Raw genomic sequence first — 55,366 nt, 5'->3', positions numbered from 1 at the left:
CGCAAGTCGAAGGCTGCCCCGAGCATGGCATCGATACCCTTGCCAGTCTTCGCGCTGACAGCGAACAGCGGCAAGCCCCGGACCTGCGCGAGCCCATCGTCCAACGCGGCGCGAATGCCGTTGAAAAGGCCGCTCGCATCCTCGGCTATGTCCCATTTGTTGATCGCGATCATCAAAGCGCGACCTTCTTCGAGGACCATGCTCGCAATTTTGAGATCCTGATGCTCCAGACCTTGCGTCGCATCGAGCAGCAATACGACGACTTCGGCAAAATCGACCGCGCGGCGTGCATCGGCGACCGACAATTTTTCGAGCTTTTCGGTCACATTGCGCTTCTTGCGCATACCTGCCGTGTCGATGATCCGGATATCACGGGTTTCACCGGACTTCGGATCATTCCACTGCCAATCGATCGAAATCGAATCGCGGGTGATGCCCGCTTCCGGCCCGGTAAGCAGCCGGTCTTCGCCGAGCATCCGGTTGATGAGCGTGGATTTGCCTGCATTCGGCCTGCCGACGATAGCCAGTTTCAAAGGGCCTAGCGGCGCGTCTTCATCCTCATTTGCCTCTGCGAATGCCGCTGCTCCCGCTTCGGCGGCCTCCGCTTTCTCACCGATGATCGGCCAGAGCGAACCGAACAGATCGGCAATCCCCTCGCCATGCTCGGCAGAAAGCGGAACAGGCTCGCCAAGGCCGAGCGAATAGCTTTCGAGCACGCCGGATTCGCCGGAAGACCCTTCTGCCTTGTTCGCGACGAGCACGATCGGCACGTCATATTCACGTAAGTACCGCGCAATTTCGTTGTCGAGCGGTGTCAGACCCGCGCGCGCATCGACCACGAACATCGCTGCATCCGCGCCTTCAAGGCTGGCCTCGGTCTGTTTCCGCATCCGGCCAGGCAGGGTAAGATCGTCGTCATCTTCCCACCCGGCAGTATCGACAACAGTGAACTGCAATCCGGCAATCTCGGCATCTCCAAGACGGCGGTCGCGGGTCACACCAGGCTGATCGTCGACCAGCGCCAGCTTCTTCCCGACAAGCCGGTTGAACAGCGTCGATTTGCCCACATTCGGGCGGCCGATAATGATGACCTGAGGTTTCATAGCTCACTGCAAGTGGCGGTTGACCTGCCACTTGGCAAGCTGGAGCCCCAACTAGTCCTTTTTCGCGACCGGCGGATTGTCGCCAAGATCTTCGTACCACGCCTCTACCGGGCCGGTCAGCTTGATCGTAAGCGGCTGCCCCTTGCGGTCGACAGTCTTGCCTGCCTGCACGCGGACCCAACCTTCTGAGATTGAGTATTCCTCGATATCGGTCCGGACGCGGTCCTTGAACCGGATGCCGACACCGCGCTGCAGCGCTTCGGCATCAAAGGCCGGGCTGCGCGGATTGACCGAGAGGTGATCGGGCGGAGTGTCAGTTGTGTTGTTATCGCTCATCCGCGGGCCTTTAGTGGGGCACGGCGCGGGAAACAAGCGTGCAATGTCGCCGCTACGCTTGCCCTTTTCGTCAAGCGAGGATACAGGCCCAGCGCAGATGCGCGCGGGGGCTTTCGAGTTTCCCGCGCGGCTTCGTCTGGGCAAGCGGGCGTGGCGAAATTGGTAGACGCGCCAGATTTAGGTTCTGGTATCGCAAGATGTGGGGGTTCGAGTCCCTTCGCCCGCACCAATACCTCGCCCTGGCCTCAGCACGAACGAAGGTCTTTCGAATCAAATGAATGCAAGCTTAAGAAGGCTCCAGTACACCCCATGCAGACCAAGCAGACCATTAACGAAGGCCTCAAGCGCGCCTATCTGATCACCCTGACCGCCGACGAGATCGGCGCGAAGATCGAGAGCGAGATCAAGAAGATCGCGCCGCAGGTCAAAATGCCGGGTTTCCGTCCGGGCAAGGTACCGGCCAATCTCGTGAAGAAAATGCACGGTGAGCAGCTGCACGCGCAGACGCTTAACGACATGATCCGCGAATCGGTCGATCAGGTGATCAAGGATGAGAGCCTGCGTCCTGCAATGCAGCCGAAAATCGACCTCGGCGAAGGTTATGAAGAAGGCAAGGATGCCGAGATTTCTGTCGAGCTTGAGGTGCTGCCGGATATCGAGGCGCCGAGCACCGACGGTCTGAAGCTGGAGAAACTGGTCGTTCCGGTTTCCGACGAAGCTATCGACGAAGCGATCCAGAACATCGCGGGCCAGAACAAGAGCTACAAGGACGCAGCCAAGACCAAGAAGGCGGCGGACGGCAACCAGCTCATCATCGATTTCGTTGGCAAGCTCGACGGTGAGGAATTCGAAGGCGGCAAGGCGGAAGATGCCGCGCTGGTCATCGGATCGGGCACGTTCATTCCCGGTTTCGAAGAACAGCTGGTCGGCGTGAAGACCGGCGATGAGAAAACCATCACAGTTACCTTCCCCGAAGAGTATCAGGCCAATCATCTCGCCGGTAAGGAAGCAACCTTCGACGTCACGGTTAAGGCCGTGAAAGTCGAGACCGAAACGAAGATCGACGATGAATTTGCCAAGCAACTTGGTCTCGACAGCATCGACAAGCTGAAAGAGATCATGAAGGGTCAGCTTGAGCAGCAGACCGCTGGCCTCACTCGCACGCAGATGAAGCGAGCGCTTCTCGATCAGCTTGCTGCCGGACACGATTTTGCCGTGCCGGAAACGATGGTCGAAGCCGAATTCGATCAGATTTGGGCGCAGCTTCAACAGGAAGCTGCTAACGATGAAAATCCCGAGCAGGCGCTCAAGGAAATCGAAAACGAGAAGGATGACTACAAGGCGATCGCAGAACGCCGCGTCCGTCTTGGCCTGCTACTTTCCGAAATCGGCCAGGCCAATAATGTCGAGGTGACCTCGCAGGAAATGTCGATGCTGATTCAGCAGGCAGCGCAACAATACCGCGAGGAAGATCGCGAACGCTTCATGCAGTACATCCAGCAGGAACCGATGGCTGCAGCCCAGCTGCGTGCACCTCTGTACGAAGACAAGGTCGTCGATTTCCTCTTCGACAAGGCCGAAGTCACCGAACGCGAAGTGACACAGGACGAATTGCAGGCAGCAATCGAAGCCGACGACGATGCCGAAGCCGAGAAGGCGAAGGCTGCGCCGAAGAAGAAGGCACCGGCCAAGAAAGCGCCAGCCAAGAAGGCTGCTGCTAAAAAAGAGCCCGCCAAGAAAGCCGACGGAACGGCCAAGCCGGCGGCTAAGAAAGCTCCGGCGAAAAAGCCTGCTGCCAAGAAGGCTCCGGCAAAGGCAGCGGCGGCCAAACCGGCGGCGAAAAAGCCTGCCCCGAAAAAGGCTCCGGCAAAGAAGTAATTTCGAAGCTCGATAAGAATGGCGGCGGATCTTAATTGCGATCCGTCGCCATTTTTTGTGCTCTCAATGCGGTGTTAGTCTTTCTTGGACGGTTCCTGCGGCGTGGCAGCCCTATCGTCCGGGCTGAGCGAGGCCATCCAGCTGTCTTTTCCGATATGCACGTGGTGCCCGCGACCTTCCACGAATGCGATGTAGGGCCCAGCCACGACGCCGTGGATCACGATTGAGGCTAGGATCGTGAAACTGGCCGTCGCCCACAGGAGGTCCAGATTCTCGAATTCGCCTTTGTTCTGAGCATAGGCGAGATAGTAGATCGTGCCCATGCCGCGCACGCCGAGGAAGGCGACCGCAAGCTTGCCTGGCCAAGGCAGATCGCAATTCGCTTCGGCCAGAAGCCCCGAGATAGGGCGAATGATGAAAATGAGGGCGAGGCCGACCAGGGCGGCTGGCCATGTCAGCGCATCCAGCACTCCGCTGGCTAGCATGGCTCCGAAGCCGAGCAGAACCGCGACAAGGACGATCTGCTCGATCTGGTCGATGAAATGATGGCTGATCTTGTGATAGCGGCTGGCGTTTTCGCTTTGGCGAGCCGTGACGGCGGCTACGAAGACCGCCAGGAAACCGTAGCCCTGAACGATTTCAGCGAAACCATAGGCGCTCAATAAAGTCCCGAGCACGACCAAGCCCTCGCTCGTCGAGTATTCGGATTTATCCGTCTCCTCTTGTTCCGACTGGTCTTCCAATTCGATGTCCGCCATCGGCGCGTCGGCTTCGCGCTCGAACACATACCAGGCACCGGCCCGTCCGACCGCCCAGCCGACAAGACAGCCCACGGCAATGCGCCACCCGACATCAAAGGCAGCCCACTCGATTGTCCACATGCCGAGCGAGGTCATCCCGATCGCAGCGATCGCGAGGTAGGTGAATGGAAAGGCTAGCCCGTCATTGAGGCCGGCCTCTACCGTCAGGCTGAAGCGCACATCGTGGCGCTCGGAATCTCCCGGGGGACCGACCTGTACGCTGCGTGCAAGTACGGGATCGGTCGGCGCGAGGGCGGCACCAAGCAGGATGGCGCTCGCCGGAGCCAATCCTAGCGCCCACCAACCCAGCCATGCGACCGATGCGACCGTCAGGGGCATGGCGATGACCAGCAGCGGCCAGATCTGTCCCCAGTTCTTCCAGCTGACGGGGCGATCGATGGCGATGCCCGCCGCCGCGAGCGAGGCAATCACGATGAATTCGGTCACGTATTCCAGTGCGAGCGCGTCAAACCCGTCGAACGTCGGGTTGATGTTGGGAAATCCCATCCCCGCAGAATAGAGAAGATATCCTGCTCCCACGTAGACGATCGGCAGAGAAAGCCATAGTTTTGCAAGGCGCCGCTCAAGCGAAACCGCCAACATCAATCCGACGCCGAAGATGATGAACATCAATATGCGCGGTTCCAGATCCATGCTCTATCAGTCCGCAGGCTGATCCTTTGGTTCCCACGGAAGGAAATTCGGCTCCGCAAGTTCGGCACTGCGGGCGCGTTCATATGCGGCCCCCACTTTCAAGACAGCGTGATCTTCCCACTTCGCACCAAAAAAGCTGACGCCCACAGGCAGTCCCTCGATGTGCCCCATGGGCACTGTCAGGTGCGGGTATCCCGCAATCGCAGCGGGGCTGCCAAACCCGATCGAGCCATCGAAATTGTCGCCGCGCACCAAATCGCTGACCCAGGCAGGGCCTCTTGTTGGCGCGACGAGAAACTGCACGTCGTTTTCGGAGAATAGCGTGTCGAGTGTTTCCTCGCCTGCAATGCGCAGCGCATTCGCTTTTGCAGTCTCGTATCGTTCGCGGTCGGTGGTCCGTTCAGCTGCCTGGAAAATGCCTTGGCCAAACCAGCGCATCTCCTGTTCAGAATTTGCCTCGTTGAAAGCGATCAGGTCGGCAAGGCTGCGCGGCGTTTCCTGCCCTTCGATTGCAGGGATCGAAGCAAGGTATTTGCCCATTTCCTCGCGCAATTCGAACAGCAGCACAGTGAAACTGTCTTCCCAGATCGCATCGTTCATCTCGAATTCGATATCGATCAGCACAGCGCCAGCGCGCTCCAGATCACGGAGCGCGCTTTCAAACACAGCCTCAACATCATTGCGTTCGCCCACTTGGTTCCGCATCACCCCAATCCGAACGCCTTCGAGAGAAGCTTCCGCTAGTTCCGCAGTGTAGTCAGTTTTGCGCGGTACGTTTACCGTGGCGCTGTCGGCCGGGTCTTCCCCTGCAATCGCGCTCAGCAGCAAAGCCGCATCGTAAACGCTACGCGTCATCGGGCCAGCGGTATCCTGCGTGCTGGAAATCGGCACCACATGCGTACGGCTGACGAGGCCAACGCTCGGCTTGAAGCCGACCACGCCGTTGACTGCGGCAGGGCAAGTGATCGACCCATTGGTCTCCGTTCCGATTGCGCCCCATGCGAACCCTGCGGCGACAGCAGCGCCGCTGCCGGAGGATGACCCGCACGCATTGCGATCCGTGGCGTGCGGATTGCGTGTGAGCCCGCCGACCGCGCTCCATCCACTGGTCGAATCGTTCGACCGGATGTTGGCCCATTCCGACAGGTTGGCCTTGCCCAACACGACGCCGCCCGCTGCCCGGAGGTTGGCGATCATAGGAGCGTCTCGGCGGGTGACGTTGCCCTTCAACGCAAGACTTCCGGCGGTTGTGGGAAATTCTGCGGTCTCGATATTGTCCTTCACGAGTACGCTGCGTCCTTGCAGGAGTCCGGTCTGCGCCAGTTGCTGCGCGACTTCCGCTGCATCGGGATTGTAGATGATTACTGCATTCAACTGCGGCCCGGCATCATCCAGCGTCTGTATGCGGGCAATGTATTCTTTGGCGGCAAGAGCCGCTGGCGACGCATCCTCGCCTTGATATCCGGATTCGTCGGCGCTGGCGGTTTGCGCGATCGCGGCGGCGCTCAAGCTCATAGCAGACATCGTGAGAGCGGAGGAAATCAGGAGTTTTGCTGTCATTCCCGCCTGATCGCGCGAATCCGCCTCTGTCGCAAGGGTTCACGTTTGATCCGAGAAAGGTTTGGTGGAGGCATCGTTTCAAAACCGGACGCAGGCTTATGCGTGGTTGATGATGTGTCGTCCGTTCGCAACACATCCCCATGGTATCTCACCGCTTGTGCCGGGGGGGGGTGGTGCAAGTGGCGGCGGGCGCGCCAATGGATTGAGGCGGTGCGCCCGCTACCCGCTCTTGCTTCTCGCCCAAACGAACATCGCCAGCATTCACAGCGACTGGAATCCCTGGCGGCGTTTTGCCCTCCAATTGGTTAAAGCACTTGAATCCAGCGGCACGGGGCCCGACATTGCTTTTCCGACATTCAAGAGGAACAATCCCACATGATCGATCTGCTCGGCGAAACCGGCGAAACCTATGGCTCACAGGGCCAATTCACGACTGATCCCCTAACCGGCGCACTGGTGCCCGTGGTCGTGGAGCAAACGAGCCGCGGAGAGCGCAGCTTCGACATTTTCAGCCGCCTGCTGCGCGAGCGGATCGTGTTCGTTACCGGCCAGGTCGAAGATGGCATGGCATCGCTGATCACAGCGCAGCTGCTTTTTCTCGAAAGCGAGAATCCTTCGAAGCCGATCAGCATGTACATCAATTCGCCAGGCGGCGTCGTGACTGCCGGCATGGCGATCCATGATACGATGCAGTACATCAAGCCGCGCGTCTCGACCGTGTGCATGGGGCAGGCCGCATCGATGGGCAGTTTCCTCCTCGCCGCTGGCGAGCCGGGCATGCGGGTTGCGCTGCCGAACGCCCGTATCATGGTGCACCAGCCTTCGGGCGGGGCCCGCGGAATGGCATCAGACATCGAGATTCAGGCGCGTGAGATTCTGCGTATCAAGTCGCGGATGAATGACCTTTATGTGAAATATACTGGCCAGAGCCTCAAGGAAATTGAAAAGGCGATGGACCGCGACACCTTCCTCGAAGCCGAGGAAGCGATGAAATTCGGCTTGGTGGACAAGGTGTTCGAAACCCGACCGGAAAACGAAGAGAGCGACGAAAAGGAAGGCTCAGGCGGCGCGCCCGAATAAACTGGCGTCATGACGTCTCCTGATCCCGCCCCAGAGCGGGACAGGGGCCTATCCGAAGCGAGCCTTGAGGCGTAAATGGGGGTTTTTGGCCCATTGCGCGATGCGAAAATACGCCTCCATGTGTTGATTCATCTGGAGTCGGAGATACACTTGGCGAATCCCTTCCGGGCGCATGCCCCTGCATGTAAGGGATTCGAGGATAACAGGATGACCAAATTGAGCGGATCTGACAGCAAAAGTACCCTCTATTGCAGCTTCTGCGGGAAGTCGCAGCACGAGGTGCGCAAGCTTATTGCCGGACCCACCGTCTTCATCTGCGATGAATGCGTGGAGCTGTGCAACGACATCATCCGTGAAGAAACGAAAGCGGGTATCGCAGGCAAGAAAGAAGGCGAAGTGCCTTCGCCCCGCGAGATTTTCGAAACGCTCAACGATTACGTGATCGGCCAGAACAGTGCGAAGCGGAACCTGTCGGTCGCGGTTCACAACCATTACAAGCGTCTGAAGCACTCCGGCAAAGCGGCTGGCGATGTTGAGCTCGCCAAATCCAACATTCTGCTGGTCGGCCCGACTGGCACCGGCAAGACACTGCTCGCCCAAACTTTGGCGCGTACGTTCGATGTGCCTTTCACGATGGCCGATGCGACCACGCTGACCGAAGCTGGTTATGTCGGTGAGGATGTGGAAAACATCATCCTCAAGCTGCTGCAGTCCAGCGACTACAATGTCGAGAAAGCGCAGCACGGCATCGTTTATATCGATGAGATCGACAAGATCACGCGCAAGGCCGAAAACCCCTCGATCACTCGTGATGTGTCGGGTGAAGGCGTACAGCAGGCTTTGCTCAAGCTGATGGAAGGCACCACCGCCTCCGTTCCGCCGCAGGGCGGGCGCAAGCATCCGCAGCAGGAATTTCTGCAGGTGGACACAACCAACATCCTGTTCATCTGCGGCGGGGCGTTCGCAGGCCTCGACAAGATAATCGCTGACCGCCTGCAGAAACGCTCGATCGGTTTCGGTGCGCACGTCGCCGATCCTGACAAGCGAAAGGTCGGGGAACTGCTCGAAAAGAGTGAGCCCGAAGATCTTCTGAAATTCGGCCTGATCCCGGAATTCGTCGGTCGTCTGCCGGTGATTGCCACGTTGCACGACCTCGATGTCGATGCACTCGTAACAATCCTGCAGGAACCGAAAAACGCACTGGTGAAACAGTATCGCAAGCTGTTCGAACTCGAAGATGTCGAACTGACTTTCACTGACGCCGCGCTCAAGGCGATCGCCGAACGCGCGATCCTTCGCAAGACTGGCGCGCGCGGACTGCGCTCGATCGTAGAGGGCATCCTGCTCGACACCATGTTCGACCTGCCCGATATGGACAACGTCTCTGAAATCGTGATCGACGATGAAGTTGTGGCCGGTCAGAAGGATCCGATCCGTGTCGTTGCCAACGATGATGACGACAAGAAGGAAGAGGCGGCCTAAGCCACTCTTTGTCCGATCGACATTTCCTGTTCGTGTGCGGCAAGAACAAGCTTCGAAGCCCGACGGCTGAGAACCTGTTTGCCGACGTAAACGGGATCGCGACTCTTTCCGCAGGAATTAACAGGGACAGCGAAGAGCCGCTCAGCGATGAACTGATCGAATGGGCTGACATCATCTTCGTGATGGAGCATGCGCATCGCAAGAAGGTGCTCGGCCAGTTCTGCGCGGGGTTGGACGGTAAGCGCGTCGTCGTGCTTGATATCGCCGACGATTACGACTTTATGGCCCCGGAACTGGTGCGGCTTCTCAGGAAGAGAATGCGCCGCTGGTTGCCGGGGGATGGACCATGAAAACAATCGGTATTCTTGGCGGGATGAGCTGGGAAAGCTCCGCGCAATATTACGCGATCATCAACCGCGAAGTTCGCAAGCGGCGAGGCGGCATCGTTTCCGCGCCTATCCTGATGCACAGCTTCGATTTCGATGCAATCGCCGCGCTCCAGCGGGCGGGCGAGTGGGACCAGCTCGGCCAGATGTTGGGCGATGCTGCAGCCGGTCTCGAACGCGCGGGCGCCGAAACGATCCTCATTGCGACGAACACCATGCACAAGGTCGCGCCTCAGGTTGCCGCGTCGATTTCCTGTCCGCTCATGCACATCGCAGACCCTCTGGCGGAGTCCTTCAAAGCGGCAGGTCACACGAGCATCGGATTGCTGGCAACGCGCTTCACGATGGAGGAACCATTCTATGCGGATCGTCTCGCCGAACACGGTCTTGATGTGGTGATTCCCGATCCATCGCACCGAGCCGAAATCCATCGCATCATCTTCGAAGAATTGTGCGCAGGCGAAGTGCGGGAGGAATCTCGCCAATACTACTGCAAGGTGATCGACGACCTGAAATCCCGCGGCGCACAGGGCATCGCGCTGGCATGCACAGAAATCATGCTCTTGATCGAAGCCGGCGACAGCTCGATTCCCCTGTTCGATACGACCCAATTGCATGCCCGTGCTGCGGTCGATTTTGCTTTAGGAGATTAAAGAAACCCCGTTCGGCCTGGAGGAATTGGGCCGAACGGGGTGGGTATTGCGCCGCTCCGGATGGGAGGGGTTGGGATGATGGAGCGACGCGAAGCGGGAGCAAGCGAACTCAAATCAGGCCGGGAGGAACACTCCATCGGTGACATGAATTATGCCATTGGAGGTCTGTACATCGGCCTGCGTGACTGCGGTCGCACGGCCTGCGGCATCGGTGATGACGATGGTTTCGCCGGAAAGGCGCGCCGTCAATTGCTGTCCGGCCAAGGTGTCAATCTTGGCTTCGCCGCCATTTTCTTCGATCAAGCTGGCAAGATCAGCCGACGTCACCGAACCGGATACCGCGTGATAGACGAGGACATTGGTAAGCTGGCCCTTGTTCTCGGGGCGAAGCAAAGTCGCGACGGTTCCGTCTGGCAGCTTGGCAAAAGCAGTATCGGTCGGCGCAAATACCGTGAACGGACCCGGATTTTGAAGCGTCCCGGCAAGCTCGGCCGCCGTCACTGCAGCGACCAGAGTCGTGTGAACGCCGGTGCTCTGCGCGGTTTCGACGATGTTCGGTGCGCTCTTGCTGGTATGATCGTGCGCGGCAATTGGTGCGGCTGAAATGGCAGCCACGCTAGCTGTCGCGGCGAAGACAGCGAAAGCTGCTGATTTGAGAGTCTTGGGGATTACAGGCATTGGTTTCTCCTTTGTCTGCAAGCCCTCCCGGATCTTGCATGTGGAGCTACGCATGCCTGCCGGATCCGGATGCGAAAAAACCGCATTTCTTTGAAAAGATTGATGAACTGGCGGCATTTAGCGGGGAGCTGCTACGCAAATGGCGTGCTGGATCAGACCTGGGAAAACGCACCTTCGGCCACTACCGGCCCGGCATCGACGCCCTCGGGCTTCCCGCCGATCGGCTCACGCGTAAGGACCAGCTGAACGCCTTCGCCCATATTTCGTGTGACGTTCTCGGGCAGCTCCATGCTCCGCACCTCGCCCGGAGCGACGACCCCAAGTGATTGCAGTGCGCTGCCATCGGCTGGCACCAGCCAAAGCTCATGATCATGAACGCCATCGGCCGTCAGGCCAATGGCTCCGACAAGCATGCGCTCGCTTTCAGGTATGTAGGTCACGTCGAGCCGAAGTCCGGTTTCGCCGATCGGAACCTGCGCCACAAGCGGATCGGCCTCCGCGATCTGCTCCGGCGGATTATTCACGGGCACGATGACCGGTGTTCGATTGCCCGTGATCGCGATGAAACCGAACAGAACTGCCGCAGCGGTCGAGGTCAGCGCTGCGGTCCACTGCCAACGCCGTACGCGGTGTTCCAGCATGACGACATTCGCTGCCGCTCCGCCACCTCCGGAAAGCTCGGCTTCAGCCTGCGCTGCACGCTGAGCCTCGACCCTGTCCTCGATCCTGGCCCAGACTTCCGCGCTCGGAACCATCGGTGCGACTTCATCGAGCAGCGGCGCCAAGCGCTTTTCCCACTGCGTAACATCGGCGGCGAAATCGGCGTCAGTCGCCATTCGCCCACGCGCCATGAGCAGTTCTTCGCCTTCCAGCAGGAGGCCAAGCGCATATTCTGCAGCAATCATCGCGTCACCGCGTTCGATCTCGGTCTCGTCGCTCATTCGCCCGCCTCCAGGCAGGTGCGCAGCTTCAACATGCCGCGCCGTATCCAGCTCTTCATCGTTCCAAGCGGCACGTCAGCGCTCTCCGCCAATTGTGCGTATGTGCTTCCATCGAAGAATGCCGCGCGGATATTCGACCGTGCCGGGTCGTCCAGTTGTTCGAGACAGGTGTGCACGCGCGCCGCACGCTCGCCATCGATCATCATCTGATCGGCGAGTGGCGCGGCGTCGGGCAGCGGTGCGGCCTCTTCGACAGCCACGGCGCCGCCACGCACCTTGCCGGTGCGCAGCCGGTCAATCGCGCGGTTACGCGCGAAGGTCGCCAACCACGAGATCGGGCTCGCTCGTTCGGGGTCGTAGCGCCCCGCTCTCTGCCAAAGATTTACGTAGACGTCCTGCAAGGCGTCTTCTGCCTCCTTCTGATCGCCCAAGATACGAAAGCAGATGCCGAACAGTTTCACTCGCGTCGCAGAGTAAATCTGCTCAAGCGCCGCGCTGTCGCCTTCGCCCAAACGGACCATGGCCGACCGCAGGGCCTCACGGGCTTCGGTGGAAGCAGGAGTGGACTTGGCAGCCATCAGCAACCGGTCTCGCACAGCGTGCCATCGTCACGCTCGACCTGGATCGTGGCGTGGTTGATGCCGAAGCGATCCTGGAGCGAGTGGGCGACATCATGCAGGAAGCTATCGGTGCAAGGCGCGCCTGGCATCACAAGGTGCGCCGTCAGCGCGGTTTCGGTAGTCGACATCGGCCAAATATGCAGGTCGTGCACGGTCTTAACTCCCTCCAGACCTGCGAGATGGCCGCGCACTTCGTTCACGTCAATCCTTGCAGGAACTGCAAGCAATCCAAGCTTCAAGCTGTCCTTGGCAAGGCCCCATGTCCCCCATGCGATCATTCCAACGATGGCGAAGCTGACCAGCGGGTCGATCCACCAAAGGCCGGTAAAGACAATGACCAGACCTGCAACGACCACGCCAGCTGACACCAGCGCGTCTGCAGCCATATGCAGGTACGCGCCGCGAATGTTGAGGTCCTCCTGCCCGCGAATGAACAGCGCAGCCGTACCCGCATTGATGGCAATGCCGATCCCGGCGACGATCACCATCACCATGCCCTGCGGCTCCTGCGGCTCCATCAGTCGGTGGATCGTCTCGAACAGGATCGCGCCGATGGCGATGGCTAGCAGCAGCGCATTGGCGAGAGCAGCGAGGATCGTGGAGCTCTTGAAACCGTAAGTGTAGCGCTCGGATGGCGGCCGTTTCGCAGCCAGGCTCGCGCCCCACGCCAGGAGCAAGGCCAGCACGTCTGAAAGATTGTGACCGGCATCGGCGACGAGCGCCATCGAACCGTAGAGGAAGCCGAAGGTCGCCTCGACCACGACGAATATCGAATTCAGCGCAATCCCGATGATGAAGGCATTGCCGAAATCCTTTGGCGCGTGATGATGGCCGTGATGATCGTGCAGTCCATGGCAATCCGAGCCGCCGGCTTGATCCCCATGACTACGACTATGACTGTGACCCGGTCCCATCGGGTCTATTCATAAACGCAGGAATCGAGCGCGTCACCTTTGACCACGTTCATCCGCGCCTCAATGGTATTGCCGTAACGCGCGAGCCATCCGCCAGGGTTCTTGACCGAGCGGGTCTTCGGGCTTGGCAGGGCGACCGCCATACGGCTTGCTTCATCAGCGGTAAGACTGGCTGCGGATTTCCCGAAATAACGCCGAGCGCCAGCTTCCGCCCCATATGTGCCGATACCGGTTTCGGCTACGTTCAAGTAAACCTCCATGATCCGCCGCTTGCCCCAAACGGCCTCGATCCAGAACGTGAAATAGGCCTCAAGACCTTTGCGGAAATATCCGCCACCCTGCCACAGAAACACGTTCTTGGCGGTTTGCTGACTGATGGTGGACGCGCCTCGCTGCCTACCGCCTTGGGCGTTTTCCCTGATCGCTTCCTCGATCGCTTCGGTGTCGAATCCTGAATGCTCGCAGAATTTGCTGTCCTCGGATGCAATCACGGCGGCAACCAGGTTTGGATTGATGTTGTCGAGGCTCTCCCAATCCTTGGTGATGCCGTTCCCGTCGAACAGCATGGTCGCCGTCACCGGGACCGGCAGCCATTTGAAGGCGACGACCAGCAGCAGGCTCAACCCGAAAAGGAGCAAGAGTGTCTTGGCGAGGATTCGCGCGGCCTTGATAACCATGCGCCGCGTTTATCTGCGAGGTAGGATCGGCGCAATCGCGCGTTTGCTTGTGAAGCGCGGCGCGGCGTGCTTTGTAGAGCAAAACCGGAATCAATGGGGAGACTTACCGATGCGCTCACTTCGTACCGCGACCGCCGCAATTGCGCTTGTCGCCGCCAGCCTTGCCATGCCGGCAATCGCCAATGACGAAGCCGTCTCACAAGCTGTGGAGGCCGATTACGACGAGCATCTGGCTCCGCTGTTCGTGCATTTCCACGAGAACCCTGAGCTTTCCTTCCTCGAAACCAGGACCGCAGCGCGTATGGCGGAAGAATTGCGCGGCCTCGGTGTCGAGGTCACGGAAAATGTTGGCGGTACGGGCGTCGTGGGGATGATGCGCAACGGTGACGGCCCACTGATCTTGCTTCGAGCCGACATGGATGGGCTCCCGGTGGTCGAGAAATCGGGCCTGGATTATGCCTCTACCGCCACACAGGTGGGGCAGGATGGCGAAGAATACCCGGTAATGCACGCCTGTGGTCACGATGTGCACATCACGTCCATGGTTGGCAGCGCGCGGCGTCTGGCAGCGATGAAAGACCAGTGGAGCGGCACCATCATGTTCGTGGTCCAGCCAGCCGAGGAGCGTGTCGGCGGTGCCAAGGCGATGCTCGAAGACGGGCTCTACGACCGCTTCGGCAAGCCGGACTATGCACTCGCGTTTCACGTGTCGTCGGTTATGCCGACTGGCAAGGTGTCGGCATCCGAGACGATCCAGTACTCGAGCGCGGACAGCGTCGACATCATGGTGCCCGGCGTGGGAGCGCACGGCGCCAGTCCCCACCGAGGCCGCGACCCGGTCTATATCGCCTCGCAAATCGTGACCGCGCTGCAATCGATCGACAGCCGCGAGATATCCCCGCTTAAGCCGGTCGTGGTGACCGTGGGCGCGTTTCAGGCGGGAACGAAGCACAATATCATTTCGGACCGCGCGGACCTGCAATTGACGGTGCGCGCCAATGATGAGGAAACGCGCGCACAGACCCACGCCGCGATCAAGCGGATTGCTCAGGGCATCGGCAAGGCACACGGCCTCCCAGATGAGCTGCCGGTGCAGGTGACGGTCAGCGAGGGCACGCCGGTGACCAACAATGATCCCGAGCTCGCGCGGCGGCTCAATGCTGTCATGGAGCGTGAATTGGGCGCCGATGCGGTGATGCCATGGGAGCAGCGCGGAATGGGTGCGGAGGATTTCGCCTATTTCGTCGCGGATGAGTATGGCGTGCCGGGTTACTATTTCGCGGTGGGCGGAACCCCGCAGGCTGCTTTCGATGCAGAAGCGAACGGCGGGCCCGCGGTGCCGAGCCACCATTCACCGCTCTTCAAGATCGCTCCCAAGGAAAGTGTAACGCTGGGCACGCGCGCGATGATCGCTGCGGTCATGGATTTGGCACCGGCCAACTAAAATGAAAAAGCCCTCTCCGGCGCAAACCGGAGAGGGCTTTGAATTACCTTGAGCTTGGCGCTTACGCGACGCCAGGTAGCAGTCGGTCGCCGGCGATGCGCTGCATTGCTTTTTGCAGCTTCTCGAATGCGCGGACTTCAATCTGGCGGATGCGTTCGCGCGACACGTCGTAGACTTTGGAAAGCTCTTCCAGCGTCTGCGGCTTTTCCGTCAGGCGGCGCTCGGCGAGGATGTGCTTTTCGCGATCGTTGAGCGAATCCATCGCCTCGACCAGCATATCGTGGCGCACCTCTGCCTCTTCTGCGTCGGCGACGAGTTCGTCCTGCAGCGGGCCGTCATCGGTCAGCCAATCCTGCCATTCGCCCGAGCCGTCTTCACCATTGCGCATCGGCGTGTTGAGCGAGCCATCGCCGCCCATCATCATCCGGCGGTTCATATTGACGACTTCCTGCTCTGGCACGCCGAGATCGGTGGCGATTTTCGTCACGTCATCGGGCGACAGATCGGTGTCTTCATACGCTTCGAGCTGTTTCTTCATCCGGCGCAGGTTGAAGAAGAGCTTCTTCTGCGCGGCGGTGGTGCCCATTTTCACGAGGCTCCAGGAACGCAGGATGTATTCCTGGATGCTCGCCTTGATCCACCACATCGCGTAGGTAGCGAGGCGGAAACCGCGATCGGGTTCGAATTTCTTGACGCCCTGCATCAGGCCTACATTCCCTTCGGAAATGAGGTCAGACACGGGCAGACCGTAGCCGCGATAGCCCATCGCGATTTTGGCCACGAGCCTGAGATGGCTCGATACCAGCTGCGCTGCGGCATCGGGGTCTTCGTGTTCGGCATAGCGCTTGGCGAGCATGTACTCATTCTCAGCCGTCAGCACAGGGTATTTTTTGATCTCCGACAGATAGCGGTTGAGACCTTGCTCGCCGCTCAGGGACGGGACCGTCGTTTTGGCTTTACTCACTTATTCCCTAACCTTTCTTGCGTCGACCTCCTGCACCGGACCCCTGATGGGCATCCGGCATTTCGGGCCACAAAGTTACATATAGCGAAATTGCGCAGAAATGCGCGTGCTTTTCATCGATTAGAACGTGCAAGTTCGTCGATTAGTTCCTGCATATCCGGCGGTGTGGCCGCGTGAAAAGATACGGTTTCGCGGGATATTGGATGCAGAAAACCCAATTCGGCGGCATGCAGTGCCTGTCGCACGAATTTTAGCTGTGAAAGCAGCGGTTTGAGCGACTTCGGGGCTTTTCCATAGATTGGATCTCCTAGTAGCGCATGGCCGATTGACGCACAGTGAACGCGGACCTGATGGGTGCGACCGGTTTCCAGCCTGCACTCGATCAGCGCGCTGTCATGCATACGCTGTAGAACTGTATAATGCGTAACCGCCGTCTTGCCGCGTGAGGAATTCTTTTCGAGCACAGCCATTTTCTTGCGATCGGCGTCGCTTCGACCGATTCGGGCGTCGATGGTGCCCTTCGATGGGTTGGGGATGCCCCCGCACACGGCCAGATAGCGCCGATGGATCGAATGGTCGGCAAATTGCGCGCCAAGCCCTTCATGCGCGGCGTCGGATTTGGCGACCACCAGCAGGCCGGATGTATCCTTGTCTATCCGATGGACGATGCCGGGGCGCGCGACACCGCCAATGCCTGAAAGCTGGCCCCCTCCGTTTTTGGCGCAATGGTGCAGCAGCGCGTTGACAAGTGTCCCGTCCGGATTGCCAGCAGCAGGGTGCACGACCATGCCCGCGGGCTTGTCGACAACCACGAGGTGCTCGTCTTCGAATACGATTTCGAGCGGGATGTCCTGCGGTTTCGCTTCGGCCTCGGCCGCTGGAGGTACAGTGATGCGAAAGCGCGCGTTTTCACCGACTTTAAGCGAGGGCGACGTCGCGAGTTTGTCGTCGATTTCGACTTTCTCTTCCGCGATGAGCGCCTGGATCCGCGCCCTCGACAGCTCCGTCGCTTTGGCCAGCGCCTTGTCCAGCCGACCGGCGCTGCCAACGATTCCGGAGATGATTTCTGGCGCGGACATGGTAGAGCCATGCGCGATGGAAATCGAGGTGACAAGGGATGTGATCGCAGCCATGCGGGCTGCCGCTATCGCGGCGCATCCGCGCGAGGCCTGCGGTATTCTCACAGGCGGGGATCGTCGCATCACAGCCTTGGTAGAAACAGCCAACGTCCACACGTGCCCGCAAGCAAATTTCGAAATCGATCCACAGGCGTTGATCGATACGCATCGCAGCGCGCGCGAAGGGTGCGCTCAAATCATCGGGTATTTCCATTCTCACCCGACCGGAGCGGCGCGGCCATCACAAACCGACAGGGAAATGGCCGCGCATGATGGCAAGCTGTGGGCTATCGTCGCAGGAGATGAACTGATGGTCTGGGAAGATCGGGAAGACGGCTTCCGGCAGGTTCCATACAGCGTTGCATAGCGCTACGGATTTGCCCATAGAAAGCGGAAGCGGCGAGCACGCCGATCTGCAGGGTTCGAATAAGCAGATCTGTGCAAGAAGGGGTGAAACGAAAATCGTGACGACCTTGCAATTTTGCCTTCGGGCGGAACCTGTGTGGTTTTGCCAAGCGCTCTCGCTGCAAACCCCTGACTACGGAAAATCATGATGACCTCGCAAACCGATCTTGCCGCGCTGCTATGCTCGCGCCTGTGCCACGACATGCTCTCCCCGGTGGGAGCGCTGTCGAACGGGCTGGAATTGCTCGCCGATGAGCAGGATCCGGAAATGCGCAAGCGCTGCGTCGAGTTGCTCGAACAGAGCGCCAAGATCAGCACGGACAAGCTGAAATTCTTCCGCCTCGCATTTGGTGCGGCTGGCGGCTTCGGCGATGCCGTGCCGGTCGAGGAGGCACAGGATGTCATCGCCGCTCTTGCTGCGGGAAATAAGCGGGTCGAGCTGAACTGGGCCGTGAGCGAGTCCACGCTGCCCAAACCGGCAGTGAAAGTGTTGCTCAACCTCTCGCAGATTGCGCTCGACGCGTTGGTCCGCGGCGGATCTCTCGATATCGGCGCTGAAAAACGCAAAGGGAACGTCGAAATCGTAGCGCGGGCAACCGGCAAGAAGATCGCATTCGACGAAGTCATCGGTCACGCGCTGCAAGGCGAAATCTCTCCGGTCGAAATCACAAGCCGCACCGCTGCTGCGCACATGATTGCGACACTGGCAGAGGAAATGGGCGGCGGTCTGCAATATGCGCTCACGGAGGACGCGCTCGTGCTCGGCGCGGTCATACCCCAACCCGAAGGGATGATCGGGTAGCCGCATGGAGAAAACCGAACTCGTCCACGCAGTGATCCACTCGCCGAATTTCGACGAACGCGATCAGCCCATCACTATGCTCGTGCTGCATTACACGGAAATGCAGCCTGTCGAGCGTGCTCTGGGCAAGCTGACCAATCCCGAGGCCAAGGTCTCGGCACATTACCTGATCAGCGAAGCGGGCGTGGTCACCCAGCTCGTGCCGGAGGAAAAGCGCGCCTGGCATGCAGGCCTGTCGTTCTGGCGCGGGAACAAGGACATAAATTCCGCGAGCATCGGGATCGAGCTCGACCATCCTGGGCATAGCGGCGGATATCGCGAATTTTCCGAGGTTCAGTTTCAGGCCTTGGTCCCGCTGGTCGCACGGATCGTACAGGATCACGACATCCCGCGCGCCAATGTGCTGGGTCATTCCGACGTAGCGCCGATGCGCAAGATCGATCCGGGAGAACTGTTTCCATGGGATCGGCTCGCCGAGTACGGATTGTGTCTGCCGCGGCCGACCAAACTGGAAAAAGGCGATCCGTTCCCGAACATGGGCGCGTTCATCCTGGGCCTAGAGCGGTTTGGTTACGACATTACCGAAGGTCGCAAAGCGATCGAGGCTTTCGAGCGGCGCTGGCGTCCTGAAAAGATCTCAGGCGAATTCGATGCGCAATTGGGTGCAATTCTGTGGCAGTTGCTGTTGGACCGGGATCGCGGGGCGACGCGGTAGCATTCTTCGGCGGGTTTCTGGCCTTGCGCCGCTTCGGAAGGTAGACCTGAGAAATTCGGATCGCAATCGAGCGGGGAGGAATTGGGAATGTTCAGGAAGCTTTCGGCCGAATTTATTGGCACATTCTGGTTGGTTTTCGGGGGGTGCGGCGCTGCCGTCCTCGCTGCCGGTTTTCCGGAATTGGGCATCGGCTTTGTCGGCGTGTCTATGGCCTTCGGACTCACTGTGCTCACCATGGCATACGCCCTCGGCGGAATATCGGGAGGACATTTCAACCCGGCCGTCTCGCTCGGGCTCGCGCTTGGCAATCGGTTTGCCTGGTCGGAGTTGCTTCCATATTGGGTTTCTCAGCTCCTAGGTTCGTTCACGGCGGCAGGCCTCCTTTATCTCATTGCCAGCGGAATTGTAGATTTTCAGGCAGGGGGCTTCGCATCCAACGGGTACGGAGAACTCTCACCAGGCGGGTTTTCGATGAGGTCGGCGCTCTTGATCGAGATCGTGCTCACAGCAGGTTTTCTCATCGTCATTCTCGGGTCGACTTCGCCCAAGGCTCCGGCCGGTTTCGCGCCCATTGCAATCGGTCTCGCGCTGACATTGATACATCTCATATCGATACCCGTGACCAACACATCGGTTAACCCGGCACGGTCCACTAGCGTGGCGTTCTACGCCGATACCGCGGCGGTGCCGCAATTGTGGCTCTTCTGGGTTGCGCCGTTAATCGGTGCTGCCATGGGGGCGCTCATCTGGAAGCTGGTCTTAGCGCCAGACGAAGCGATCGAGAATATCGGCGGAACCGGATGATTTCTGCTTCAGAAACTTAATGCAAGGGCCGGCTTTCCTGGAGCCGGCCCTTTCTGTATGAGGCCTGTTATCAGGGGGCTGAGGCAGCCGCGTTATCGTAAGATACCGAGGAAAGTCCGGGCTCCACGAAGCAATGGTGGCGGGTAACGCCCGCCGGGCGAGGGTTTTCTGACCCAAGTTCAGGGAAAGTGCCACAGAGAGTATACCGCCGATGGCGCACGCTGTTCGCAGCGGCGCGCACAGGCAAGGGTGAAAGGGTGCGGTAAAGGCGCACCGGGGCTCTGGTAACAGCGTCCGCATGGCAAACCCCACCTGGAGCAAGGCCAAATAGGGGTCTCGCGCCCTCCTTAGGGTAGGGCAGGAGTGGCTCGCTCCGAGAGATCCGGGTTGGCTGCTTGAGCTGCTCAGCAATGGGCAGCCTAGATGAATGGTTGCCGCCGCGATTTAGGTCCTTCGGGATACCGGCTCGCGGAGACAGAACCCGGCTTATGACGCCCCCTGATGATCTTCCCGCGTGCTTTCTGTCTCGCTGCGAACCCGCTAGCGGGAACACCCCTCGCTGCAAATCGTTAGGACACGATGGAGAATTCAGGCTCCCATGCTCGCAGCGCTGCGCAGCGCGCGTCGATTATTCTTGCGGTCATTGTTCAGATTGGGGCGACTTTCCTCCCCGCGCTGGGCTTTGGCGATCCGATAGGGGACCGCTCCGATAGCGTCCGGACACTCATCACACCATCCGGCTGGGCGTTTTCGATATGGGGGCCGCTATTCCTTGGGTCAGCAGTGTTCGCAATCTGGCAAGCGCTCCCGGCGCAGGTCGATAACGCTCTCTTGAACGCCATAGGTTGGCCCGCCGCTGTTGCCTTGGCAGCACAGGGAGTGTGGGCGACATACACACAGTTCGCGAACCTGACCGTGATATCAGCGGTCATCATCTTTGTGTCGCTGATCGGGCTGCTCATGGTGTTGCGCGCCTTGGTACGCCATAAGGAATTCACTGCGGGTGAGCGTTGGATTGCCGCGCTGGTATTCAGCGCGCTGGCCGCTTGGCTGACGGCTGCGAGCATCGTGAACGTGTCGGCTACGCTCGTCTACTCAGGTCTTACTGCGGAAGATCGCACTTACCCGCTTATCACTGCCGTAATGGTTGCGATCGGCGGCGCTATAGCTGCGATCGCGACCGTGCGCAGCCGCGGCAACCCGTGGTACGCCATCGTGTTTTGCTGGGCGCTGACCGCCATCTATTTCCGCGGCGGTCAAGAGGCCGATGTGATTGCATGGGCGTGCATCGGATCGGGTGTTGCGGTGTTCTTCGCTGCGCTGATCGGGCTCTGGCGAACCGAAAATTCACGGCACTGGTTCGGGTTCTGACGGCCTAATCGGGCTGCACACCCACGGCGGGATAGAGTTCGTCGAGTGGGCGTGAACGGCCGTCAGCGCAGACCAGGCGGACATGATATCGCTTCATCGCGCGCGGATTTGTTACTCCCACGCTGTGTGCGATCACACCCACCTCCTTACGCATTTGCTTGACGAAATTGGCGACACGCACGGCCTTGTTTGCGGGATCTAGGCCGCGCTGGAGGCTTTTGTCGTGCGTAGTGATCCCGGTCGGGCAAGTGTTCTTGTTGCACTTCATCGACTGGATACAACCCAGCGCGAACATGAATCCACGCGCCGAAATGGTGAAATCCGCGCCCGCGCACAGCGCCCAGGCGACATCGGTCGGCGTGACGAGCTTACCGCTTGCAACGATCCGGATACGGTCCTTGAGCCCCGCCTTGTCTCTGAGATCGACCAGCATCGGCAGCGCCTCCTGCAGCGTAAGGCCGACATTATCGATCAATGGAAGCGGCGCAGCGCCCGTGCCCCCGTCACCGCTGTCGACGGTGATGAAATCAGGAGCGCTGTGAATCCCGCGCCGATTGACCTCCTCGAACAGATGCTCAAGCCAGCCATATGCGCCCACTACAGTCTTGAAGCCGACAGGCTTACCGGTGACCTCCCGAATGCGCGCGATCATGTCGAGCAATTCTTCGGTGTTTCCGATATCGGGATGGCGGTTGGGAGAGATAGATGCCTCGCCAACTGGGATGCCCCGGATCTCGGCAATTTCCTCATTCACTTTTTCAGCGGGTAGGATTCCGCCTTTACCGGGCTTTGCCCCCTGCGACAGCTTCAATTCGAACATCCGCACCTGCTCGTGAGCGGCGACTTCGCGTAATTTCGCGTCGGACAGGTTGCCGTCGTCGTCGCGCACGCCGTATTTCGCTGTGCCGATCTGGAATACGATGTCGCAGCCTCCTTCGAGGTGGTAGGGTGAAAGGCCGCCCTCGCCGGTGTTCATCCAGCACCCCGCTTTTGCCGCGCCATTGGAAAGCGCGCGGACGGCCGGTGTCGACAGGGCACCGTAACTCATGCCTGAGATGTTGAAGAGCGATGGCGCGAGGTAGGGCTGACGCGCTGCACCCTCTCCGATCAACATGGCAGGTGCCTCTACCGCATCACGTTCCAAGGTTGGCCACGGGCAATTGACGAAGATCGGTGTCCCGACCGGATCGAGATTGCGGGTCGAGCCGAATGCGACGTTGGTGGATTTGGCCTTCGAGGCATCATCGACCCAGTCGCGTTGAGCCCGGTTGAATGGCATTTCCTCGCGATCCATCGCGAAAAAATACTGGCGGAAGAATTCGCCGAGATCGGACAGGACATAGCGCATACGCCCGATCACGGGGTAATTGCGCCTTACGGTATCACTGGTCTGATAGCGATCGATGAAGAACAGCACGATCAGCGCTAGGACGATGAGCCCGACGACAAAGATAAAAAGGCTTGTCAGCCCATCAAGAATAGCGGTCACCGATTGTTCCTCCCAAAGAACCTGCCGCAAAGGAGTTCGCGCCGGGGCTTTCTAAGGTTACAATATTCACATGGGTGAGCCTGTCCACCGTGCCGGTGAGCGCAGACCGGCATCACAACGCGGTATTGTTGCTCACGATCGCGATTGCATCGCCATCGACGCGGGTCTGCAATGTCCGCATTCGGTCGTCTTCGAGAACCAGCGCAGTTAGGACGCCCGAGCGGAACGCTCCGGTATCGATGCCGATCCTGTTCCCGTGGTTCACGACGTCGTCGAAGATCGTATGGCCGTGCACGACCACCTTTTCGAAGGGGGCCTCATGCTCGAGAAAGCGGTCTCTGATCCAAAGCATGTCGCTGCGTTGCTGATCCTCGATACGAAACGCAGGATCAATGCCCGCATGGACGAACAGATAGTCCCCAGCGACGATCTTCTCGTCCAAATTGGCAATATAATCGCGCTCTGCCGGAGAGACGATCTCCGGAAGCTTCTCGAAAAGATCGTCGAGTGACATCTCGTTGAGCTGCTTCTTCGAAAGGCCGTAGCTTATGATCGTTTCGCGGCCGCCATGTTTCAGGAAGTGACGCAGAATTTCCGGGTTCTCGAATGATTCGAGGAACATCTCTTCATGGTTGCCCAGGAGCACGCGGACATTGCGCCGGGATTGCCATTCGCGGGTGCGCGCTATTACGCCGGCACTGTCCGGGCCGCGATCCACCAAGTCGCCCAGTAGGATGATATGGGTGTCCGCCGGGCCGCTCTGTGCATCGTCGCGCTCGATTGCCTCGATCAAGGCTTCGTAGAGATCCAGCCGCCCGTGAATGTCTCCGATCACATAGAACCGCGTACCATCCGGAACGGACGGAGAAAGCGGCTCGGATCTCGAGCGGAAAAAGGAGCGAATGATTTCGAACATGGCCTGTGATCGTCAAAAGCCGACCGTCCGCAAACAGCATCTGGTCGTCTGAAGCGGCATATCATGCCGCTTGATAGCTCCGCTTAAACAGACCGTGACTGAACGGCAAATGAGCATGACTAGACCGTATGATTTCCTCTGGCACAGTTTGATGTAAAATTCACACACCTCTGTGGCGTTCTGGCTGCGCGCGCAATTTCTCTTGTGCAATGCGGTATAAGAGTGCACGATTGTTCCACATTTGGATGAGATTGCCGATGAAAATGGCGACCGACAGATGTGCAGGTGGGACGAAGCAACAACAAAGACAAGGAAGTTGTCATGCTCACGTCCATCCGCGGCCTCACGGTCGCGTCAATTTCTGCCGGTGTCCTCCTCTCTGCGACTCCGGCTTTTGCAAACGAAACGTCCGTCGATCCGAACGCTGTCGATAGCTTGAGCGGCGCTGCCGCTCTCGATCAATCGATCAGTCCCGAATTGATGATCGCCGCTGCCAGTCTCGCAGACCGCGAAGCGGGCATCAGCCTGGTGCCCGATGTCGATCGTGCCAGCGAACCGGTCGACGTTGCCGCCAGCAGCGGATTTCTCGGCGAGGCCGGTTTCACGTTCTCCGCGAATGTCGCGCTCGTGACCGAGTACCGTTTCCGCGGGGTCGATCTTTCGGGTAGCGAGATCGCCATCCAAGGCGGCTTCGATGTCAACCATTCGTCCGGTTTTTATGCAGGAACCTGGGCGTCGAGCCTGGATGAAGACACGGTCGGATACGGCTCGACCGAACTCGATCTTTATGGCGGCTGGAGCGGCAATCTGACCGAGGGGTTGTCCACGGATATTGGTTTCATTGCCTACACCTACCCCGACGCACCTCCGGGCGAGTTCGATTATTACGAATTCTACGGATCGCTTAGCTTCTCGCTCGGTCCGGTATCGACCACTGGCGGTATCGCCTATGCTCCCGGGCAGAACAGCCTCGATTTTGGAGGCGGTACCGATGACAACCTCTATCTCTACACCGATGTCAGCGTGGGCATTCCCACAACTCCGATCACGGTGACGGGGCACCTTGGTTACACCGATGGTTCGTTGACCTTCACCAATGACGGCGATGCATTCGACTGGTCGATTGGCGCCGAGGCGAACGTGTTCGGCCCGATCACTGTGGGTGTAGCCTATATCGGGATCGAAGGATCACCGTCGCTGATCAGCCAAGCGTTCGGTCTGTTCAACTTCACGAAAGATCAGGTGGTCGGCACGCTTAGCGCCAGCTTCTGAATTCTTTCACTGCCAGTTGGCAAACGCAATGGGCGCGGAACCTCACTAGGTTTCGCGCCAATTGGCTTCTGATCGGACTGCAGTGTCCAATTCAATTCAGTCGAGTGAAAAATTCACAGTCGTGACGACCCGCACTTTCTTATAGGGACTGTCGGACGTTCCCCATCCTCCGCCATCGCCGTCGCGTGCCTCGATTGAGAAATACCCTTGGGTTGCGTCCTTGATCGCTCCAACGTCAGCACCTGAATCCTCCGCGAACTGCTGCGCAGATACGCGCGCGTCCTTGGTCGCTTCGGCGACCATTTCCGGTTTGATGCCATTCAGTCCAGTGAAGGTGTAGCTCATGCCGGAGCCCTCTTCGAGAAAGACGCCCTGGCCAACAAGGTCGAATTGCTGGGCCACCGCCTTTTGCGCGCGCTCGATATCACCGCTTCGAAGCGTCATTCTTTGCCGTACGGTGTAAGTCGTGACGCCGTCATTGGTGTAGCTTGAGACGTTGGCGCCGGTCGGTTGCAGCGCTGTATCGGGAAAACCGAGGCCTTGGAAGAATGCCTCGATGCGCTCTGTGTCGCGGCGCACCTTGCCCTGGGCTTCGGCAAGACTTTGCGAGCTGGCGGAATACGAAATGGTCCAGGTCGCAAGATCGGCCGTCACATCCCGCTCAGCCAAACCGCGCACCGTGACCGAGCGTTCGGCTTCCTTGGCTCGAAGCAATCCATCTCCAAGGAGGTATCCGCCGATGATCAAACCGATGGAAGCTATCGCCGCAGTACCGAACCAGCGCGCAGTCGTCGCGCTCGCTTGTCCCTTGCGCGCGCTGTCCGCGCTCGTCATGCTTTGCTCTTCCAAATCTGATGTCGTATTCATCGCCATGCCCTCCTAGACATACGATGAACTGTGCTTCTTCGTCGATGAACTGAATTTGAATTGCCAAAGGATTCCCATGGTCAAGTATTTGCATTCGATGATCCGCGTCAGCGATCCCGACGCGACGGTCGATTTTTTCAAGCTCATCGGGCTTGAGGAAGTGCGCCGTTTCGATGTCGAAGCGGGCCGATTTACGCTGATTTTCCTCGCGGCTCCGGGGCAGGAGGGCGTCGCCGAGGTCGAGCTGACTTATAACTGGCCGGCGGAAGATGGAAGTGATCCGGAGGACTATGGCGGTGGACGCAATTTCGGTCATCTCGCCTACCGGGTGGAGGACATTTACGAAACCTGTCTGAGGTTGGCCGATGCGGGCCACACCATTCACCGGCCGCCGCGCGATGGTCACATGGCTTTCGTGAAATCACCCGACGGGATCTCTGTCGAATTATTGCAGGACGGCAAACTCGAACCCAAAGAGCCGTGGGCCAATATGGAGAATACCGGCAGCTGGTAAGCCGGTGTGCCGGGGAGGGGCGGATCACGCCTGGCTCGGCTGGTTCCCTTGATCGTCGCATTCCGCTTCGGGATGTGTCGTAGTCAAACGCAGGACGATGAAGCCGAGGATGGCGGAGATCGCTGATCCGGTCAGGATCCCGATCTTGGCCTCCTCGACGAACAGCGGCTGCTGCGGGAACGCGAGCCCGCCGATGAATAGACTCATCGTGAAGCCAATACCGCACAGGATAGAAATCCCCCAGATCTCCATCCACGTCGCATTGGCCGGTCGCGGCGCGAAACCGACCTTGTCCGACAGATAGACGATCGAGAAAATCCCGAGTTGCTTACCGATGACGAGGCCCGCGGCGATCGCGATGGGCAGTGGATCGGTGAATGCCTCGATTCCCATTCCCCCGAGCGCGACGCCCGCATTGGCGAAACCGAATACGGGGACGACAAGGTACGCGCTCCATGGCGCAAGCCCGTGCTCCAGCTTTTCAAGCATGGAATTGCCGTCTGGCCGCTGAAGCGGGATGGTGAGCGCGGCGAGAACGCCAGCGATGGTTGCGTGAACGCCTGTGTTCAGAACGCAATACCAGAGGACCACCGACATGAGGATGTAGGGCCACAGGACTCCGACCTTCATCCGGTTCATCGCCAGCATCAGGCCGAACACGACCGCCGATACCAGCAGCCACACCATCTTGATTGTCGGTGTGTAGAAAATCGCGATGACCAGCACAGCGCCGATGTCGTCGACGATGGCAACAGTAAGCAGAAACAGCCGAAGTGAGGCCGGAACGCGGTTGCCGAGTAGCCCCAGCACACCCATCGCAAATGCAATGTCGGTCGCTGCGGGGATGGCCCAGCCATTGCTGTACTCGCCGCCTCCGGAAACCGCGATGTAAACTGCAGCGGGCACCAGCATCCCGGCCGCCGCGGCGACCATTGGCAGGCGGCGCGCTGCGGGATCGGCCAGCGATCCGCAGACGACTTCCCGTTTCACTTCGAGCCCGACGACGAAGAAGAAGATCGCCATCAGGCCGTCATTTATCCACAAATGCAGATCATACAGCTTCGGGATCGGAGTCCATGGGAGCTCGCCGTAGAACAACTGCTTGTATTCGTAGGCAAATGGGGAGTTCGCAGCCAGCATCGCCGCCGCAGCAACGATAATCAGCAGAATACCTGCCGATGCATCGCTCACGAAAAGGGCGCGCACAGGCGCGAAAATCCTGCGAAGCGGCGGGGCTGTGGTGTTGTTTGTTTCGGACATCTTGCGCGCCCTCATTTAGAAAACTTGAAGCTGTTGCAAGGGCTATCACTGCGCGTTAGGCTCTTTTTTCAAACGAGGTAAGGGGGTCGCCTTGGCTCTATGGGGCTTTGACTTGTGGCAATGGCTTGCATTGCTGCAACACGAACTGTTGTTGTTTGCCGGGGTGTTTTTCCTCATCGGCGCAGCTGATGATATCGCGGTCGACTTCACCTGGGTGTGGTTGAAGCTGACAGGCCGTGCGCGAACTCCCGAATTCGACCGTGAACAATTGCGATGCCGGGAATTGCACGGCGCTGCAGCGATTTTCATTCCTGCATGGTCCGAAGCCGAGGTGATCGGCGATACGATCGGACACACCCTCAGTAGCTGGCCGCAAACCGATTTGCGATTGTATGTCGGGTGCTACCGCAATGATCCCGCGACGATTGCCGCCGCCATGCAGGCGGCGCAAGGCGATGAACGGATAAGGATCGTCATCCACGACCGCGATGGCCCGACAACCAAGGCTGATTGCCTAAACCGACTTTATGACGCCATGCGCGACGATGAGCGTCGCATGGGCGGACAATTTGCCTCGGTCGTGTTTCAGGACGCGGAAGACATGGTTGATCCAGCGGGATTGGGACTGCTGGACAAAGCCATCGAAGAGGGCGCGGATTTCGCCCAGCTTCCGGTCGAGCCGATGCAGCAAGCGCGCAGTCGCTGGCTCGGAAGCCATTACTGCGAAGAATTCGCCGAGGCCCATGCCAAGGCGATGGTCGTCCGCAACGCGTTGGGTGCCGGTCTTCCCGGTGCGGGCGTCGGTTGCGCCGTGTCGCGCGCTGCATTGCAGAAGCTGTGCCGCAGACGCGCTGATGGCCACCCGTTTTCATCCGAATCCCTGACCGAGGATTACGAGCTAGGGCTTGGCGTGTCCGAGACGGGCGGGGTATCCCGATTTGTCCGCGCTCGCGGGACGGATGGATTGCTCATCGCGACCCGCGCATACTTCCCCGCGAAACTCGGCCATGTGGTTCGCCAGAAAACGCGCTGGGTGCACGGCATCGCCCTGCAGGGCTGGGACCGTGTCGGATGGAGCCGGGGCCTGGTCGAGACATGGATGCGCGCCCGTGACCGGCGTGGACCGCTGGCGGCTCTGGTGCTGGTGATCGGCTACTCGCTCCTCGCGCTGACCGCGATAAGCTGGTCGGCTATCGCCTTCGGATACGCAGAGCCGGTGCCGCTCTCACCGCTCCTAAAATGGCTGCTGATTGCCAATTTCGGCGCGTTCATCTGGCGGGCCGCTTTGAGGTTCGGCTTCACTGCGCGAGAATACGGGGCGGCCGAGGGTGTGATGGCCGTGCTGAGGATACCGGTCAGCAACGTCATCGCCATCATGGCGGGCAGGCGTGCACTGTCCGCATATGTGAAAACGCTTCTGGGCAAGTCAATCGAGTGGGACAAGACACCTCATTTCAGGCATCCTGCCCGCACAAACCCTGCAGAAGGGGCTCTCTGATGACGTCGGGAACCACGGCGCGGCGGGGAAGCCCGCTGGCGATGCTGCTGCTCCTTTTTGCGGTATGGGCAGGCGGGCGAGCGCTCACCTGGGAGAACCCTTTCGCGCTCGAGTTGCCGAACTTCATTTCGGGAGGAGGGATATTTGCGGATGCTGATCGACTGGGAGCGACGCAGGCGCGGTCGGATGAAAATCCTGCCGTGTCTGATGAACGGGCTTCTGCGTCGGAAAAAGTCATAGCACCCAATCGTTACGCATCGGTGCTGAGCGGCTACGCGGGATTTGCCAACGAAATTGCTCTTGCCAACGGTTACCAAGCTGCTGCGGGGCACCAGATGATGTGGCTCAGCGCGCTAGGAACGTCCTTTGCTCCCGCGGTGCAGAACCGAGCAATGATGCATGCGCTACAGGCGTCCCAGCAATTGACCGGGGTCACGCCGCTGTCACCCCCGTTCGAAGAGCCGGCGCAGCAGGATCGCTGGTCGGTCGATGCGTGGGCGTTCTGGCGCGAGGGGTCCAACGCTACGCTGATTTCGCAAGGGCGGGTGCCGATCTACGGCGCCAGCCAGCTGGGTTCCAACTTGCAATACCGCATCTTGCCTTCGTCGCTGCGCGATCCGCGTTTGTACTTGCGCGCCTACCGCGCGTTGGTGAGCGGCGGTGAGACGGAAGTGGCCGGCGGTGTATCGGCCCGTCCCGTCGCGCGCATTCCCGTGCGCCTCGCCGCGGAGATCCGCTTCACAGAAAACCGCTTTGGCAGCGAGGTGCGTCCCGCCGTAATTGCGATTAGCGAACTGCCGCCGCAATCTTTGCCCGCCGATTTCACACTCGAAGCCTATGGCGGGGCCGGGTATGTTGGCGGGAAAAGCGCGACCGCGTTTGCGGACGGGCAGGCGGCCGTGACGCGCGAATTCGCGAACTTCGCAGGCCCGCTGGATACCCGGGCGCGGCTGAGCGCAGGCGCGGGCGCATGGGGCGGCGCGCAGGAAGACGCGAGTCGGGTCGATGTCGGCCCGACTGTGCGGCTGGACATGACACTTGGGCAGGTGCCCGCGCGCCTCTCTGTCGATTGGCGCGAGCAGGTCGGAGGCGATGCCGCACCTCGATCCGGAGTTGCCGCCACTCTTTCGACGCGCTTCTGATCGCGGTCCGCTGGATGTGCGGCAATCCGCAGCGTTTGACGGGGATCGCAGCGGTATAGCGGCTATCATCGCGGCGCGCTGTGGGTTAGTGCTCCCCGCATGGATGTCTACCTGCCAATAGCGAATCTCTCGGTGAACGGATTGTTCATCGTGCTGCTTGGCGGGCTGACGGGGATTTTGTCCGGCCTATTCGGCGTTGGCGGCGGGTTTCTCACGACGCCGCTGCTGATATTTTATGGCATCCCGCCCACTGTCGCAGCGGCATCGGCAGCGACGCAGGTGACCGGAGCAAGTGTCTCCGGCGTGCTCGCCCATTCAAAGCAAAACGGCGTCGATTACCGCATGGGCGCCGTCATGGTCGGCGGCGGCATCGTTGGCGCCTTGATCGGTGCGCTGCTGTTCAGCGCGCTCCAATCGCTTGGCCAGATCGATGTCGTCATTAATGTGCTCTATGTCGTCATGCTCGGCACGATCGGATCGCTGATGATGCGCGAGGCGGTGGAAGCGCTGAGGCCCGCATCGAAAAGCGGTAGCAAGCAACCGAGGAAGCGCCGCCATCACCCCTTGGTCGCGGGCCTGCCGTTTCGCTGGCGATTCTACCGCTCGGGTCTTTACATTTCGCCGCTCGCGCCCCTGATCCTTGGGACGCTGGTGGGTGTGTTGACGATGCTTATGGGTGTTGGAGGGGGGTTCATCCTCGTTCCGGCCATGCTGTACTTGCTCGGCATGAGCGGCAATGTCGTTGTCGGCACATCGCTGTTTCAGATATTGTTCGTCACCATGGTTACGACCATGACTCACGCGCTGACGACTAAAGCCGTCGACATAATCCTCGCAGGCCTGCTGCTACTTGGATCTGTGCTCGGCGCACAATTCGGCACGCAGATCGCGATGAAGGCAAGGCCTGAAATCCTGCGGCTGGTGCTCGCGGCAATCGTGATCGCGGTTGCTCTCAGGATGCTCTATGGGCTCGGCGTCCAGCCGGACGAGATCTACACGGTCAGCCCGCTATGATCGGAACGCCGAACCGGCGCGCTGCGAAGATCATCTTTGTAGCGCTCGCGGCTATGTTCCTGAGCGGCCAGCGCGAACCAATCCTCGTTCCCGAGGTCAGCCAGTCGCGCATCGAAGTGCGCCAGGGTTTCACCGGCGCGAACCTGCTCCTTTATGGTGCGGTCATCGACCCGGATGGAACGCGGCGGTCAACAAATTATGATATCGTCGTGGTGCTCAAAGGGCCCACCGAACCGATCCGCCTGCGCGAGAAGGACCGCATCGCCGGTATCTGGATGAATGCAGGCTCCAGCGATTTTCGGTCTGCGCCGTCCTTCTTCGCGGTCGCATCGTCCCGCCCGATCAGCGAGATTGTCGATCCCCGCACAGCTGCGATCTATGAACTCGGCACGCAGTTCATCCAGCTCAGCCCGAGCGGTCAAATCGAGCCCGAAGAGCAAGCGCGCTTTGCCAGCGGCCTTGTCGAAATGCGCCAGCGTGCCGGTTTGTACAAGGAAGATCCCGACGGCGTGCGAATAAGCGAAGGTGTGCTCTATCAAGCGCGCATTGCACTGCCTTCCAACGTGATCACTGGCCCTTACACGGCGGAGACTTTTGCGATCGCCGATGGCCGCGTCCTGGCCAGTGCCACGGCGGAAATCGCAGTCGAGAAAGTCGGTCTCGAAGGAGAGGTGGTGAACGCCGCCGAGCGCGCCTCGCTCCTTTATGGTCTGGGCGCGATCCTGCTTTCGCTCAGCATGGGCTGGTTTGCCGGACGATTCTTCAACCGGTCCTGAGTGCGCAAGGCCGCGCAATATCGTTGACGCGATTTTAACCGAAATCTTGCAAACACGGTGATCAACGAGGAGCCCGGCACCGACGTGTCTGGTTTGCATTACCGCTTGGGTAAGGGACGACGAATGAACGATATGGCCAGTCAGAGCTTCGATTCCGGCGCGAGCCCGGCAGCCGCACAGGGTGAAGCGCCCGACAATGCGCGCTTGCCGATCGGCGTGGTGCTGGAGATTTCCGGTGCTGGCTCGCAGATCGCGTTCGATCTCCAGCGACTGAATGAATGTATGGACGACGACGATCCATCCATCGTCCTGGCAGGTCAAGTTGGCAGCCAGATCAAGATCCGTGTCGGCGATGCGTGGCTGCTTGCCAGCGTTCGCGATCAGCGCAAGGATCGCCGCAACGAAGCTGGGATTATCGCGCATATCGACTTCCTTGGCGAGGGCGGCGAAGAGAAATTGACGGGCCGCATCACCGGTTTTCGCCGCGGTGTAACCCGCTATCCTGTACCGGGCGCGATGGTCTACCCGGCCAGCACCCAGGATCTCGAACAGATTTACGCCAGCGATGGCCGCGCCAACATCACAATCGGACGCGTCTTCCCGACTCGTGATATTCGCGCCGGTCTCTATGTCGATGCTCTGCTCGGCAAGCATTTCGCTCTGCTGGGATCGACCGGTACCGGTAAATCGACCAGCGCCGCGCTGATTCTGCACAAGATCTGCGAGGCGGCGCCCAACGGCCATATCGTCATGATCGACCCGCACGGCGAATATTCGGCCGCGTTCCGTCAGAGCGGGCAGATCCTCGACGTGTCGAACCTGCAGATGCCGTATTGGCTGATGAACTTCGAGGAGCACTGCGAAGTCCTGCTCACCAGCGATGGCAACGAACTGCAAGTCGACATGGATATTCTTGCCAAGTGTCTGCTCGCCGCGCGTTCCAAGAACCGTTTGGCCGAGACGATGGGCAAGATCACCGTGGATTCTCCTATTCCCTATCTCCTGTCCGATCTCAGCAACATCATCCAGGACGAGATGGGCAAGCTCGACAAGGCGACGTCGTCTGCGCCCTACATGCGGATCAAGAGCAAGCTCGAAGAACTCAAGGCCGATCCGCGCTACCAGTTCATGTTCTCCGGCATGCTGGTGGGCGACACCATGGCCGACTTCATCGGCAAGGTCTTCCGGATGCCCGGTAACGGCAAGCCGATCTCGATCATCGACGTATCCGGAGTGCCGTCCGACATCACTTCCACTGTGGTTGCCGTCCTTTCGCGCCTCGTATTCGACTTCGCCATCTGGGGCCGTGAAGAACAGCAGCGTCCGATCCTCCTCGTTTGCGAGGAAGCGCACCGCTATGTCCCGAACGAGAAGAACGCCGATGGCTCCTCGGTCGCGCGGGTCCTCAGCCGGATCGCCAAGGAAGGCCGTAAGTACGGTATCTCACTCGGTCTCATCACGCAGCGTCCATCCGACCTTGCCGAGGGCGTGTTGTCGCAATGCGGCACGATCATTTCGATGCGGCTCAACAACGACCGCGACCAAGCTTTCGTCAAGGCCGCGATGCCCGAAGGCGCGCGCGGTTTCCTCGATTCGATCCCCGCCTTGCGCAACCGCGAATGCATCATCTGCGGCGAGGGCGTTGCAATACCGATCCGCGTCAGTTTCGACACTCTGGAAGAGCACAAGCGTCCTGCATCGGAAGACCCCAGCTTTGTCCAGCTCTGGAGCTCTGGCGGCGGCGAGGAAGAGATCGTCGAACGCGTCGTGCTCAGGTGGCGGTCGCAGGGCTAAGTTCCCCGTTCATCTCCGTATAGATGGATGTGGAGCCGGTCCGACATCCGGTAACCATTCTCCACACAGTGTCTGGAAAGCCATTCCTGCTTGTCGCGCAAGGCGGCGCTCGTCGTTCCTTCTGGCATCAGAAAGACGTGTCCCGGCTTGAAGCGATATCGCCGGTCGAGTTCCCTGACCTCCTCGATATCATCGGGTGAGGCGATCACGAATTTGAAGAAGGCACGCGGATCGGCGGCGTAGTGCTCCAGCCGCTCCTCAATCAGCGCCAATTCCGCCGCATTGCCCGAATGCGACAGCTTGGGGCTGACATTGTACTGATCGACGCGGATGTCGACATGGGAACTGGCCCGCGTCGTGCCGTTGGTCTCGATCTCGACCTCGATATCCGGCAGGATCGCCAGCATATCGGCAATCGGACCGCACTGCATCAGCGGTTCACCGCCCGTAATGACCAGCCGCTTTTGCCCCAACGCGGCGATCTTCGCCGCGGCCTTGGCCGGCGAGACCGCGACCTGATTGGCCTTTCGATCATAGGTCACACCATCGCGGTGCGGGCGCTCATCGCCTTCGAAATGCCATGTATACGCCGTGTCGCACCATGTGCAGGCAAGGTTGCAGCGCGACAGACGGATGAAGGCGACCGGCGTCCCTGCACTCGGCCCTTCGCCTTGCAGACTCGCAAAAATCTCCGGGCCGCCGTCATCATTGGTGGCAAGGATGAGATCAGCCATGCGCCACCGGCACATCAGGGTGACAAAGTTGACACTGTGTCACCCGGTGTTTCTGGGGCAAAATCCGCGGATTTCCGCCGAAAATGCGCCTCATGGCGAGGGTGACACTTTTCCAACTTGAAACGCGGGCCGCAGCATATTCCATCCGTGCTCCATGCCATGAATGGCGCGTGTAGGAAACATTTCGCCCCACCTGCCCGAAGGAAGGCGCGTCAACCTAACCCAGCCGCGCGAGCGCCGCTTCGAGCCGTTCGACTTCGGCGGAGTGATGCGCGAAGTCTTCGCGCGCCTTGTCGACCGCTTCAGGCTTGGCGCGTTCGACGAAGTTCGCGTTGGAGAGCCTGCCTTCCAGTGACTTCGCCTCTTTCTGCGAAGTTTCGAGAGCTTTGTTGAGGCGGCTCTTTTCCGCATCGATGTCGATAATCCCTTCGAGCGGGATATAATAGCCTATCCCCTCTGCGCTAACCTGCAACTGCGGCCTGCCAATGAGATTGGAAGAGTCTTCAAACTCAGTAGATTCTCCGGTTGCAAGTTCGAAGACAGTGCGACCGTATTCTGGCCAAAAGTTCTCAAGTCGAGCAAGGCGATGCAACGCGGGTCCAAGTCTAGCGAACCTATCTCGCGCGATGCTTATCTTCTTCTGACGTTCGCTATCTGGCGTAACCGCTTGGCCAATAATATCAACGACAACCCCAATATTCAGTTTGGTTCCGGGCGGTATTCCGAGCTCGTTCTTGGCCGCTCGAACGGACGAAGTAAGCTCGATCAGCCAATCAATATCGGCTGCGGCGTTCACCTCAATACCAGCGCGGGGATCGGGCCATTTGGCGGTGATGAGGTCGTAGCCGCGTGTGCCCTGTGCATGCCACAGCTCTTCGGTGATGAAGGGCATGAACGGGTGCAGCATGACGAGGATCTGGTCGAGCGCCCATCCGGCGACTTCGCGGGTTTCGACCGCCGGCATGGCGTCCGGGTCGGATCCTTCGGCGAAGACCGGCTTGATCAGCTCCAGATACCAGTCGCAGAATTTGGACCATGTGAACTGGTAGATCGCGTTCGCCGCCGCGTCGAAGCGCAGGTCGGCCATCGCCGCGTCGATCTCAGCACAGGCGGCCTGCACCTCGCCAATGATCCACTGGTTCGCCGCGAGGCGCGCGCTCGGGGCCTTCAGAGTGGTCGAAGCGCCAATGCCGTTCGACTGGCAAAAACGCGTTGCATTCCAGAGCTTTGTCGCGAAGTTGCGATAACCCTCGACCCGCTTCTCATCCATCTTGATGTCGCGGCCCTGGCTCTCCATCGCCGCCATGAAGAACCGCAGCGCATCCGCGCCGAACTGGTCGATCAGGCCGAGCGGATCGACGACATTGCCCTTGGACTTCGACATCTTCGCGCCATCGGCAGCGCGCACCAGACCGTGCAGATACAGGCGCGGCCAAGGGGCCTCGCCCATATTGTACTGCCCCATCATCATCATCCGCGCATCCCAGAAGAAAAGGATGTCGAAGCCGGAGATTAGGAGGTTGTTGGGGAAATGCTTGTCGAGAAGCTCGCTCTTCTCCGGCCAGCCGAGCGTCGCGAACGGCCACAGCGCGGAGGAAAACCATGTGTCGAGGACGTCGGGATCGCGGTAGAGCGTAATTAGATTCAGATTAAAGCCTTCACTTGGCTTTCCGTAGTGCTCCTCATTGGTAATCGCTTGGTCTGTCCGGACCTCAATCTCGACGGCTTCGCCATGGAACGCTTGGGCTTGAGCGATGGCCTCAGCTTCGCTCTCGGCAACAAAGACATTGCCGTGCGCGTCGAACCAAGCCGGAATCCGATGGCCCCACCACAGCTGACGGCTGACACACCACGGCTGGATGTTCTCCATCCAATTGAAGAAGGTCTTCTCCCAGCTCTTCGGAACGATCTCGATCGTGCCGTCGCGCACGTCCTGAATCGGCTTTTGCGCGAGCTTTTCCGCATCAACATACCATTGGTCGGTAAGCCACGGCTCGATCACCACACCGCCGCGGTCACCAAAGGGCGTCGCGATCTGGCGCGGTTCGGCGTCGTGCTCGACCTCGTCGCCCTTCTTGGTCTTCGCGATGTGGGGGATGAGATAGCCATCGGTCTTGAGCCGCGCGACCACGGCCTCGCGTGCGCCATCGACCCCGTCCCGCTTGAAGCGGTGGAGGCCGACGAATTCCTCTGGCACCAGCCCGTCCGCCGTCTGGCAGACATTCGCATCGCCATCGAGCATGTTGAGCATGTCGGCGGCTGCGATCCCGGCGCGCTTGCCGACCTCGAAGTCGTTGAAATCGTGCCCCGGCGTGATCTTCACCGCGCCGCTGCCCAGTTCCGGGTCGGCATGCTCGTCAGCGACGATGGGGATGCGACGTCCGGTGATCGGCAGGATCACGTGCTTGCCGACGACCGACTTGTAGCGTTCATCGGTCGGGTGAACCGCAACCGCCATATCGGCGAGCATCGTTTCGGGCCGGGTGGTGGCGACCTCGATGTAGTTCTGCCCTGAATCCAGCGTTACGTCATCGGCGAGCGGATATTTGAAGTGCCAGAAATGGCCCGCAATCGTCTGCTGCTCAACTTCGAGATCGCTGATCGCGGTCTTCAGTTTCGGGTCCCAGTTCACCAGCCGCTTGTCGCGGTAGATCAGGTCATCGTTGTAGAGATCGACGAAGGTCTTGAGCACGGCTTTCGTAAAGTGCTCGTCCATCGTGAATTGCTCGCGCGACCAGTCCATCGAACAGCCCAGCCGTCGCAGTTGGTTGGTGATGGTCCCGCCGCTTTCGTGCTTCCATTCCCAGACCTTCTCGACGAATTTCTCGCGCTTGTAATTCTTGCGGCTGTCCTGCCGCTCCTCCATCTGGCGCTCGACCACCATTTGCGTCGCGATGCCCGCATGATCGGTGCCGACCACCCACAATGCGTCCTTGCCGCGCAGGCGTTCATAGCGGATCACGATGTCCTGCAACGTGTTGTCGAGCGCATGGCCGATATGGAGCGATCCGGTCACATTGGGCGGCGGATTCACGATAGTGAAGGGCTCGGCGTCAGGCCGCTCGGGCCGGAAGCCGCCGGTCTCCTCCCAATGTTTGTACCAGCGCGCCTCGATGGCAGCAGGATCGAAAGTCGTATCGAGGGTCATTATGTGTGTTGTCTCGCTGTACCGGGCACGCGTGGCTCGGCCCCAATAATATAGGATGCCCATGCCAGCCGCCTTTGCGGGGTGCAACAATTCTCGGCGGTTGTTCGCGACTCGATACTTGTGATGCGCCGATTTTGCGCACATAGATCGATGCGATGGAGGCGGCCGCACAATATTCGCTCGAGGATGATGGAGCCGGAGGCGAGCGGCTGGTGCTTTCCGGTTCCTATCTGATTTCTACGATCGGGTTCGTCGATCACGAGCTGTTCGATATCGAAGGTCCGCTGTCGGCGATCGACGTGTCCGGCATCGAGCAGATCGACACGACAGGCGCATATATCGCCGTGCGCCTCGCCTCGGAACACGATGCCGAGATGCGGTGCGCGGATCCTTCCATCCAGCGTGTCCTCAATGCCATAGACCGCACCGGCCACCGTGCTGATCTGACCCCGCCGCGCATCGCCGTTTGGAAACGCGTGCCGATGGAAATGGGCCAGAAAGTCTACAATGCACGGTCGGGCATTTATGGCGTCATCGGGTTTTTCGGGCAGATCCTGCTTGGTTTCGCTAGCCTGCTGCGCCACCCCAGCCGCTTCCCGATGAAGGCGCTGGTTCGCCAGATGGAGCTGGTCGGCGTCGCTGCATTGCCGATCATCGGCCTGATGAGCTTCCTTATCGGGGTCGTCATCGCGCAGCAGGGCGCGGTCCAGCTCGAACAATTCGGTGCGGAGGCGCTGACGGTGAATCTGGTCGGCCGGATCACGCTGCGCGAGCTTGGCGTGCTGATGACCGCGATCATGGTCGCGGGCCGGTCGGGCAGTGCCTTCGCCGCGCAGATCGGCACCATGAAACTGACCGAAGAGGTCGATGCGATGCGGACCATCGGCCTTTCGCCGATCGAGGTGCTTGTGATCCCCCGTATCCTTGCCTGCACCTTCATGATGGTCCTGCTCGGCTTCTATGCCTCTATGGTGGCAATCGTCGGCGGCGCGGTCGTGGGACAGCTGGCGCTCGGCATTCCGTTCTTCACCTTCCTGGAACGCATTCAGGAGGTCGTGCCGACCTATGATTTATGGGTCGGCCTGATCAAGGCACCGGTTTTCGGGCTGATCGTGGCGCTGGCCGGGTGTTATCACGGCATGCAGGTGAAGGGGAATTCGGAGGAAGTCGGCAAGCGGACGACGCTGGCAGTGGTTTCCGCCATCTTCGCCGTGATTGTCCTCGATGCATTTTTTGCGGTGTTCTTCACCGAAGTCGGGTGGGGCTGAACCATGGGTCCAAGAGCAATCCTGCCTGAGGGCGAACCGCCTATCGTTGTCGAGGGCCTCGTCAACCGGTTCGGCGATTTCACCGTGCACGAAGGGCTCGACCTGACCGTGCAACCGGGAGAGATCCTCGGCGTGGTAGGGGGCTCGGGCACCGGCAAATCGGTGCTGATGCGCTCGATCATCGGGTTGCAGCACCCCAATGCGGGGACGGTCCATGTGCTGGGGCGCGAGATCACCGGTGTCGATCCGGACGAGAATATCGGCGTGCGCTGCCAATGGGGCGTTCTGTTTCAGGGCGGGGCGCTGTTTTCCACCCTGACGGTCGGCGAAAATGTCGAGGTGCCGCTGAAGCAGTTCTATCCCGAAATCGACCCGAGCCTGCGCCGCGATATCGCCCGGTACAAGGTTCAGATGTCAGGCCTGCCCGAAGATGCGATTGCGAAATTCCCCTCCGAGCTTTCAGGCGGCATGAAAAAGCGTGCAGGGCTCGCCCGCGCGCTCGCGCTTGATCCCAAACTTTTGTTTCTGGACGAACCTACGGCGGGCCTGGACCCGATCGGCGCGGCCAAATTCGACCGCCTGACGAAGGAGCTGAAGGAGACGCTGGGCCTCACCGTTTTCCTCATTACCCATGATCTCGATACGCTTTACGAGATTTGCGACCGCGTGGCGGTCATCGCCGACAGGCACGTGATCGCCGTGGGCACGATCCCCGAATTGCTCGAATCGGAACATCCGTGGATCCACGAATATTTCAACGGACCGCGCGGCCGCGCCGCGCGCGATACGCATGATCGGGGGGAGATGGACCTTCATGGATAAGCCGATGGACATTTCGGGCCAAGAGCGGCCATAGGAGCGACATGGAAACGCGCGCAAATCATCTTTGGGTCGGTGCAGTCACGCTGCTGCTGCTGGCGGCGCTTGCCGCGTTCATCATATGGATCGCGCGGCTCGGGCAGGGCGATCAGAACGAATTCGATATCTTCTATGCGCAGTCGGTATCCGGACTCGCGAATGGCAGCCAGGTGTCTTACGCGGGTGTGCCGGTCGGCCAAGTGACGCAAATCGCACTTTCGGACGAAGATCCGGAATTCGTGCGCGTTCGGATCAGGGTACGCGAAGAGGTGCCGATCCTGGTCGGCACGACCGCCACCATCCAGGCAAGCTTTACCGGCGTTTCCAGCATTCTGCTCGATGGAGCGCGCAAGGACGCGCCTCAGATCACCTGCGAAACCACAGCCTGCCCCGAAGGCCGCCCGGTCATTCCGCCCAAGGATGGCGGTATCAATGCGCTGCTTAACAACGCGCCGCTCCTGCTGGAGCGGCTGGCGACGCTGACCGAGAACCTGAACCTTCTACTCGGACCTGAAAACCAGCAGCAGATCAGCGGAATCCTGCGCAACTCGAACAACCTGACTGCGGAACTTGCCCGCACCGCCCCCCAGCTCGAAGGGACATTTACCGAGCTTCAGGTGACGCTGAAAGAAGCTGGCGAGGCGCTCGACGCTTTCGAAAAGGCTTCGATCACGACCGAAAACCTTCTGAACAGCGAAGGCCCAGCGCTGGCAGAAGAACTTCGCGGCACGCTGAAATCTGCCAATCAGGCGGCGGCTGCGCTGGCAGCAACGCTCGACGATACCCGTCCGGCAGCGAGGCAATTGCGCGAATCCACCTTGCCGACAGCCGAGGCCACCTTGCAGGATCTGCGCTCCACCAGCCGCAGTCTGCGCTCGCTTACCGAAAAGCTTGATAATCAGGGCGCAGGCGCGCTGCTTCAGGGTCAGTCCCTGCCGGATTACGAGCCATGAGGGGAACACGAAACATGAAGTCTCCGCACAGCGCCATGACGCGTCTGGTAAAGATGGGCGCGATCGGTGCAGCCGCTCTGACTATGACCGGTTGCATCAGCCTGGGGTCCGAACCGCCCGAAAGCCTCCTGACGCTCAGCCCGTCGGTAACGGCCGATGCGGGCACCGGTGCCGACGCGAGCACCTCCGATGCATCTTCGGCGATTTCGATCTTGCCTCTTGAAGCTCCCGCAAAACTCGATGCGCTGCGTGTGCCGGTGGCCGTATCGGATACGGAAATCGCCTACCTTCAGGAAGCGTTCTGGGTCGAAAAACCGGCAAGGCTGTTCCGCCGCCTGCTTGGCGAGACATTGCGCGCTCGCGGTGGAACGCTCGTGCTCGACAATGACGATACGCCCCTGCTTGCCGCGCAAAGCATTCGCGGAACATTGATGGAGATGGGATATGACGCCCCATCTTCTTCGGTAATCGTTCGGTTCGATGCGATCCGCACACGGGAGGACGGCACCGTTATGTCACGGCGTTTCGAAGCGCGCGAGACGGGCATTCTGGCTGAACCGGCCTCCGTCGGCCCAGCGCTCAATCGCGCAGCCAACACGGTAGCCGATGAAGTTGCCAGCTGGGTCACCAACGCAGGCTGAACGCCCTCGTCAGACAGGCATCATCCCTTTGCGGCCCGCATGAACTTCCATGCCGACAAAAAGTCGTTTTGACGTTTCAGACGTCTCTCTTCGGCTTCGGTGTCCCGCCCCCAGAGATCGGCCTGCCATTCCTCCTCGAGGCTGGCAGAGCGCCATAGGTCGGCGGCTTCCTTGTCATCGTGCTTCTCGGCGGCAGATAGAGCTATGACGAGCGACGCGGCCAGAGAGGTCATGACTTCGAGTGCTGCAAGCTCGAAAACGGTCTTGCTGCCAAGACTGGCTTTCAATGCGGCCAATGTGCGCGCCTTTTGAGGGCGATGGACAATACCGCTGATCCGCACCATTTCGATGCCTTCGCTTTGCTCGAACGCCTTGACGATGGGTTCCCACACTTCCTGCTGCCGTTCATAGAGCGGTTCGTCCGGATCGGCCCGATACAGCAAGGTGTCGGTGTCGCCATACGCAACCAGCTTTTCAGCAATTGCTGGCCTTTCGGGGGCGACCATGTCGATAGCGTAATCGGCCATGTCTCTCAGCGGGAACAGTTTCGGATTCAACTCTTCGCCCTGGATGTCCCATTCGCTCGCCAGCATTTTGGCCAGCGCTTCCGTGGTTACAATTTGCGGAGAGCCCCTGACAGTTTTCAACCCGCGCCCATCCAGCGTGACCTGCCATCCCGTCTGATCCCCATCGACTTCACGGGTGCCGACCGTGTCGAAAAACCGTTTCATGGATTGTCGTCTCCGGCATCCGATTTCCACCGCCGCGCAAGAGTGCGGGGCGCGAAGAAGAACGCCAACAGTCCGACAACGGCCAGAACCACGCCCAGCGCATAGGGAAGGTCGACAACAGCCCGGGCAATCGCGATGCCCAAAATGACCGCAGCGAGCGCGCCGATCCTGACAGTATTGAGGATGAAGTATCGTTTTCGCGCGAGCGTTTCGCGCTCCTCGATCTCGCTCATGCAGGACTCTCCAGCGCGGATTTCAGGTCGAATATAAGGTCCACCACCTGGGAGGCGCCTGTCGCGCGCAATTCTTCAGGCGGGTGATAGCCCCACGCGACACCGACAGCGCGGACGTTCGCCGCTGTCGCCATCTGCATGTCGAAACTGGTGTCGCCTATCATCACCGCCTCCGCTGGAGCGGCGCCTGCCTCGAAAAGGGCGGCCTCCAACATTGCTGGATGCGGTTTGGAGGGGTGCCGGTCGGCGGTCTGGAGTGATACGAAGAGATCGGTCAAACCGTGCCCGGCAAGGCACGCGGCGAGGCCGCGATCCGATTTGCCGGTCGCGACCGCGAGGCTCCAGCCGTCATCCCGCAGAGTGTGAAGCAGATCGGCCATACCATCGTAAAGCGGCTCATCGAGCAGACCTTCTTCGCGGCGTGCGCGGAAGCTCGATTTGTAGAATTCCACGACGTCACGCGCTTTGCTGTCATCAAGGCCTGGTGCGAGCTCGCGGACGGCCACACCCAGGCTGAGCCCCACCATCCGCCGAACCGTATTGCTGTCCGGCGCAGGCAGATCGGCCCTCGTGAAGGCGCGCTCCATCGCCCAGCATACATCCGCCTGTCCGTCGACCAGCGTGCCGTCGCAATCGAAGACCGCCAGCTTCACGCTCATTTCTTGCGGCGTCCCGGCCGCGGCTTGCCCTTGCCTTTGCCCTTGGCCGCGGCTTTCGCCTTTTTCTTCGTCGTTTCCGCGGAAGTCGTGCGCGAGCGGCGCTCTCCTCGGCGGTCCTTGCGGTACTGCTTGGCAAAGCGACGAGCGGCCTGCTTCTTTTCGGCCGGCGTGCGTTCAGGCGCTTCGTCGCGGACTGGCGAGGCATCAGACAACGTCAGGTCGAAACCCAGCGCTTCCATGCTGGCGGCAAAATGTTCGGGCAGCTCGGCAGTCACGTCCAGCTTACCGCCGCCGGTGGCACCGCCTGCAGCTTCGTTGCCGGGCTGCGAGATGATGAGACGGCGCGCGTGAAGGTGCATCTTGCGCGAGATCGCTCCTGTAAGGAAAGCGTCTTGCCCGCCATATTTACCGTCGCCCACGATGGGATGACCGATCGCCGCCATGTGGACCCGCAGCTGGTGTGTGCGCCCGGTGAGCGGCTCCAGTTCGACCCAGGCTGCGCGTGTTCCTGCGCGCTCGACCACGCGGTAACGGGTACGCGCCGCCGCGCCGTTTTCCTCGTCGACATGCATTTTCTCGCCGCCTGTTCCCGGCTGTTTGGCGAGTGGAGCGTCGATCGTGCCCTCGCGCACTTCGGGCACTCCTACAACCAGCGCCCAGTAAACCTTGCGCGCGCTGCGCCCAGCGAACCGGCGTGAATACGAGGCTGCACTGCCCGGCGTGCGCGCGATCAGCAGCACGCCCGACGTATCCTTGTCGAGTCGATGGACGAGGCGCGGGCGGGGCGTGTCATCCTCATCGACAAAGGCATCGAGCAGACCGTCGACATGCTTGGTGGTCTTGCTGCCGCCCTGCGTTGCGAGGCCGGGGGGCTTGTTGAGCACGATGGCGCTCGGCGTTTCGCGGATCACCATGGCGCGAGCCTCGGCGATTTCGTCGCCCGTCAGCTCGCGTTTCGGGCGGGTGGCCTTGTGCCCCCTTCCGGCCTGGGCCTCGCCGCCGGGTGGAACGCGCAGGGTCTGCCCTTCGGCGAGCCTGTCATCGGGTTTCGCGCGCTTGCCATCGACGCGGACCTGCCCGGTGCGCGCCCAGCGCGACACCGTTGCGAAGCCTATTTGTGGCAGGTTGCGTTTGAACCAGCGGTCGAGCCGTATGCCGTCATCGTCCTCGCTGACGGTGAACTGGCGGACCGTGGCTGTCGCTTTGGGTTTCATGCCGCCCCCCGCATAATCAGGAGGCCGATATACAGCGCACCCAGACCCGCCAGCACGGAGACGGCGGCATAGCTGACCGCCAGCCCCGCCGCGCCGCGTTGTATCAGCAGCATCATTTCAAGCCCGAACGCGCTGAATGTCGTGAACCCGCCGAGCAGCCCGACGCCGAGGAGCAGGCGCAGCGTTTCATTGGTATGGCCCGTCCGCGCAAGCCATCCGAACAGCACGCCCATCGCAAGGCACCCAAGTACGTTGGCCGCGAGCGTGCCCCATGGAAGCGCCGTGCCTGCGTCTGCGTGCTGCGCAAACACGCGGCCCAGCTGGTACCGGCCAACAGCACCGATGGCGCCCCCGATCGCGACGGTGGCAGAGGCGGCCATAGGAGAGATAGTGGCGGTGGTCATTCGCAGCGCTTTAACGAGCGCGCGGCTTCCTGCATAGCGCCGAGGGGGCGACAATCGGCGGGAAAACGCCGTTTGAGGCTTTGATATCTTGCCAATTTACCCACTGATCGCTATACGAGCCGCAGTTTGAGCGCGTTCCGAGCCTTGAAAGGGTGGGAATAGCGCCGTTTTCAGCGTCAAATTTACGCGCATATCCGCGATTCGACAGCGGGTGCTGCGCAATTGGAATGAGGTAGTAGTCGTTTATGCAAATCATGGTTCGCGATAACAATGTCGATCAGGCCCTCCGCGCTCTCAAGAAGAAGCTGCAGCGCGAAGGTGTTTATCGCGAAATGAAGCTGCGTCGCCACTACGAAAAGCCCAGCGAAAAGCGCGCCCGCGAAAAAGCTGCTGCCGTTCGCCGCGCTCGCAAGCTCGAGCGTAAGCGCATGGAGCGCGACGGCATCAAGTAATGCTGTCGATCAAGCGGTCACCCCTTCGGCAAGATGGGGTAGCAAATTCGCACCTCGACGGGGCGAAAAGCGAACATCCCGCTTGAACGCACCGACACGATAAGCCATCAGGGCGCGGTATCATTCCGCGCCCTTTTGCTATCCAGGTTCCGCGAGGCAACCCTCGCCAGAAGCGCGCATCCGATCAGGGAAAAACAATGACCGAAGTTACCCGTGTTCCCATTAAACCCGTGGCTGCAGGCTCGCTGACAAAGCTGTGGCTGGGCGTCGCCCTTGCTATTCTGCTTGGCGGCGGCCTTGCATGGGCCGCCATGCCGAAAGGCCTCGATATCGAAACTCTCGTTGCGGGCGAGGGGCCAAACCCTTCTGAGGGCGATGTCGCATTCGTCAAATATGTCGGCAAGCTGGCATCGACCGGAGAGACTTTCGACGAATCGCAGAATATCCCGCTGCCGGTCCAGGGGCTGTTTCCCGAGGGCACACCTTTCCCGATCGAAGACGGCGCCACCATCGACGGATTCTTCACCAGCCTCCAGCAGATGCAGAAGGGCGGCAAGTACGAGGTCTATATCCCGGCAGACCAAGCCTACGGCGCAGAGCCGCCTCCCGGCGCGCCGATCCCGCCCAACGCCGACCTCATTTTCGAGATCGAACTGGTCGATTTCCTGAGCAAGGAGACATTCGACCGCAATCTGCAAATCCTGCAGCAGACGCTCCAGCGTCAGGGCCCTGGCGGTCCTCCGGGCGGTCCGGCGCAGAATGTACCAGGCAACCAGCCGCCGCCCGTTCCGGTCCCCGGCAACTAATCCAGAGGCATCTTCATGTCGGTAGACAAACAGACCGTCGCCAAGATCGCGTCGCTGGCGCGCATCAAAATGGGCGATGACGAGCTTGAAAATCTCGTGCCAGAACTCAACAACATTCTCGAATGGGTCGAACAATTGGGTGAAGTGGACGTGGAAGGGGTGGAGCCGATGAGCGCGGTGATCCCCAACACGCTGCGCCTGCGCGACGATGTCGTGGATGCCGATCCGAAAACCGCTGGCGGCCGCCGCGAGGACGTGCTCGCCAACGCACCCGCAGCCGAGCACGGATTTTTCGGCGTGCCCAAGGTAATCGAATAATATGACTGAGCTGACTACTCTGGGTGTGAAGGCCATCCGCGACGGCGTTCGCGCTGGAGATTTCACCGCGCGCGAAGTGGCGGAAAGCTTCAACAGCGCCGTCGCCGCTGCGGCGGAGCTGAACGCGTTCATCGTCACCACCCCCGACCATGCGCTCGCCGCGGCCGATGCTGCCGATAGCGCGCGCGCCGATGGCAAGGATATGGGACCGATGGCAGGCGTGCCGATCGGGATGAAAGACCTGTTCGCCACTCATGGCGTGCAGACAACGGCAGCCAGCCACATCCTCGAAGGGTTCAAGCCGCAATACGAGAGCACCGTCTCACAGAACCTCTGGGATGCAGGCGCGGGGATGCTGGGCAAGCTCAACCTCGATCAGTTCGCGATGGGATCGTCGAACGAGACGAGCTATTTCGGCAACGTCTCTTCGCCCTGGCGGAAAGAGGGCACGAACAAGCCAATGAGCCCCGGGGGGTCTTCGGGTGGTTCATCCAGCGCGGTCGCCGCGCGGATCGCGCCAGCCGCCACCGGCACCGACACCGGCGGGTCGATCCGCCAGCCCGCTGCCTTTGCCGGCATTTGCGGGATCAAGCCGACTTATGGTCGCTGCTCGCGTTGGGGCGTGGTGGCGTTCGCCTCCTCGCTCGATCAGGCTGGGCCGATGGCGCGCTCGGTCGAGGATTGCGCGATCATGCTGGGCGCGATGGCGGGCTTCGACCCGAAAGACGCGACCTCGCTTCAGATGGACGTGCCAGACTGGGAAAGCGCGCTCAGTGCTGACTTAAAGGGCAAGAAAGTCGGCATCCCGAAGGAATACCGGATGGAGGGGACCGATCAGGCGATCCTCGACAGCTGGGATCAGGGCAAGGCGTGGCTGAAGGATGCAGGCGCCGAGATCGTCGATATCTCGCTGCCGCATACGAAATACGCGCTGCCCGCATACTACATCATCGCGCCTGCCGAAGCCTCATCGAACCTCGCTCGCTATGACGGCGTGCGATACGGCCTGCGCGACCTGCCAGAGGGCGCAGGATTGCAGGATATGTATGCGGAAACCCGCGCCGCCGGGTTCGGGGACGAGGTGAAACGCCGCATCCTGATCGGCACATACGTTCTGAGCGCAGGGTTCTACGATGCCTATTACAACCAGGCGCAGAAGGTCCGCGCGCTGGTGGCGCGCGATTTCGAGCAGGCGTGGGCGCAGTGCGACGTGATCCTCGCGCCGACGACCCCGACGGCAAGTTTCCCGCTGGGCTCGCTCGAGAACGATCCGCTCACGATGTATCTGAACGATGTGTTCGCTGTCCCCGCTTCGCTCGCAGGGCTTCCCGCAATGAGCGTGCCTGCAACACTCAACGAAGACGGCCTACCGCTGGGTCTCCAACTGGTCGGAAAGCCCTTCGACGAGCAGATGGTATTGAATGCAGGCCTCGCGATCCAGCAACGTTCCGGGTTCGACCATGCGCCGGAGAAGTGGTGGTAAATGACCTTTACCGTCATCTTCGCGACGATATTTCTCATCGCGTTCGTCGTGATCGGAGGGATCGTGATGTACCTTTCGAAAACGATCGACCACGGCGAGGCAAGGTTCGATAGCAGCGGCAAGCCAATGCAGGATAAGCAAGAGCGCGACGGGCCCGTCCGGCCCGCGCGGCGGCTCGACACAGCAGACACGCCAGACCAGGTGAAAAATGATGAGTAATTACCGCATTCAAGGACAGACGGGCGAATGGGAGGTCGTGATCGGCCTTGAGGTCCATGCGCAGGTGACCTCCAATGCCAAGCTGTTCTCGGGCGCTTCGACCGCGTTCGGGGCGGAGCCGAATTCGCAGGTCAGCCTTGTCGATGCAGCCATGCCGGGAATGTTGCCAGTGCCGAATGCAGAATGCGTCCGGCAGGCCGTTCGCACCGGCATGGCGATCGAGGCCGAGATCCACAAATGGAGCCGCTTTGACCGCAAGAACTACTTCTACGCCGATCTGCCGCAGGGCTACCAGATCAGCCAGCTTTACCACCCGATCGTTGGCGAGGGGCAGCTGCTGATCGAAGCAGACGAAAAGGGCGGCATTCCCGAAGACAAGGTGATCGGGATCGAGCGCATCCATATCGAGCAGGATGCGGGCAAGCTGATGCACGACCAGCACCCGACCATGTCCTATGTCGATTTGAACCGCAGCGGCGTCGCGCTGATGGAGATTGTTTCCAAGCCTGACATGACCTCGCCCGCCGAGGCGGGAGCCTATGTGCGCAAATTGCGCTCGATCCTGCGCTATGTCGGAAGCTGCGATGGCAACATGGAAGAAGGATCGATGCGCGCGGACGTCAATGTCTCGGTGCGCAAGGTCGGCGATGCCGAGCTTGGCACGCGCACCGAAACCAAGAACGTAAATTCGGTCCGGTTCGTCATGCAGGTCATCGAATACGAGGCGAACCGCCAGGTCGATGTGCTGGAAAGCGGTGGCAGTGTGGATCAGGAAACGCGGCTGTTCGATGTCGCGACCGGGACAACGCGCACGATGCGGTCCAAGGAAGACGCCCACGATTACCGCTATTTTCCCGATCCCGACCTGCTGCCGCTGGTGCTGGAGGATGATTTCCTCACTGATTGCCGTGCGAGCTTGCCCGAACTGCCCGATGCCAAGCGCACGCGGTACGAGCAGGAATTGGGCCTCACGCCATACAATGCGCGCGAGCTGACCGCCGAGGTTGAGACTTTCGCCCGGTTCGAAACCCTGCTTGCCGCGACCGCGAAGGCTATCGGAAAGCCGGAAACCAAGGTCGCGACGCAGGTTGCCAACTGGGCGCTTTCGGTCGCGCCGGGCGTGGTGAAGGGGCTGGGTGATGAGGCCGACCTGTCGAATTCCACTCCCGAAGCGCAGGCGACCATCCTCTCCATGCAGGACAAGGGCGAGATTTCCGGCGGGCAGGCGAAGGAAATCTACGAAATCGTCCTGAAGGAAGGCGGCAATCCCGAAGCCATCGCCGATGAGAAGGGCCTGAAACAGGTCTCCGACACCGGCGCGATCGAAGCCGCAATCGACGAAATCCTCGCGAACAACGCCGACAAGGTCGAACAGTACAAGGGCGGCAAGGACAAGCTGTTCGGCTTCTTTGTCGGCCAGACGATGAAGGCGATGCAGGGCAAGGCGAACCCGGCGGTGGTCAATCAGATCCTGAAGGACAAGCTCGGCTGATTGCTGCCGCGCGCTATGCCCGTGCCGCGACGATCACCGGCCAGCGGTCGGGTGTGGTGCCGGTTTGCTCCCAGTATTCGGCGAGGCCGATCTCGCTCAGGATTTCGGTGTAGCGCGGGCTTGCAAACATCGGCCTGCATGCGGGCGCCAGCAGAAACCCGGTGCGCGGTGCCGAGACGTAAACGCTGGAATGCTCCCTGAAACGGTTGCCACCTGTGAAAAAGCGCGGATCGAAGAAATACGATTCCGTCAGGTCGAAAGCGGTCGATGTCCGGCCCAGCTCGCACGCGACCTCGATGGCGGATTCGCAGAACCGGCGTCCCTGCGTTGCTGCCAGGAGATTGGCCGACATCGCTTCCTCGATCGCAGCAGGAGTGCGCTCGGCATAGGCGGTCGCCGTCGCGCGAAGCCTGCCGAATTCGCCATCGGGTATCCCCAGCGGGCGAGCGCTTTGATCGGCGACCATGCTAAGCGCGCGGGCCTCCTGACCCGATCTCAGATAGATCCAGTATTGCGTAAACCATGTGGCCGTGTCGCGCGGCCGGGTGGCGAGCGCCTGTTCGATGACCATCTCCGCCTCATCGGTCCGCCCCGCATCCCAGTACAATTGCGCCAGCGTATGCGGGCGATTGACCACCTGCGCATAGGGCGCGAGCTCTTCTGCGGCTTCACGCGTGCGGCCTACCTCGTATAGCACCCAGGCCAGACCCCAGCGCGCGACGGCGAGCTCATCGAAATGGGCTATCAGCGCGCGCCATTTCTCTTCGGCGTCGGCCCAGTTTCGAAACACCGGTTCGCGCCAGGCAAGCGCTGCGCTCGCTGCAGGATTGTCGGTATCGAGCGCAAACGCCCTGTCAGCCGCCGATCGAATCCGCATCTCGGCTGCGTCCTGCTCTTCATCGGGCTGGTACGAACTGCCGAATTGATATGCGAGCGCAAGCATGCCCCAGCCATCGGCGAATTCCGGTGCAACCCTGACCGATTCCCTGAACTGGCTGGCGGCGTAGGGATATTGTGGTCCGTCATCTTCGCGCATCGCCTGCATGCCGCGCTCGAAGAATTGCTGCGCCTCGCGCGGGATGCGCCGGTTGCCCAGCATTGAATATCCGGCACCCCCGATCGCGATGACGGCGGCTGCCGCGATGCCTCCCAAAAGCGCTCCGCGCCGGTCGATCGAGCCGCTGCGTTGGACTGTGCTGGCCGCTTCGCGATCATCGGCAGTATTGCTCTCCGCGATCAGACGGTAACCGACCTTGGGAACGGTCTCGATCGAAAAGTCCGCATGCGGCATGTCCGCAGCCAGCCCGCGCAGCAAAGAGATCACGCGGTTGATGGAACCGTCACCGACAACCTGCCCGCCCCAGCATCTTGCAGTGAGATCATCGCGCGACACGATAGAGCCGCGTGCCTTGGCGAGTTCGACCAAGACTTGCATCACTCTCGGTTCGAGGACGACCTCCTCGCCCTGTTCCGACGTGACAACGCGCAGCGACGGGCGGACCTGCATCGCACCGATGTGGAAATCGGGCTCATGCGCGAGGTCGGTCGGGCGGACGCTGCCGGTTTCCTGCTCCTGATCCATTCTCGTGCACCTCCACGCCGTTTCGAGTCGAAGCGAGAATAGCGGTCGAGGGCACGCAATCCAGCCGCATTAGCTCGCCGTAAGCATAAGATCGCGCCCCGATCATGCCTTCATCACATCGAGGCTGTGTTGGGTAAGGCCGTGAAGGCCCACTCTTTTTCGCGACGGCGCGATTACGCGTCGACCTGAAGAGGAGACGTATCATGAACCGCAGCCGGATGATCCATAAACGGCATCTTCCCTTACTGTGCGCGGCGATGGCCTTGGTTGCCGGAGCCGGCGGGGTGCGAGCGGAGAGTCCCTCCAGCACGGCTGAGCCGGAGCAGATGGCCATCGCCTACGATGATCTCGACCTTACCAGCGAGGAGGGCCGGGCGGCGCTCCAGTCGCGCGTCGATCGCGGTATAGACAAAGCGTGCCTCATGAACCGCAGCGCGCCCACCTTACGCAAATATATTGAGCAGAAGCGCATGGCGCAGCGGTGCAAGGCACGTGCGCAGATGCAGTCCGAGGCGCATATTCAGCTGGCAGTCGAAGCTTCTCTGGCAAAGTCACGCCTCGCTTCGGCAGAGGCAGTTCGGACAGAGATGCCCAAATAGGGCCGACCGCCTATGAGCTCGCCGCGAGTGGAAGCGGCGTAAAAGAAAGGCCGCCGGAGGCAGATGCTCCGGCGGCCTTTCACCATCTTGAAATGACGCCTTAAGCGGTCTTCGTGCCGGTCAGCGGCATCGCGCCGAATGCGCCTGCATTGACGTTGCCTGCGAGCGTGTCGCCTTCAACCGTGGCTTCGCAATCGAGTGTCATCGGCATCGGGACGGTCATGTTCATTTTCCAGGTGAGGGTGTTGCCGTCGACCTTACCTTCTTCGACGTCCATCGAGCCCATGCCGCCTTCCATCTTGCCGGAAAAGGTGCCGTCGCCATTCTCGACTACGGTGAAGGTGCCGCTCTGGTCGCCCATCGGGCTTTTGACGGTGGTGTTGTAGGAACCGGAAACATCAGACATCTAAATCTCCATATAAAGCGGGACAGCAAACCGTCCCAAGAGGGTTTTCGAGCGTGATCGCCCCGCATGGGCGCGAAACTCTTGGTGCGGTTGTTTACACGTGTGTCAGTGCCTTTCAACCTCAATCCGGCTTCGCAAAAGCGAAGGGCGGAAGTTGGCAATGCCCGCTCCCGCCCTTGTCGTTTACAATGCGCCCAGGGTGGCCGCGACGCTGATCGCCGCGCGTCATTCTTCGCTGGGCAACTCGCGCACTTCGACCGGCATGCCCAACGCTTCCAGCTGGCTCTGCACCTGGCTCGCATCGCCGACGACGACCCAGACGAACTTGTTCACGTCGAGGGCGCTGCGGGCCGCAGCGTCCAGGCCGCTCGCGGTCTGCGCCTCGTATTTGGCGACGAGGCTTTCGTAATAATCGTCCGGCCGGCCAAAAAGCGCGTTGCTCTGCATAGCGCCCAAGACCGCGGGCGATGTTTCGAACCGGCCGGGAAGCTCCCCGATTTCCGAAGCCACGTTGCGCGCCAATTCCTCTGCGGTAACGCCGTTGGTGCTCAGGAATTCGCCGGTTTCACGGATAAGCTCTGCGACCGAATCGCCGGTGCGATCTGCCTGTACGCCTCCGGAAATGTTGTAGACCACCGCGTTCTCACGCGCCTGCGGTCCGCCGCGCACACCGTAGCTCCAGCCCTTTGTCTCGCGCAGATTCATGTTGAGCCGCGCGAGGAAGTTGCCGCCAAGCGAATTGTTGGCGTTGGTGAAGTCGATATAGCTGTCATCGGCGGCGTTGAGCGGCGTGAGCTGTGCGCCGAGGATAAAGCTTTGCGGGCTGTTCGGGCGGTTGATCAGGATGATGCGATTGCCTGCATCCGGCGCTCCATCGAGCGAAAAGCTCTTGGTCCCCTTGGCCGTAGCGGGTGCGTTCCAATCGCCAAACACTCCATTCAGCGCGGCGACGATCTCCGCCATTGGACGATCGGAGATGACGAAGACCTCTCCGTTATCCGGACGAATCCATGTATCCTTGAATGCGACGAGGTCTTCACGCGAGATCGAGCTGACACTTTCGACCGTGCTGTTGCCGCCATATGGGCTAGCGGCGCCGAACACTTCCGGTGCGATCGAGCGGAAAGCGATGCCTTGCGGTGTCGTCAGCTGCTGCTTGATCCCGGTGATCGTCTGGGCGCGGACGCGCTCGAGATCGGCGGCGTTGAACGCCGGTTCGCGCACGACACTGCTGAGCAGTTCTAGCGACGGAGTCAGGTTCGATGAGAGCGCGGACAGCGTGAACGTCGAACGGTCGGCGCCGCCTCCCGTTGAGATCGATGCGCCAAGGCGTTCACGCTGCTCGGCAATGTCCTGGCTTGTCAGGTCGGCCGTGCCTTCATCGAACAGCTCGAGCGTGAGGTCTTCGAGGCCGCGTTTGTCGACCGGATCGGCCGCGCTGCCTGCATCGAACGACATCGTCACATAGGTCGCCGGCACAGCATCGCGCTGCGCGTATGTAAGCTGCATGCCGTTCGCGAGCGTGGCGCGCTCCAGCTCCGGAAAGTCGAGCGATGCAATCGTGTCGATCGGCGGCGCGGGGCGAACCTTGGAGACGGTGATCTCTTCCGGTTCTGCCGGGGAAGCGCTCGCTTCTCCGGCTTCCACCGACGACGCTTCTTCATACTGGCTGTCGCGCTCTCCCGGTTCGAGGACCAGGGTGAAGCTGGGCCGGGTGAGCCAGCGCTCCATCGCAGCCTTGACGTCGGCGGCGGTCAGGGAGGCGAGGGTGTCGAACTGTTTCTTGAACAGTCCGGGATCGCCTGCCAGCACTTCTCCGCGGGCCAGCGTCACGGCCTTGCCGCCGAAACCGCCGACCTGCTCCAAACCGCGGATCGTTGTCGCCAATTGGCTTGTGGCGGCACGCCGCACTTCATCCTCGGTCGGGCCTTCGGCGATATATTCTGCAATGAGTTCATCGAGGCGCGCCTCGAGCGTTGCCAGTTCCACTCCCGGTTTGAGCGTCGCGTTGACAAGCAGGATGCCCATACGCTGAAAATCGAAATTGCCTGCGCCGACACCGACCGCAAGCTGTTCATCGCGGACCAGCACTTCGTCGAGACGGCTTGAGGCCAGCCCGCCGAATATGCTCGTGCCGATATTGAGCGCGGTCAGTTCCTCGCTCGTAATGCCGGGGGCAGGCCAGTATTTCGTGATTGTGGTCGCCGCGACCCGATCGCGCATGACGCTGCGAATGTCCTCTTCGAGCACGGGGATCGCAGCTTCGGCCGGGTTGTTCACCGGCCCACGCGGGATGGGGCCGAAATACTGCTCGACCATGGGCCGGGCTTCGGCAGCGGAAATGTCTCCGGCCAGAACGATCGTCGCATTGTTCGGACCGTATTTGTCACGGAACCAGTTCCGCACGTCTTCCATCGAGGCGCTGTCGAGGTCCGCCATCGAGCCGATCGGAGTATGTCCGTATGGATGCCCTTCGGGGAACATCTTGTCGAGGATCTCATAAAAGACGAGGCCGCCCGGCTGATTGTCGCCCTGACGTTTCTCGTTCTGGACAACGCCGCGCTGATTATCGAGTTTTTCCTGCGTAACCGCTCCCAACAGATAACCCATGCGGTCGCTTTCGAGCCACAGAGCGCGTTCGAGAGCAGGGCGCGGGACGGTCTGGAAGTAATTCGTCCGGTCGAAATTGGTGGTGCCGTTGGAATCGGTGGCGCCGATTTCCTGCAGGTACTGGAAGTAGTCATTCGGCGCGTTCTCGCTGCCGTTGAACATCAGGTGTTCGAACAGGTGGGCAAAACCGGTCTTGCCTTCGGGTTCGTCCTTCGACCCGACATTGTACCACACCGCGACGCCGACAATGGGTGCCTTGCGGTCTTCATGCACGATCACCGTCAGGCCGTTGTCGAGCTCGAATTGCTCATAAGGTATCGCGACCTGCGAAACGAGCTGGGTGAGGTCGCCCGGTTCCGCGCTTTCAGTGGCAGTTGGCGCGCCATCCTCTGCAGCGAATGCCGGGACTGCGGGCGCGGCAATGGCCAGCGCGATTGCGGTGAAACTGGTCGTGGCGAGGCGGTAGGCCGAGTTCATCTGCGACATGAAAACTCTCTTTCTGTTTAGGAACGCTTGATCGAACCACGCTGGTTCAAAAGCTGTTGAAATTCAAGGATCAATCACTCTGCATTGGTCACGGTGTAGCGCCGTTTGGCATTGGCGATCACGTCTTCGCGCCAGAAATGAAC

General features: G+C 60.4%; 55 protein-coding genes, 1 tRNA gene and 1 other RNA gene (2 of these 57 running past the window's edge). 31 read left to right on the top strand and 26 right to left on the bottom strand.

The genetic code is table 11. The annotated features are described in order from the left end of the window. Both der and KCG45_RS02180 read right to left on the bottom strand, forming a co-directional pair. Window positions 1-1,103, bottom strand: the 5' portion of a protein-coding gene (gene der / locus KCG45_RS02185; RefSeq protein WP_218315500.1) for a ribosome biogenesis GTPase Der. Its footprint begins 322 nt before the window's first position; the window shows 1,103 of its 1,425 coding nt (coding positions 1-1,103); its start codon is at window positions 1,101-1,103; its stop codon lies beyond the left edge, outside the window. A 51-nt stretch (window positions 1,104-1,154) separates the two neighbouring features. Next, window positions 1,155-1,439 carry a DUF3297 family protein gene (locus KCG45_RS02180; RefSeq protein ID WP_218315499.1) on the bottom strand — a complete coding sequence of 95 codons (285 nt, stop codon included), beginning with the start codon at window positions 1,437-1,439 and terminating at the stop codon, window positions 1,155-1,157. A gap of 144 nt (window positions 1,440-1,583) precedes the next feature. On the opposite strand from KCG45_RS02180, the gene KCG45_RS02175 reads away from it, so the two are divergent. Both KCG45_RS02175 and tig read left to right on the top strand, forming a co-directional pair. Then, a tRNA-Leu gene (locus KCG45_RS02175) sits at window positions 1,584-1,668 on the top strand. Between the two features lie 80 nt (window positions 1,669-1,748). After that, window positions 1,749-3,317 (top strand): trigger factor, encoded by a 1,569-nt coding sequence (gene tig, locus KCG45_RS02170; protein WP_218315498.1) that lies wholly within the window; start codon window positions 1,749-1,751, stop codon window positions 3,315-3,317. A gap of 74 nt (window positions 3,318-3,391) precedes the next feature. Here tig and KCG45_RS02165 read toward each other — a convergent pair whose 3' ends face one another. Both KCG45_RS02165 and KCG45_RS02160 read right to left on the bottom strand, forming a co-directional pair. Next, window positions 3,392-4,771: a cation:proton antiporter gene (locus KCG45_RS02165; protein ID WP_218315497.1), complete on the bottom strand. Its 1,380-nt coding sequence runs from the start codon at window positions 4,769-4,771 to the stop codon at window positions 3,392-3,394. Between the two features lie 6 nt (window positions 4,772-4,777). Continuing rightward, window positions 4,778-6,331 carry an amidase gene (locus KCG45_RS02160; RefSeq protein ID WP_218315496.1) on the bottom strand — a complete coding sequence of 518 codons (1,554 nt, stop codon included), beginning with the start codon at window positions 6,329-6,331 and terminating at the stop codon, window positions 4,778-4,780. Window positions 6,332-6,706: 375 nt separating this feature from the next. On the opposite strand from KCG45_RS02160, the gene KCG45_RS02155 reads away from it, so the two are divergent. The 4 genes from KCG45_RS02155 to KCG45_RS02140 all read left to right on the top strand — a co-directional run bounded on the left by KCG45_RS02155 (window position 6,707) and on the right by KCG45_RS02140 (window position 9,932). Further along, on the top strand, window positions 6,707-7,411 hold the full coding sequence (locus tag KCG45_RS02155) for an ATP-dependent Clp protease proteolytic subunit (protein ID WP_218315495.1): 705 nt from the start codon (window positions 6,707-6,709) through the stop codon (window positions 7,409-7,411). Between the two features lie 207 nt (window positions 7,412-7,618). Further along, the gene (gene clpX / locus KCG45_RS02150; RefSeq protein WP_218315494.1) at window positions 7,619-8,893 is read left to right on the top strand and encodes an ATP-dependent Clp protease ATP-binding subunit ClpX; all 1,275 of its coding nucleotides are present in this window, start codon (window positions 7,619-7,621) and stop codon (window positions 8,891-8,893) included. Window positions 8,894-8,901: 8 nt separating this feature from the next. After that, window positions 8,902-9,243, top strand: a complete 342-nt coding sequence (locus KCG45_RS02145) for a low molecular weight protein tyrosine phosphatase family protein (protein WP_218315493.1) — start codon at window positions 8,902-8,904, stop codon at window positions 9,241-9,243. Further along, window positions 9,240-9,932: an aspartate/glutamate racemase family protein gene (locus KCG45_RS02140; protein ID WP_218315492.1), complete on the top strand. Its 693-nt coding sequence runs from the start codon at window positions 9,240-9,242 to the stop codon at window positions 9,930-9,932. Before KCG45_RS02145 ends, KCG45_RS02140 begins: the two co-directional genes overlap by 4 nt. 114 nt (window positions 9,933-10,046) lie before the next feature. On the opposite strand, the gene KCG45_RS02135 is transcribed toward KCG45_RS02140, so the two are convergent. The 5 genes from KCG45_RS02135 to mtgA form a co-directional block, all read right to left on the bottom strand. Further along, window positions 10,047-10,610: a fasciclin domain-containing protein gene (locus KCG45_RS02135; protein WP_218315491.1), complete on the bottom strand. Its 564-nt coding sequence runs from the start codon at window positions 10,608-10,610 to the stop codon at window positions 10,047-10,049. Between the two features lie 152 nt (window positions 10,611-10,762). Continuing rightward, window positions 10,763-11,551 (bottom strand): anti-sigma factor, encoded by a 789-nt coding sequence (locus KCG45_RS02130; RefSeq protein ID WP_218315490.1) that lies wholly within the window; start codon window positions 11,549-11,551, stop codon window positions 10,763-10,765. Beyond that, window positions 11,548-12,129: a sigma-70 family RNA polymerase sigma factor gene (locus KCG45_RS02125; protein ID WP_218315489.1), complete on the bottom strand. Its 582-nt coding sequence runs from the start codon at window positions 12,127-12,129 to the stop codon at window positions 11,548-11,550. Before KCG45_RS02125 ends, KCG45_RS02130 begins: the two co-directional genes overlap by 4 nt. Further along, window positions 12,129-13,085, bottom strand: coding sequence for a cation diffusion facilitator family transporter (locus KCG45_RS02120; RefSeq protein WP_218315488.1), 957 nt, complete (start codon window positions 13,083-13,085; stop codon window positions 12,129-12,131). The genes KCG45_RS02125 and KCG45_RS02120 overlap by 1 nt, the downstream gene beginning before the upstream one ends. A 5-nt stretch (window positions 13,086-13,090) precedes the next feature. Further along, window positions 13,091-13,762, bottom strand: a complete 672-nt coding sequence (gene mtgA / locus KCG45_RS02115) for a monofunctional biosynthetic peptidoglycan transglycosylase (RefSeq protein ID WP_218315487.1) — start codon at window positions 13,760-13,762, stop codon at window positions 13,091-13,093. A 109-nt stretch (window positions 13,763-13,871) separates the two neighbouring features. Between mtgA and KCG45_RS02110 the strand changes: the two genes are divergently transcribed. Next, window positions 13,872-15,206, top strand: coding sequence for an amidohydrolase (locus tag KCG45_RS02110; RefSeq protein ID WP_218315486.1), 1,335 nt, complete (start codon window positions 13,872-13,874; stop codon window positions 15,204-15,206). 61 nt (window positions 15,207-15,267) lie between these two features. On the opposite strand, the gene rpoH is transcribed toward KCG45_RS02110, so the two are convergent. Both rpoH and KCG45_RS02100 read right to left on the bottom strand, forming a co-directional pair. Next, window positions 15,268-16,170, bottom strand: coding sequence for an RNA polymerase sigma factor RpoH (gene rpoH / locus KCG45_RS02105; protein WP_218315485.1), 903 nt, complete (start codon window positions 16,168-16,170; stop codon window positions 15,268-15,270). Window positions 16,171-16,283: 113 nt separating this feature from the next. Next, window positions 16,284-17,249, bottom strand: a complete 966-nt coding sequence (locus KCG45_RS02100) for an RluA family pseudouridine synthase (protein WP_218315484.1) — start codon at window positions 17,247-17,249, stop codon at window positions 16,284-16,286. Here KCG45_RS02100 and KCG45_RS02095 point away from each other — a divergent pair. The 6 genes from KCG45_RS02095 to KCG45_RS02070 all read left to right on the top strand — a co-directional run bounded on the left by KCG45_RS02095 (window position 17,230) and on the right by KCG45_RS02070 (window position 21,385). Continuing rightward, complete coding sequence (locus KCG45_RS02095) at window positions 17,230-17,655, top strand: M67 family metallopeptidase (RefSeq protein WP_255547906.1); 426 nt, start codon at window positions 17,230-17,232, stop codon at window positions 17,653-17,655. The two genes, KCG45_RS02100 and KCG45_RS02095, sit on opposite strands and share 20 nt — an antisense overlap. 183 nt (window positions 17,656-17,838) lie before the next feature. Further along, window positions 17,839-18,495 (top strand): histidine phosphotransferase family protein, encoded by a 657-nt coding sequence (locus KCG45_RS02090; protein WP_439648893.1) that lies wholly within the window; start codon window positions 17,839-17,841, stop codon window positions 18,493-18,495. A gap of 4 nt (window positions 18,496-18,499) precedes the next feature. Next, on the top strand, window positions 18,500-19,210 hold the full coding sequence (locus KCG45_RS02085; protein ID WP_218315483.1) for an N-acetylmuramoyl-L-alanine amidase: 711 nt from the start codon (window positions 18,500-18,502) through the stop codon (window positions 19,208-19,210). Window positions 19,211-19,297: 87 nt separating this feature from the next. Beyond that, window positions 19,298-20,014, top strand: coding sequence for an aquaporin Z (gene aqpZ, locus KCG45_RS02080; RefSeq protein ID WP_218315482.1), 717 nt, complete (start codon window positions 19,298-19,300; stop codon window positions 20,012-20,014). A gap of 71 nt (window positions 20,015-20,085) precedes the next feature. Continuing rightward, window positions 20,086-20,519: RNase P RNA component class A (rnpB, locus tag KCG45_RS02075), an RNA gene on the top strand. Between the two features lie 74 nt (window positions 20,520-20,593). Beyond that, window positions 20,594-21,385, top strand: a complete 792-nt coding sequence (locus KCG45_RS02070) for a TspO-related membrane protein (protein WP_218315481.1) — start codon at window positions 20,594-20,596, stop codon at window positions 21,383-21,385. Window positions 21,386-21,389: 4 nt separating this feature from the next. Here the strand turns inward: KCG45_RS02070 and KCG45_RS02065 are convergent, their stop codons facing one another. After that, window positions 21,390-22,874 carry an FMN-binding glutamate synthase family protein gene (locus KCG45_RS02065; RefSeq protein WP_218315480.1) on the bottom strand — a complete coding sequence of 495 codons (1,485 nt, stop codon included), beginning with the start codon at window positions 22,872-22,874 and terminating at the stop codon, window positions 21,390-21,392. Window positions 22,875-22,986: 112 nt separating this feature from the next. Further along, window positions 22,987-23,790, bottom strand: coding sequence for a metallophosphoesterase family protein (locus KCG45_RS02060; protein WP_218315479.1), 804 nt, complete (start codon window positions 23,788-23,790; stop codon window positions 22,987-22,989). 321 nt (window positions 23,791-24,111) lie between these two features. Between KCG45_RS02060 and KCG45_RS02055 the strand changes: the two genes are divergently transcribed. After that, complete coding sequence (locus tag KCG45_RS02055) at window positions 24,112-25,062, top strand: TorF family putative porin (protein WP_218315478.1); 951 nt, start codon at window positions 24,112-24,114, stop codon at window positions 25,060-25,062. Window positions 25,063-25,158: 96 nt separating this feature from the next. Here KCG45_RS02055 and KCG45_RS02050 read toward each other — a convergent pair whose 3' ends face one another. Further along, entirely contained in the window at window positions 25,159-25,896 is a 738-nt protein-coding gene (locus KCG45_RS02050) for an SIMPL domain-containing protein (RefSeq protein WP_218316358.1), read from the bottom strand. A 109-nt stretch (window positions 25,897-26,005) separates the two neighbouring features. Here KCG45_RS02050 and KCG45_RS02045 point away from each other — a divergent pair, with 109 nt between their 5' ends. After that, window positions 26,006-26,443, top strand: a complete 438-nt coding sequence (locus tag KCG45_RS02045; protein ID WP_218315477.1) for a VOC family protein — start codon at window positions 26,006-26,008, stop codon at window positions 26,441-26,443. Window positions 26,444-26,467: 24 nt separating this feature from the next. Here the strand turns inward: KCG45_RS02045 and nhaA are convergent, their stop codons facing one another. Continuing rightward, the gene (gene nhaA / locus KCG45_RS02040; protein ID WP_218315476.1) at window positions 26,468-27,703 is read right to left on the bottom strand and encodes a Na+/H+ antiporter NhaA; all 1,236 of its coding nucleotides are present in this window, start codon (window positions 27,701-27,703) and stop codon (window positions 26,468-26,470) included. 91 nt (window positions 27,704-27,794) lie between these two features. Here nhaA and KCG45_RS02035 point away from each other — a divergent pair, with 91 nt between their 5' ends. From KCG45_RS02035 to KCG45_RS02015, 5 genes are all read left to right on the top strand, one after another. Then, the gene (locus KCG45_RS02035; RefSeq protein ID WP_218315475.1) at window positions 27,795-29,201 is read left to right on the top strand and encodes a glycosyl transferase family protein; all 1,407 of its coding nucleotides are present in this window, start codon (window positions 27,795-27,797) and stop codon (window positions 29,199-29,201) included. Beyond that, window positions 29,201-30,343: a hypothetical protein gene (locus KCG45_RS02030; protein WP_218315474.1), complete on the top strand. Its 1,143-nt coding sequence runs from the start codon at window positions 29,201-29,203 to the stop codon at window positions 30,341-30,343. The genes KCG45_RS02035 and KCG45_RS02030 overlap by 1 nt, the downstream gene beginning before the upstream one ends. A 99-nt stretch (window positions 30,344-30,442) precedes the next feature. Continuing rightward, the gene (locus KCG45_RS02025) at window positions 30,443-31,357 is read left to right on the top strand and encodes a sulfite exporter TauE/SafE family protein (protein WP_218315473.1); all 915 of its coding nucleotides are present in this window, start codon (window positions 30,443-30,445) and stop codon (window positions 31,355-31,357) included. Then, complete coding sequence (locus KCG45_RS02020; protein ID WP_218315472.1) at window positions 31,354-32,133, top strand: TIGR02186 family protein; 780 nt, start codon at window positions 31,354-31,356, stop codon at window positions 32,131-32,133. The genes KCG45_RS02025 and KCG45_RS02020 overlap by 4 nt, the downstream gene beginning before the upstream one ends. A gap of 123 nt (window positions 32,134-32,256) precedes the next feature. Then, window positions 32,257-33,927, top strand: a complete 1,671-nt coding sequence (locus KCG45_RS02015) for an ATP-binding protein (RefSeq protein WP_218315471.1) — start codon at window positions 32,257-32,259, stop codon at window positions 33,925-33,927. Here KCG45_RS02015 and KCG45_RS02010 read toward each other — a convergent pair. Together KCG45_RS02010 and KCG45_RS02005 are read right to left on the bottom strand one after the other, a co-directional pair. Next, on the bottom strand, window positions 33,924-34,661 hold the full coding sequence (locus tag KCG45_RS02010) for a 7-carboxy-7-deazaguanine synthase QueE (RefSeq protein WP_218315470.1): 738 nt from the start codon (window positions 34,659-34,661) through the stop codon (window positions 33,924-33,926). The genes KCG45_RS02015 and KCG45_RS02010 overlap by 4 nt on opposite strands. A gap of 217 nt (window positions 34,662-34,878) precedes the next feature. After that, window positions 34,879-37,809 carry a valine--tRNA ligase gene (locus KCG45_RS02005; RefSeq protein ID WP_218316357.1) on the bottom strand — a complete coding sequence of 977 codons (2,931 nt, stop codon included), beginning with the start codon at window positions 37,807-37,809 and terminating at the stop codon, window positions 34,879-34,881. A gap of 155 nt (window positions 37,810-37,964) precedes the next feature. Between KCG45_RS02005 and KCG45_RS02000 the strand changes: the two genes are divergently transcribed. Genes KCG45_RS02000 through KCG45_RS01985 form a run of 4 tightly spaced genes read left to right on the top strand, consistent with a single transcriptional unit; the run spans window position 37,965 to window position 41,529 of the window. Next, complete coding sequence (locus tag KCG45_RS02000) at window positions 37,965-39,077, top strand: MlaE family ABC transporter permease (protein WP_218315469.1); 1,113 nt, start codon at window positions 37,965-37,967, stop codon at window positions 39,075-39,077. 3 nt (window positions 39,078-39,080) lie between these two features. Beyond that, entirely contained in the window at window positions 39,081-39,899 is an 819-nt protein-coding gene (locus KCG45_RS01995) for an ABC transporter ATP-binding protein (RefSeq protein ID WP_218315468.1), read from the top strand. Window positions 39,900-39,940: 41 nt separating this feature from the next. Beyond that, entirely contained in the window at window positions 39,941-40,888 is a 948-nt protein-coding gene (locus KCG45_RS01990) for an MlaD family protein (protein ID WP_218315467.1), read from the top strand. A gap of 14 nt (window positions 40,889-40,902) precedes the next feature. Continuing rightward, on the top strand, window positions 40,903-41,529 hold the full coding sequence (locus KCG45_RS01985; RefSeq protein WP_255547904.1) for an ABC-type transport auxiliary lipoprotein family protein: 627 nt from the start codon (window positions 40,903-40,905) through the stop codon (window positions 41,527-41,529). Between the two features lie 20 nt (window positions 41,530-41,549). Here the strand turns inward: KCG45_RS01985 and KCG45_RS01980 are convergent, their stop codons facing one another. Genes KCG45_RS01980 through crcB form a run of 5 tightly spaced genes read right to left on the bottom strand, consistent with a single transcriptional unit; the run spans window position 41,550 to window position 44,770 of the window. After that, on the bottom strand, window positions 41,550-42,260 hold the full coding sequence (locus tag KCG45_RS01980; protein ID WP_218315466.1) for an ATP12 family chaperone protein: 711 nt from the start codon (window positions 42,258-42,260) through the stop codon (window positions 41,550-41,552). Further along, window positions 42,257-42,493 (bottom strand): hypothetical protein, encoded by a 237-nt coding sequence (locus tag KCG45_RS01975; RefSeq protein WP_218315465.1) that lies wholly within the window; start codon window positions 42,491-42,493, stop codon window positions 42,257-42,259. The genes KCG45_RS01980 and KCG45_RS01975 overlap by 4 nt, the downstream gene beginning before the upstream one ends. After that, window positions 42,490-43,152 carry an HAD-IA family hydrolase gene (locus KCG45_RS01970; RefSeq protein ID WP_218315464.1) on the bottom strand — a complete coding sequence of 221 codons (663 nt, stop codon included), beginning with the start codon at window positions 43,150-43,152 and terminating at the stop codon, window positions 42,490-42,492. Before KCG45_RS01970 ends, KCG45_RS01975 begins: the two co-directional genes overlap by 4 nt. Next, complete coding sequence (locus KCG45_RS01965; RefSeq protein ID WP_218315463.1) at window positions 43,149-44,366, bottom strand: RluA family pseudouridine synthase; 1,218 nt, start codon at window positions 44,364-44,366, stop codon at window positions 43,149-43,151. The genes KCG45_RS01970 and KCG45_RS01965 overlap by 4 nt, the downstream gene beginning before the upstream one ends. Beyond that, window positions 44,363-44,770: a fluoride efflux transporter CrcB gene (crcB, locus tag KCG45_RS01960; RefSeq protein WP_255547903.1), complete on the bottom strand. Its 408-nt coding sequence runs from the start codon at window positions 44,768-44,770 to the stop codon at window positions 44,363-44,365. The genes KCG45_RS01965 and crcB overlap by 4 nt, the downstream gene beginning before the upstream one ends. A 245-nt stretch (window positions 44,771-45,015) precedes the next feature. On the opposite strand from crcB, the gene rpsU reads away from it, so the two are divergent. The 6 genes from rpsU to gatB all read left to right on the top strand — a co-directional run bounded on the left by rpsU (window position 45,016) and on the right by gatB (window position 49,540). Further along, a complete protein-coding gene (gene rpsU / locus KCG45_RS01955) occupies window positions 45,016-45,222 on the top strand; it encodes a 30S ribosomal protein S21 (protein WP_006834591.1) in 207 nt (68 codons plus the stop codon). Window positions 45,223-45,419: 197 nt separating this feature from the next. Beyond that, window positions 45,420-46,028 carry an FKBP-type peptidyl-prolyl cis-trans isomerase gene (locus KCG45_RS01950; RefSeq protein WP_218315462.1) on the top strand — a complete coding sequence of 203 codons (609 nt, stop codon included), beginning with the start codon at window positions 45,420-45,422 and terminating at the stop codon, window positions 46,026-46,028. A 15-nt stretch (window positions 46,029-46,043) separates the two neighbouring features. Further along, complete coding sequence (gene gatC / locus KCG45_RS01945) at window positions 46,044-46,346, top strand: Asp-tRNA(Asn)/Glu-tRNA(Gln) amidotransferase subunit GatC (protein ID WP_218315461.1); 303 nt, start codon at window positions 46,044-46,046, stop codon at window positions 46,344-46,346. Between the two features lies 1 nt (window position 46,347). After that, on the top strand, window positions 46,348-47,829 hold the full coding sequence (gene gatA, locus KCG45_RS01940) for an Asp-tRNA(Asn)/Glu-tRNA(Gln) amidotransferase subunit GatA (protein WP_218315460.1): 1,482 nt from the start codon (window positions 46,348-46,350) through the stop codon (window positions 47,827-47,829). Continuing rightward, a complete protein-coding gene (locus tag KCG45_RS01935; protein WP_218315459.1) occupies window positions 47,830-48,048 on the top strand; it encodes a hypothetical protein in 219 nt (72 codons plus the stop codon). After that, entirely contained in the window at window positions 48,041-49,540 is a 1,500-nt protein-coding gene (gene gatB, locus KCG45_RS01930; RefSeq protein ID WP_218316354.1) for an Asp-tRNA(Asn)/Glu-tRNA(Gln) amidotransferase subunit GatB, read from the top strand. The genes KCG45_RS01935 and gatB overlap by 8 nt, the downstream gene beginning before the upstream one ends. 13 nt (window positions 49,541-49,553) lie before the next feature. Here gatB and KCG45_RS01925 read toward each other — a convergent pair whose 3' ends face one another. Beyond that, entirely contained in the window at window positions 49,554-51,122 is a 1,569-nt protein-coding gene (locus KCG45_RS01925; protein WP_218315458.1) for a winged helix-turn-helix domain-containing protein, read from the bottom strand. Window positions 51,123-51,325: 203 nt separating this feature from the next. Between KCG45_RS01925 and KCG45_RS01920 the strand changes: the two genes are divergently transcribed. Beyond that, a complete protein-coding gene (locus tag KCG45_RS01920) occupies window positions 51,326-51,721 on the top strand; it encodes a UrcA family protein (RefSeq protein WP_218315457.1) in 396 nt (131 codons plus the stop codon). A 100-nt stretch (window positions 51,722-51,821) separates the two neighbouring features. Here KCG45_RS01920 and KCG45_RS01915 read toward each other — a convergent pair whose 3' ends face one another. The 3 genes from KCG45_RS01915 to KCG45_RS01905 form a co-directional block, all read right to left on the bottom strand. Next, window positions 51,822-52,127, bottom strand: a complete 306-nt coding sequence (locus KCG45_RS01915) for a hypothetical protein (protein ID WP_218315456.1) — start codon at window positions 52,125-52,127, stop codon at window positions 51,822-51,824. A 225-nt stretch (window positions 52,128-52,352) separates the two neighbouring features. Further along, window positions 52,353-55,223 carry a M16 family metallopeptidase gene (locus KCG45_RS01910; protein WP_255547902.1) on the bottom strand — a complete coding sequence of 957 codons (2,871 nt, stop codon included), beginning with the start codon at window positions 55,221-55,223 and terminating at the stop codon, window positions 52,353-52,355. A 74-nt stretch (window positions 55,224-55,297) separates the two neighbouring features. After that, window positions 55,298-55,366, bottom strand: the final stretch of a protein-coding gene (locus KCG45_RS01905) for an acylase (RefSeq protein ID WP_218315455.1). It continues 2,154 nt past the right edge of the window; the window shows 69 of its 2,223 coding nt (coding positions 2,155-2,223); its start codon lies beyond the right edge, outside the window; its stop codon occupies window positions 55,298-55,300.

The organism is Erythrobacter ani, assembly GCF_019204025.1.
Lineage (GTDB): Bacteria > Pseudomonadota > Alphaproteobacteria > Sphingomonadales > Sphingomonadaceae > Erythrobacter > Erythrobacter ani.
The sequence above is the reverse complement of the archived record's forward strand: the minus strand, read 5'-3'. Positions and strand labels throughout refer to the sequence as shown.

What these genes read in the sequence shown, in the direction of transcription:
- KCG45_RS02180 (WP_218315499.1), bottom strand. Translation starts at nt 1,439, where the DNA reads ATGAGCGATAACAACACAACTGACACTCCGCCCGATCACCTCTCGGTC.
- tig (WP_218315498.1), top strand. Translation starts at nt 1,749, where the DNA reads ATGCAGACCAAGCAGACCATTAACGAAGGCCTCAAGCGCGCCTATCTG.
- KCG45_RS02165 (WP_218315497.1), bottom strand. Translation starts at nt 4,771, where the DNA reads ATGGATCTGGAACCGCGCATATTGATGTTCATCATCTTCGGCGTCGGA.
- KCG45_RS02160 (WP_218315496.1), bottom strand. Translation starts at nt 6,331, where the DNA reads ATGACAGCAAAACTCCTGATTTCCTCCGCTCTCACGATGTCTGCTATG.
- KCG45_RS02155 (WP_218315495.1), top strand. Translation starts at nt 6,707, where the DNA reads ATGATCGATCTGCTCGGCGAAACCGGCGAAACCTATGGCTCACAGGGC.
- clpX (WP_218315494.1), top strand. Translation starts at nt 7,619, where the DNA reads ATGACCAAATTGAGCGGATCTGACAGCAAAAGTACCCTCTATTGCAGC.
- KCG45_RS02140 (WP_218315492.1), top strand. Translation starts at nt 9,240, where the DNA reads ATGAAAACAATCGGTATTCTTGGCGGGATGAGCTGGGAAAGCTCCGCG.
- KCG45_RS02135 (WP_218315491.1), bottom strand. Translation starts at nt 10,610, where the DNA reads ATGCCTGTAATCCCCAAGACTCTCAAATCAGCAGCTTTCGCTGTCTTC.
- KCG45_RS02130 (WP_218315490.1), bottom strand. Translation starts at nt 11,551, where the DNA reads ATGAGCGACGAGACCGAGATCGAACGCGGTGACGCGATGATTGCTGCA.
- KCG45_RS02125 (WP_218315489.1), bottom strand. Translation starts at nt 12,129, where the DNA reads ATGGCTGCCAAGTCCACTCCTGCTTCCACCGAAGCCCGTGAGGCCCTG.
- KCG45_RS02120 (WP_218315488.1), bottom strand. Translation starts at nt 13,085, where the DNA reads ATGGGACCGGGTCACAGTCATAGTCGTAGTCATGGGGATCAAGCCGGC.
- mtgA (WP_218315487.1), bottom strand. Translation starts at nt 13,762, where the DNA reads ATGGTTATCAAGGCCGCGCGAATCCTCGCCAAGACACTCTTGCTCCTT.
- KCG45_RS02110 (WP_218315486.1), top strand. Translation starts at nt 13,872, where the DNA reads ATGCGCTCACTTCGTACCGCGACCGCCGCAATTGCGCTTGTCGCCGCC.
- KCG45_RS02095 (WP_255547906.1), top strand. Translation starts at nt 17,230, where the DNA reads ATGATTTCTGGCGCGGACATGGTAGAGCCATGCGCGATGGAAATCGAG.
- KCG45_RS02100 (WP_218315484.1), bottom strand. Translation starts at nt 17,249, where the DNA reads ATGTCCGCGCCAGAAATCATCTCCGGAATCGTTGGCAGCGCCGGTCGG.
- KCG45_RS02090 (WP_439648893.1), top strand. Translation starts at nt 17,839, where the DNA reads ATGATGACCTCGCAAACCGATCTTGCCGCGCTGCTATGCTCGCGCCTG.
- KCG45_RS02085 (WP_218315483.1), top strand. Translation starts at nt 18,500, where the DNA reads ATGGAGAAAACCGAACTCGTCCACGCAGTGATCCACTCGCCGAATTTC.
- aqpZ (WP_218315482.1), top strand. Translation starts at nt 19,298, where the DNA reads ATGTTCAGGAAGCTTTCGGCCGAATTTATTGGCACATTCTGGTTGGTT.
- KCG45_RS02070 (WP_218315481.1), top strand. Translation starts at nt 20,594, where the DNA reads ATGGAGAATTCAGGCTCCCATGCTCGCAGCGCTGCGCAGCGCGCGTCG.
- KCG45_RS02060 (WP_218315479.1), bottom strand. Translation starts at nt 23,790, where the DNA reads ATGTTCGAAATCATTCGCTCCTTTTTCCGCTCGAGATCCGAGCCGCTT.
- KCG45_RS02055 (WP_218315478.1), top strand. Translation starts at nt 24,112, where the DNA reads ATGCTCACGTCCATCCGCGGCCTCACGGTCGCGTCAATTTCTGCCGGT.
- KCG45_RS02050 (WP_218316358.1), bottom strand. Translation starts at nt 25,896, where the DNA reads ATGACGAGCGCGGACAGCGCGCGCAAGGGACAAGCGAGCGCGACGACT.
- KCG45_RS02045 (WP_218315477.1), top strand. Translation starts at nt 26,006, where the DNA reads ATGGTCAAGTATTTGCATTCGATGATCCGCGTCAGCGATCCCGACGCG.
- nhaA (WP_218315476.1), bottom strand. Translation starts at nt 27,703, where the DNA reads ATGTCCGAAACAAACAACACCACAGCCCCGCCGCTTCGCAGGATTTTC.
- KCG45_RS02030 (WP_218315474.1), top strand. Translation starts at nt 29,201, where the DNA reads ATGACGTCGGGAACCACGGCGCGGCGGGGAAGCCCGCTGGCGATGCTG.
- KCG45_RS02025 (WP_218315473.1), top strand. Translation starts at nt 30,443, where the DNA reads ATGGATGTCTACCTGCCAATAGCGAATCTCTCGGTGAACGGATTGTTC.
- KCG45_RS02020 (WP_218315472.1), top strand. Translation starts at nt 31,354, where the DNA reads ATGATCGGAACGCCGAACCGGCGCGCTGCGAAGATCATCTTTGTAGCG.
- KCG45_RS02015 (WP_218315471.1), top strand. Translation starts at nt 32,257, where the DNA reads ATGAACGATATGGCCAGTCAGAGCTTCGATTCCGGCGCGAGCCCGGCA.
- KCG45_RS02010 (WP_218315470.1), bottom strand. Translation starts at nt 34,661, where the DNA reads ATGGCTGATCTCATCCTTGCCACCAATGATGACGGCGGCCCGGAGATT.
- KCG45_RS02005 (WP_218316357.1), bottom strand. Translation starts at nt 37,809, where the DNA reads ATGACCCTCGATACGACTTTCGATCCTGCTGCCATCGAGGCGCGCTGG.
- KCG45_RS02000 (WP_218315469.1), top strand. Translation starts at nt 37,965, where the DNA reads ATGGAGGCGGCCGCACAATATTCGCTCGAGGATGATGGAGCCGGAGGC.
- KCG45_RS01995 (WP_218315468.1), top strand. Translation starts at nt 39,081, where the DNA reads ATGGGTCCAAGAGCAATCCTGCCTGAGGGCGAACCGCCTATCGTTGTC.
- KCG45_RS01990 (WP_218315467.1), top strand. Translation starts at nt 39,941, where the DNA reads ATGGAAACGCGCGCAAATCATCTTTGGGTCGGTGCAGTCACGCTGCTG.
- KCG45_RS01985 (WP_255547904.1), top strand. Translation starts at nt 40,903, where the DNA reads ATGAAGTCTCCGCACAGCGCCATGACGCGTCTGGTAAAGATGGGCGCG.
- KCG45_RS01980 (WP_218315466.1), bottom strand. Translation starts at nt 42,260, where the DNA reads ATGAAACGGTTTTTCGACACGGTCGGCACCCGTGAAGTCGATGGGGAT.
- KCG45_RS01975 (WP_218315465.1), bottom strand. Translation starts at nt 42,493, where the DNA reads ATGAGCGAGATCGAGGAGCGCGAAACGCTCGCGCGAAAACGATACTTC.
- KCG45_RS01970 (WP_218315464.1), bottom strand. Translation starts at nt 43,152, where the DNA reads ATGAGCGTGAAGCTGGCGGTCTTCGATTGCGACGGCACGCTGGTCGAC.
- KCG45_RS01965 (WP_218315463.1), bottom strand. Translation starts at nt 44,366, where the DNA reads ATGAAACCCAAAGCGACAGCCACGGTCCGCCAGTTCACCGTCAGCGAG.
- crcB (WP_255547903.1), bottom strand. Translation starts at nt 44,770, where the DNA reads ATGACCACCGCCACTATCTCTCCTATGGCCGCCTCTGCCACCGTCGCG.
- rpsU (WP_006834591.1), top strand. Translation starts at nt 45,016, where the DNA reads ATGCAAATCATGGTTCGCGATAACAATGTCGATCAGGCCCTCCGCGCT.
- KCG45_RS01950 (WP_218315462.1), top strand. Translation starts at nt 45,420, where the DNA reads ATGACCGAAGTTACCCGTGTTCCCATTAAACCCGTGGCTGCAGGCTCG.
- gatC (WP_218315461.1), top strand. Translation starts at nt 46,044, where the DNA reads ATGTCGGTAGACAAACAGACCGTCGCCAAGATCGCGTCGCTGGCGCGC.
- gatA (WP_218315460.1), top strand. Translation starts at nt 46,348, where the DNA reads ATGACTGAGCTGACTACTCTGGGTGTGAAGGCCATCCGCGACGGCGTT.
- KCG45_RS01935 (WP_218315459.1), top strand. Translation starts at nt 47,830, where the DNA reads ATGACCTTTACCGTCATCTTCGCGACGATATTTCTCATCGCGTTCGTC.
- gatB (WP_218316354.1), top strand. Translation starts at nt 48,041, where the DNA reads ATGAGTAATTACCGCATTCAAGGACAGACGGGCGAATGGGAGGTCGTG.
- KCG45_RS01925 (WP_218315458.1), bottom strand. Translation starts at nt 51,122, where the DNA reads ATGGATCAGGAGCAGGAAACCGGCAGCGTCCGCCCGACCGACCTCGCG.
- KCG45_RS01920 (WP_218315457.1), top strand. Translation starts at nt 51,326, where the DNA reads ATGAACCGCAGCCGGATGATCCATAAACGGCATCTTCCCTTACTGTGC.
- KCG45_RS01915 (WP_218315456.1), bottom strand. Translation starts at nt 52,127, where the DNA reads ATGTCTGATGTTTCCGGTTCCTACAACACCACCGTCAAAAGCCCGATG.
- KCG45_RS01910 (WP_255547902.1), bottom strand. Translation starts at nt 55,223, where the DNA reads ATGTCGCAGATGAACTCGGCCTACCGCCTCGCCACGACCAGTTTCACC.